Genomic DNA, 57,671 nt, shown 5'->3' with positions numbered 1-57,671 from the left:
TCGACCGGCTTGGAACCGACGTTGTCGGTGTCCGTGTTGTCGTCGCAGTTGGTGCTGTCGAGATCCACCGTGCAGGTGTTGGAGTCGTCGCCGCCGTTGTGGCCGCCGCCACCGCCCGGGGCGGGCGAGCTGGGCTCGTCGGTCGGCTCACCGGTCGGCGGGTCGGTGGGCTCGCTCGTGGGCGGGTCCGTCGGCTCACCGGTCGGCGGGTCCGTCGGCTCGCCCGTGGGCGGGTCCGTCGGCTCACCGGTCGGCGGGTCCGTCGGCTCGCCCGTGGGCGGGTCGGTGGGCTCGTCCGTGGGCGGGTCCGTCGGCTCGCCGGTCGGCGGGTCGGTGGGCTCGTCCGTGGGCGGGTCCGTCGGAATCGAGGTCGGGTCGTCCGTGGGCTCGTCGGTCGGGTCGGGATTGCCGACATTCGCGCCGACGTCCACACCCTGGTCATCGGCGTTGACCGAGGCTTCGACGCCACCGATACCGACGTCCACACCCACGGCCGATGCGGCGCCGGCGGCGGTGAGCGACGCACCGGCGGCGATCACCGCGCCGGCGGCTATGCGCGCAATCCGCAGCCGCGTCTTCTTCGTCATCTGCCTGCTACCCCCAGTAGCTGTACTCGTCAATGGAGCAGCTATGCACGGGGCCACGGCCGCCGGGGTGTCATCATCCGCGGTCACCGCCGCAACTGGCGGTCCGCTGGTCCCCGTTCACACGCGCCCCAAGACATACGCATGCCGCGCGTCAGCCTTCCCCGTTCTGAAATCACCGTCAAGGTCATTTCCGTACGAGATGTCCCGTATGCATTTCCTTGAGTGATGCATGGGTACAGGACTGTGACCAAAAAGCGTGCCGACGCGGCTACTTGGGGACCGCCCGGCCTTACTTCTCCTGCTGCTTCCGCCAGCGGATCCCCGCCTCGAGGAAGCCATCCAGCTCACCGTCGAGCACCGCCTGCGGGTTGCCGACCTCGAACTCGGTCCGCAGGTCCTTGACCATCTGGTACGGGTGCAGGACGTAGGAACGCATCTGGTTGCCCCAGGAGTTGCCGCCATCGCCCTTGAGCGCGTCCATCTTGGCCTGCTCCTCCTGGCGGCGGCGCTCGAGCAGCTTCGCCTGGAGGACGTTCATCGCGGTGGCCTTGTTCTGGATCTGCGAGCGCTCGTTCTGGCAGGAGACCACGATGCCGGTCGGGATGTGGGTCAACCGCACCGCGGAGTCGGTGGTGTTGACGCCCTGGCCGCCGGGGCCGGAGGAGCGGTAGACATCGACCCGCAGCTCGGACTCGTCGATCTCGATGTGGTCGGTCTGCTCGACCACCGGCAGCACCTCGACGCCCGCGAACGACGTCTGACGGCGGCCCTGGTTGTCGAACGGCGAGATCCGCACCAGCCGGTGGGTGCCCTGCTCGACCGAGAGGGTGCCGTAGGCGTACGGGACCTGGACGGCGAAGGTGGTCGACTTGATTCCGGCCTCCTCCGCGTACGAGGTCTCGTAGACCTCGGTCTTGTAGCCATGGCGCTCGGCCCAGCGCAGATACATCCGCTGAAGCTGCTCGGCGAAGTCGGCGGCGTCGACACCGCCCGCCTCGGCTCGGATGTTGACGAGCGCTTCCCGGGCGTCGTACTCGCCGGACAGGAGGGTGCGCACCTCCATCTCGTCGACGGCCTTGCGCACGGCCTCGAGCTCGGCCTCGGCCTCGGCGCGGGCGTCATCGTCGCCCTCGGCGTCGGCGAGCTCGAAGAGCACCTCGAGGTCGTCGATACGGCCGCGCAGCTCCTCGGTCCGGCGCAGCTGCCCCTGGAGATAGGAGAGCTTGCTGGTGACCTTCTGCGCGTTCTCCGGGTCGTCCCACAGGGACGGGGCCGCCGCCTGCTCCTCGAGCACGGCGATGTCGGCCCTCATCTTCTCGAGGTCCAGGACGGCCTCGATCGACCCCATGGTCGAGGAGAGGGACTTCAGCTCTTCGGATACATCGACGACTGCCACGGCACCAGCGTAACCGCTACGGAAGACTGACCGACCCCGGTCAGCGAGTCCCGGCGTCCTGGGAGCTGGAGTGCTCCCCGCCCTTGGGCGAATCGCCGCCCTCGTCGTCGCCGGTGGCCAGCCATCCGCCCACCGCGATCGCGATCAGCGCCGCCGTCGAGACCACCGCGGCCTTCACCCGGCGGCGGCGCACCGCCTCCGAGGGCCGGTTGCGGGCCGAGCCCGCCCGGCGCTGGCCGTGCATCCGAGGGGCACGCGCGGTGCCGTGGGCGCCGCCCGCGAGCTCATCGGCGCTGGGCACCCGCATGCTGGTGTGGGTCTCCCGGCTGGAGTCGGGTACGGCGCCGGGGACCAGCGGCACCGCGCCGCGCCGCCGCGGCGGCTGCCCGGCGGCCGGGGGCCGGGCGGGCTCCTCGTAGCCGCCTCCGCGCTCCTCCTCCGCCTGCTCATCGGGCTCGTCGATGTCCAGCGGCGGATATCCCACCAGGCTCGGCAGCACCTCGCGCAGCCTCGTGGCCAGCTCGGAGGCGCGCAGCCGGGAGGCGGGCGCCTTGGCCAGGCACTGGAGGAGCAGCTGCCACAGCTCGTCGGGGATCCCGGGCAGCGGCGCCACGGTCTCGGTCACATGGCGGCGCAGGATCGCGCCGGGGTGGCCGCCGCCGAACGGGGTGAACCCGGCCAGCAGCTCGTACAGCACGGTGGCCAGCGCGTACACATCGACGCTGGCGCGCGGCGGCAGCCCCTCGATGATCTCCGGGGCGAGATAGTCCGGGGTGCCGATGACACTGTGCGGGTTCGGCGAGCGGCCCTGGCCCTGCTGCTGGCTACGGGCGGGCTGCCGCTCGCGGATCCGGCTGGGGGCGTCGACCAGGCGCGCGATACCGAAGTCGGTGAGCAGCGCGGGGTGCGAGCCGCCGGGGCCCAGCGGGCCCTGCATGTCCAGCAGCACGTTCTCCGGCTTGACGTCGCGGTGCACCACACCGGCGGCGTGCGCCGCGGCCAGCGCGTCGGCCACGTCCGCGGCGATGGCGACCGCCGCCTCCGGGGCGAGCCGCCGCTCGCGGTCCAGCCGGGTGCGCAGATCCGTACCGCGGATCAGGTCCATGACGAGCGCCAGGTCGTTGCCGTCGACCACCAGGTCGCGCACGGCGACCACCCGGGGGTGGTCGAGGCCGAGCAGCGCGGTGCGCTCCTGTACGAAACGGCCGACCAGCTCCTGATCGGAGGCAAGGTCCTCGCGCAGGAGCTTGATGGCGACGGGGCCCTCGGGCCCTTCGCCCAGCCACACCGTGCCGGCGCTGCCGCGTCCCAGGACCTGGTGCGCGGTGTACCGGCTGCCGATCTTCCGTGACAAGACTGCTCCGAATCCTCCGACAGGGGGCACGTTGGCGACAAAGCTACGCGGCTACTGGCGCGTTGGGTGCGCCAGACCACGCCAACTGTCACTTCTGCGGTGGAAAACACCCTTCGGATGTCGACAAATCTCCGAAGTCGGCGGTAGAGGAGCGGAAACGGAGACGGTTCCGGACGTCCCGTCAGCCGGTCGGTCCGTCAGCCGACCTCCGTCCGTCAGCCGGTCGGTCCGTCAGCTCGGCCCGCCCAGGTCGGAGATCCACTGCTTGACGTCGGAGATCCAGCCGGAGACGGCGTCCCAGTAGCTCTTGCCCTCGGCGACCCAGTCCTTGAGCGGGGTCAACTCCCAGACCAGCCAGGAGCCCACCACCAGGACCACGATCACGAACAGACAGCCCTTGAGGCACCCCAGACCCGGGATCTTCATCCGGTTGGGGTTGGAGCCGCGCTGCCGGGGCTGACGCGGTTCGGGCTGCGGCGGCTGCGGCGGCGGGGCGTAGCGCTGCGGCTGCGGCTGCTGCGGGTGGTGCGGCGCCGGGGCGTAGTTCTGCGGCTGCTGGTACGGCGGCGGCTGCGGGCGGCGCTGCTGGCGCTGCGGCGGCTGCTGACGCTGCGGCGGCTGCTGAGGCGCCGGGCGGCGCTGGGGGCGGCGGCGCAGCGGGTCCTCGCTCGGGTCGAGGTACTGGACCTGCGTCTGCTCATTGCGGTCGCGGGCCGCGCGGAGCTGGTTCTGCCAGGGGTGCGGATCGTCCCCGGGGTTGCCGGGCGGCACGGGCGGCATCGCGCGCGTCGGATCGGCGTCCCCGGGGCCGCCGGGCCCGGAGCCGGTGGGCGACATCACCTGGGTGGGGTCGGCGTCCGGCCCGGTGGTGGGCAGCACATTGGTGGCCGCGGCCGGGTCGTAGGAGGGCGCGTTGGTCGGCAGCGCCTGGGTGGGGTCGGCCGAGCCGGCTGGCGCGGTGTCCGGCACCGGCGCGGGCGCCGGGTCCGGCGCGAGCAGCGCGGCGACGCCGAGCGCCGCCTCCGCCTGCGCGGGCGAGGCGTGCACCCCGATGCCCGAGGCGACCACGCGCAGGCCGCGGGCCAGGTTCTCGGCGCTGGGGCGCTCGTCGGGGTTCTTGCGCAGACAGCGCTCTATGACGGTCCACAGCGGCTCGGGCACGGTGGTGGGGCGGCGCGGCTCCTCGCTCAGATGCCGGTGCAGCACCTCCAGGGCCGTGTTGCCCGCGAACGGCGGACGGCCGGTCACCAGCTCGTACAGCAGGATGCCCGCGCCGTAGATGTCGACCGCGGACGTCTGCGGACGGCCCTCCGCGGACTCCGGCGCCACATAGGCCGGGGTGCCGACGAACTCCTGAGTGCGGGTGAGACCGGGTGAGTCGGCCAGTCGCGCGATGCCGAAGTCGGTCAGCATCGGGTGCATCTCCTCGCCCTCACCGGTGCCCGCGAGGAGCACGTTGGCGGGCTTGAGATCGCGGTGCACCACACCGTCGGCGTGGCTGGCGGCGAGCGCGTCGGCGATCTGGGCGGTGAGGAGGGACGCGGCGACGGGGGTGAAGGGGCCGTTGCGGCGCAGGTAGTTGTGGAGGTCGGGACCGTCGATCAGATCCATGACCAGGGCGAGCAGATCGCCCTCCACCACCAGGTCGCGGGTGCGCACGATATTGGGGTGGGTGAGCCGGAGCAGTACGGAGCGCTCGCGGAGAAAGCGCATGACGATCTCCGCGTCGTTCGCGAGCTCCTCCTTGAGGACCTTGATCGCGACGGTCTCACCGGGCTGCCCGGCCACGGCGGCCTCGGCCCCCGCCGTCTCCCGCTGGCTGGCTCGCCAGACGGTGCCCGTGGCTCCGCGTCCGAGCGGCTCCTCGAGCAGGTACTTGCTGCCTACCGGCCGCACGTCATGCGCTCCCTGATCGTGGTCTTCATCGCTTGCGTCGCTGTACTGCTGGGTCGTACTCGTCCGCTGGGTCGTACTCGTCCGCCCCACTGTAATGGGGACGGACGGGCCTCCGTACTGATCACCACACGAGTGGAGCCGGAGCGGTCTCCCGCTCTCCGCTCACCGCGCGACTCGGGGGGAAGACGATCGATCCGAGCGGTTGGTTGCGGCCGGGTACGTACCGGGCCACGGTCCGGCGCAAACCACGGTTGATCCGATCGCAATCAACCACTTTCGGCCGACCAGCCGACCAATCAAGATCATGTAATGCCGGGCGGCGGGCGAAGTGTCTGCGGCAGGTGCAAGGATGCACGCAGCACGGAAGCGCCGAGCGGCGGGGAGCTCACGCTCCGTGACCCGTACGACCCCGTACGGACCTGTACGTGCCGAAGGGCCTGGGGGCGGAGGTGGGGATCGGCACCCCTGCCCGGCCCCCCGGACAGAAGGGACCGTTGACGGCGATGCAGATTCGGCTGACCGTCCTCGGGCCGCGCAGCGCCCACCCGGGCCGTTCCGGCCATCCAGCCCCCGCCCACGCGCCGGTGTGCGCCGTGGACGTGCTTGTGACCGCCCCGGTCGGCACGGCCCTGGCCTCGGTGGCCGGCGGTCTGGCCACGGCGGTGGCCGCGGCCGGGAGCGACGCGGGCGCGGGCGGCGGTGGCTCGGGCGGCGGGACGGTCGTGCTCTACGCGGGGACCGAGCGGCTGGACCCGCAGCGCTGCGCGCTCGGCGAACCGCCGCTGGTCGACGGCGCGGTGCTCGCCCTGCACGCCCCGGCCGACCCCGACCGCTCCCCGGCGTACGCGGGCTCCCCCGGGCTGCCCGAGGCGGCCGTCGCCGAGGCCGCGGTCCATCTGGACGTGGTCGCCGGGCCCGACGCGGGCGGGGTCCATCTGCTCCACGGCGGCCAGGTCCGCGTCGGCCGCTCCGCGGAGGCGGACGTCCCTCTCGACGACCCCGATGTCTCCCGGCTGCACTGCGCGGTGACGGTCGCCGAGGACGGCCGGGTGACCGTCGCGGACCTCGGCTCGACCAACGGCACGGCGGCCGACGGGGCCCCCGTCGGCTCCCATCCGGTGCCGCTGACGCCGGGGGCGCTGCTGCGCATCGGCGAGTCCGCGCTGCGGCTGCGGACACCCGGCGCGGCCTCCCCGGCCGCGCCCCGCCTCCCCGCCCACCCGGACGGCGAGGGCCATCTGCGGATCACGCCCCGGCCGGACACCGGTGCAGTCAGCCACGCGGAGGGCCCCTGGACCGGTGCCCCGCCCGCGCCCGCCACCCACTCCGCCGAGGGCACCTGGACACCCCCCACCCGCCACCCCGGCGCGGGGTGGGTTCCGGTCACGGAAGGTGACCGGGGCGGACGCGGCGGGGAGCGTGATGTACGCCACAGCCCGGATGGGCCGGGAGCGCCCGGCCGACGTGACGAAGACCACTCCCGCGCGGCGGAAACGGGCTGGGGCCCGGGTGGCGGGCCCGAGGGCCCCGGCCGGAGGGGCGACAGCGGGAGCTACGGCGGCTCCAACGAAGCGATCCCGAGGGCCGGGACGGGCCGGGCGACCGACGGCGGGCGGGGGGCCGAGGGCGCTGGCGGGTCCGGCCAGGCGGCTGGGGGCCGCCCAGGCGGCGAGGGGCAGTGGGACACCGGCGCCTACCCCGGCGAGCGCGACGGCCGGGGTGCCACCGGCCGGACGGCAGACGGCCCTTGGGGGCCCGGCGACCACGGCGGCCCGTCGGGGCGCCGTGGCGCTTCCGGGTCGCGCGCCGAGCGCGAACGGCGCGCGGACGCACAGAGCCCCGCCGCCCAGCGCCCCGCCGGACGGCGTGACGGCGGACGGCTGGACGGAACGCACGCGCATCCGCGCCCGTACACCTTCGACGTACCCGGGGCGCAGCCTCGGCGGCGCGGGATAGGGGCCTGGGTACGGCAGTTCGCCGCGAGCAAGGGCGAGCGGGCCGACGGGCGTGACGACGGCGGCGCGCGGGGCGCGGCGGAGCGGGCGGCGGCCGAGGCGGAGGCGTTGCAGCTGCGGTGGCCGGATCCCGCCGCCGTGCTGATGACCGCGCTCGGCCCGGGACCGCGGCTGTGGGAGCGCGGCCCGGACCATCCGGACGCGCTCACCGTGCGGCTCGGCTCGGCCGACCGGCTGGCGGCCGACGGCAGGCTGTTGCCCGCCGCACCCGTCACCGTCGCGCTGCGTCAGGCGGGTTCGCTGGGTCTCGCCGGACCGCGTGCCCGACTCGCCGGGCTCGCCCGGTCGTTGGTGGCGCAGCTCGCGGCACTGCACTCGCCTGCCACCCTGGAGCTCGTCCTGATCAGCACGGACCGCTCCCGCACCGCCGGGGAGCGGCTCGCCGAGTGGTCATGGCTGGGCTGGCTGCCCCAGGTGCGCCCGCTGCGCGGGCAGGACTGCCGGTTGCTGCTCGCCTACGACGCCGAGCAGGCGTCGGCGCGCGCGGCCGAGTTGGCGCGGCGGCTGGAGGACGGCCCGCTCGGACCGTCGTGGGCCGACGCTCCCCCCGCCGCCGTGGCCTCGGCCGCGGCCCGCCACTCCGGGCCGTACACGGTGGTGCTCGTCGACGGCGACCCCGGACCGGCCGCGCTCCGCGAGACGTTCGCGGGTCTGGCCACCGGTGGTCCGGCCGCCGGAATCCATCTGGTGAGTCTGTCCGAGGCCCCGGTCGCCTCGCCCGCGTCCCCGCTGTGGCGGAGCTACGAGGCCGCGCGCTCGCAGTCCACGGCCTTCGGGGCCTGCGGGGTGGCCGCACTGCTGAGCGGTGATGTGGCCACGGGTCTCCAGATCGTGCACCGCGACGACCCCCACCACCCCATCGGCACCGACGCGTTCGGCGCCAGCGGGTCGGCGGGCTCGACCGGGGCCGCGAGCACCGTGACGGTGGACGCGGTGTCGGGGGCGTGGGCCGAGCGGTTCGCGCGGGCGCTCGCTCCTCTGCGTCCGTCGGCCTCCGCGTACGGCGGTACGGACGGCCCCGGCCGTCTGCCGACCACCCCGCTGCCGGGCACGTCCCGGCTACTGGACGAGTTGGGTCTCGCCCGCGCCACGCCCGCGTCGCTGCTGGCGCGTTGGGCCGCGGCGGCCGACGAGGTTCCGGCGGGCGGCCGGGCTCAGGCGGTGCTCGGCGCCGGGCCGCACGGCCCGCTTGCGGTCGATCTCGTCGCCGACGGACCGCATCTGGCGGTCGACGGCGCGGCGGGCACCGGCAAGACGGAGCTGCTGCGGTCGCTGGCCGCCTCGCTCGCGGCGGCCGAGCGGCCGGACCGGCTGGAGCTGGTCCTGGTCGACGGCGCGGGCGGCGGGGCCGCGTCCGGGCCCGGGTCCGGGTCCGGCGGCGGCACGGCGGGCGGCGGCGAGGGGCTGCGGGTGTGCACAGACCTGCCGCATGTCTCGACCTATCTGGCGGCCTCCGACCCGGTCCGGATGCGGGAGTTCGCACAGGCGCTGAGCTCGGAACTCAAGCGCCGTGCCGAACTGCTGGGCTCCCAGGACTTCACCACCTGGCACACCGACCGCCCCGACGGCCCCGACGACCGGCCGGGCAGCCCCACGGCACCGGACCGTTCGGCCACGAGCGGCCCGGTCATCGGCCCGCAGGCCACGGGCTCTCCGGCCACCGGCGCGCAGACGCCCGACCGTACGGAGCCCGGCAGGTCCGCCACCGGGGACCCGCGGAGGCCACGGGTGGTGGCGCCGCGGGTGGCCGGGGACGTCGATCCGCCGTCCGGTGACACCATGCATACGCTCAATCTGCACGCGGGGCCCGGTCAGCGGCACACCGCCGGCCCGCGCCCGCTGCCGCGGCTCGTGGTGCTCGTCGACGACTACGACGCGCTGGTCGCCCCCGCGCTCGGCAGTCCCGGGCGGCCGGCCGCCGGGTCGGTGGTCCGGGCGCTGGAGGCCGTCGCACGGGACGGGGCGCGGCTCGGAGTGCATCTGGTGGCGGCGTCGGGCCGCCCGGAGCGTACCGCGGAGACGGCGGCGGTCGAGCGGGCCGGGCTCCGGATCGCCCTGGAGACCCTGCCCCTGGAGGCCGCCGGACCGGTCCCCGGCACCGCGCCGGAAGGGTCCGGAGCCACCCCCGGCACCCCCGCCTCGTCAACGCCCGCCGCGGGGGAGCGCACCCCCGGCCGGGGCCGGCTGTTCGCCCCCCGGGGCGGCGCCGTGACACCGTTCCAGGCCGGGCGGGTGACCGGGCGGATACCGCGGACCGCGACCCAGCGGCCCACCGTGGTGCCGCTCGAATGGGAGCGGATGGGCGATCCGCCGACCCGGCGGCCGCTGCGCGAACTGGGCAACGGGCCAACGGACTTGGCGCTGCTGGCCAGTGCGCTCCAGCGCGCCGCGCAGTCGGCGGACGCCTCCACCGCACCCGCGCTGATCTGACCGCCGCCGTCCGAGGATTCCGTCCGACCGTTCCTGTCCGGCCTTCCGAGTCGATCTTCCCATCCTCCCCTCTGACCCCCCTGACCCGTTCTCGTCCAACACGCATCTGACTCTTCATCACGTCACTGTCACGATCGCCGAGTTGAACCCGAAAGCGGTATTGCGGCGTTCGGTTACCGGGCGTAGGACTGACGCACGGGACACGGCCGCACGGGGGCGGTCGGCATCGGAGGGAAAACGGGGATGCACACATCGCTTCGTACGAAGCGTTCCACTCGGGCCACGGTGGCCCTGCTGTCGGTGGGAGCGCTCACGCTCACCGCCGCGGGCTGCGGTGGTGACGACGGGGACACGGCAGGCGGCAGTCCACCGCCGGTCACCGTGCGGCTGCCCAGCCTGAAGGGTCAGAAGCTCCAGGTGACCGCGGTCTGGACAGGGACTGAGCAGGAGAATTTCACCAAGGTTCTGAAGGAGTTCGAGAAGCGCACCGGGGCCACGGTGTCCTTCGTGCCCAGCGGCGACGACATGTCGGCCTTCGTCGGCTCGAAGATCGCCGGTGGCGCGCCGCCCGACGTGGCGATGGTCGGACAGGTCGGAGTACTCCGCGAGTTCGCGCAGAAGGGCTGGGCCAAGCCGGTCGACGCGGCCACCGAGGCGCAGCTGAAGAAGAACTTCGCGAAGGGCTGGCGTGATCTGGGCGCCTGGAAGGGCACCCAGTACGGGGTGTATTTCAAGGTCAGCAACAAGTCCCTGGTCTGGTACAACACCTCGGCGTTCGACTACGCGGGCGCGAAGGAGCCGAAGACCTGGAAGGACTTCCTCGCACAGGCCCAGCTGGTGTCGGACTCCGGCACCGACGCGATCTCCGTCGGCGGCCAGGACGGCTGGACGCTCACCGACTGGTTCGAGAACGTGTATCTCTCCCAGGCGGGCCCGGAGAAGTACGACCAGCTGGCGCAGCACAAGATCAAGTGGACCGACCCGTCCGTCACCAAGGCGCTGACCACACTGGCCGAGCTGTGGGGCACCAAAGGGCTGCTGGCGGGCGGCCGGAACGGCGCGCTGCACACCGCGTTCCCGGACTCGGTCTCCAAGACCTTCGCCAACGCCGCGGAGCCGGAGGCGGGCATGGTCTTCGAGGGCGACTTCGTCGCGGCCAACGTGGCCGACGCGGGCGCGGAACTCGGCCACGACGCCAAGGTGTTCCCCTTCCCCGCGGTGGGTGCGAAGCCCCCGGTGGTCACCGGTGGCGACGCGGCCGTGGCGCTGAAGCGGAGCAAGGCGTCGCAGGCGCTGCTGACCTTCCTCGCCTCGCCCGACGCGGCCCATATCTGGGCCGGTTCCGGGGGTTTCATCTCGGCGAACAAGTCTCTCGACCTCAGCGCCTACCCCAACGCGCCGCTGCGCGGCATCGCCAAGGCGCTGATCTCGGCGGGCAATGACTTCCGGTTCGACATGTCCGACCAGGCTCCGGCCTCCTTCGGCGGAAAGCCGGCCCAGGGCGAGTGGAAGGCGCTCCAGGACTTCCTCAAGAACCCGAGGAACGTCACAGGCATCCAGCGCCAGTTGGAGGCCGACGCGGCCAAGGCGTACCAGAACTGACGACCCGACCGGGAGATCCACATCATGTCGACCGCGACAGCGGGCGGCGCGGCCACGCCTGGCCGGGCACCGTCCGTACCACCGTCCGAGACACGCGACCGGAAAAAGAAGAAGGGCGTGCTGGGCACCCGGCCGTGGCTGGCCGCGGTGTTCCTGCTGCCCGCGCTGGCCCTGCTCGGCGCGCTGGTGGTCTATCCGATCTGCTACTCCGTCTACCGCAGTTTCTTCGACGCGAGCGGCAACGGCTTCGTCGGCCTGGACAACTACCAGGAGATGTTCTCCGACGACGCGACCAAGACGGCGATCAAGAACAACATCATCTGGCTGATCCTGGCCCCGACCGTCTCCACCGCCCTCGGCCTGATCTTCGCGGTGCTCACCGAGCGGGTGCGCTGGGCGACCGCCTTCAAGCTGATCGTCTTCATGCCGATGGCGATCTCGATGCTGGCGGCGGGCATCATCTTCCGGCTGGTCTACGAACAGGACCCGGACAAGGGCGTGGCGAACGCCATGTGGGTGAGCGTGCATGACTCCTTCACCGAGTCGCCGCCGTTCCCCGGGGCCCACCCCCGCCCCGACGCCGGGCTGACCGAGTCCTCGGGCGGGGCGTACACCACCGAGGCGACCGCGAAGCCGAACTCCCCGGCCTCGATCCCGCTGGTGGCCGCCAAGCGGGACGACATCAGCGGGGCCGGGACAGCCAAGAAGGCCGAGCCCGAGGCGGGGAAGGTCACCGGCACGGTCTGGTTCGACTTCACCCGGGGCGGCCGGGGCGAGCAGGGCGTCATCGACAAGGGCGAGAAGGCGATGGCCGACCTGAGGGTCGAGGCGGTCAAGGACGGCAGGGTGGTGGCGAAGACGACCACCGCGGCGGACGGGACGTTCGCCCTTCCGGCCACGGCGGAGGGGGCCCAACTGCGGCTGCCCGCCTGGAACTTCTCCGAGCCGTACAACGGAGTGGACTGGCTGGGCCCGTCCCTCGTCACTCCGGCCATCATCGGCTCCTACGTCTGGATCTGGGCGGGCTTCGCGATGGTGCTGATCGCGGCGGGGCTCGCCGGGGTGCCGCGGGAGCTGATGGAAGCCGCGCGGATGGACGGCGCCAGCGAATGGCAGGTGTTCCGGCGGATCACAGTGCCGCTGCTGGCACCGGTGCTGTCGGTCGTGGTCGTCACGCTGATGATCAACGTGATGAAGATCTTCGACCTGGTCTACATCATCGCCCCAGGCCCCTCACAGGACGATGCCAACGTCCTGGCGCTCCAGCTGTTCCAGTCGTCTTTCGGGACGGATGTCAACCAGGGCCTCGGCAGCGCCATCGCGGTGCTTCTGCTGCTGCTGGTACTCCCCGTCATGTTCCTCAACATCCGCCGCATTCGAAGGGAGAGCCGCCGATGACCAGCGCGGACACGGTCGTAAGTGCGAAGCGGTCCCTCGTCGCGCGGATCGCGGCGCGGGCCGGTGGCGGGGTGGCGCGGGTCGCCCTGGTGCTGATCGGCCTGTTGTGGCTGATGCCCACCGCGGGACTGCTGCTGTCCTCCCTTCGGGATCCGGCGGACGTGGACATCTCCGGATGGTGGAAGGTCTTCTCCGATCCCGGACAGCTCACCTTCAGCGGCTACGACAAGCTGCTGAGCAACCAGCAGATCACCGACTCGCTGTGGACCACCCTGGCGATCACCATTCCGGCCACGCTGCTGGTGGTGGTGATCGGGGCGCTGGCGGGCTATGCCTTCGCCTGGATGGACTTCCCCGGCCGCGACTGGTGGTTCCTGCTGGTGGTCGGACTGCTGGTGGTCCCGGTGCAGGTCGCCCTGGTCCCGGTGGCCAAGCTCTTCGGCGAGGTGGGCATCTTCCAGACCACCACGGGTGTGGTGCTCTTCCACACCGCCTTCGGGCTGCCGTTCGCCATCTTCCTGCTGCGCAACTTCTTCGCGGAGATCCCCCGTGAGCTGCTGGAGGCGGCGCGGCTGGACGGCGCGGGTGAGCTGCGGCTGTTCCTGCGGGTCGTAATGCCGCTGGGCGGCCCGGCCATCGCCTCGCTCGGCATCTTCCAGTTCCTGTGGGTGTGGAACGACATGCTGGTGGCGCTGATCTTCGCGGACAGCGGCAACCCGCCGATCACGGTGGCGCTCCAGCAGCAGGTCCGGCAGTTCGGCAACAACATCGACATCCTCGGTCCGGGTGCCTTTGTGTCGATGGTGATCCCGCTGGCGGTGTTCTTCGCCTTCCAGCGGCAGTTCGTGGCCGGTGTGATGGCGGGCGCGGTGAAGTAACCGATGACGTAACCGACCTCCGGCTCTCCTCGGCCCGGCGCCCCATACAGGGGGCGCCGGGCCGCGGGCAGCCAGGGGAAGGGGGAGCCCGGGTTACCTGCGGGCCGCGGTGTCGGAGGGCAGTTCGGCGAAGCGGGCGCGGTACTCGCCGGCGAAGCGGCCAAGGTGCGAGACGCCCCACCGGTAGGCGATCGTGCCGACGGGGTCGGTGGAGGCGAGGATGTCCTCACGAATCCGGTCGAGCCGCAGGTTGCGGACGTAGGACATGGGCGAAAGTCCGAGCCGGCCGCGGAATACGGAGCTGAGGGTCCGCGGGCTGCACCCCGCGGCATCGGCGATGCCGCCGAGGCTGATGCGCTCGGCGAGGTTCGCTTCGATGAACGCGAGGGCTGCCCGCAAAGGGCGCGGGAAGCCGGGTTGCGGACCGTCGCGCAGCTCGCCGGTGTGCGAGTGCGGCTGGGCCAGCAACAGGGCGGTGACGAGGCAACGCAGCTGGCTGCGATGCAGCTCCGCGCGCTGGAACAGAGGATCTCCCGAGTCCAGCTGTTCGAGGAGGGAACGGACCAGCAGCCGCACCGCCCGGCCCTTGGAGTTGGCCAGGTCGAGGGCGAAATCGAAGCGCACAATGGACACCGGCGGATGCCCGGTCAGCGCGGCGAATTCCTGGTCGACCAGGGCGGCGTCGATCCGCAGGCCCAGGAACCGCGTCCGGCGGCTGGGCAGGGGCCGCAGTTCCTGGGTGTCTCCGGGGTTGGCGATTCCCGCCGTCGCCTCGTCGAGAGTCGCCCGCCGGCCGCCGCACGATGCCGAGATGGCACCGGAGACACCGATGTTGACGAAGTAGGAGCCGCGGTTACGGCCCCCGGCCGAGGCGACGCGCACATCGAGTGGCGAGACGAAGTAGCCCACCGCGAAGTCGTGTGCGGCGACGCCGCGCAGTTCGTGATCGCCGCCGCACAGCTCGTCCAGCGGCGATGTGGCGATCGATCCGCCGAACAGACAGGTGGCGGCGTTGAGCAGGTCGACGGGGTTCCGGGATCTGGTGATGAGGTGGTTGCGCAGCGGCGTCGGCACGATGTGGGGTCACCTCCCTGAAGCTCTATTGTCAGCCATGGCGGTCGGCGGCGAGCCGGGTGCGACGCAGAGGCTCCACGGGGCTCTCCGCTCACATCGGCGGGGCGATAAACAGCCCCGGGTCGACGTCGTTGTGGGACTTGGCGGCGATGAACTCATCCATCTCGTCGGCCGTGCCCCACTGATCCGCGTTGGTGGGATCGCGCAGGTCGAAGATGTGAGGGTGCCAGGTGTCCTCGTCCAGGATCTCCAGCTCGGTGGTGTACTCGACGGTGTTGCCGGCCCGGTCGAGGAAGTAGCTGAAGGAGTTGTCACCGGCACGGTGCCGCCCCGGTCCCCACAGCCACTCGATGCCCAGGCGCCGCATCCGGCCCGTGCCGCGCATGAACTCGTCGATTCCGCGCATCTCGAAGGAGGCGTGGTGGAAGGCCGCGTGCGGCCCGCGCACAATGCCGAAGCTGTGGTGAAAGGTGTTGCACCGCAGAAACCACATGATCTCGCCGCGGTCGCCCAGACACATCGTGTCCGAGAGACGGAACCCCAGGTGCTTGATGTACCAGGCCACTGTGGCCTCCGGGGTGGGAGAGTTCATCAGCACATGGGAGAGGCGCACGGGGACCGGCTCGCGGGCCTCGACCTTGCGGTGCCGACGGGCGGAGACGTCGGCGGAGACCTCGACCACGCGGCCCTCGTTGTCGAAGAAGCGGACCGCGTAGCCGCCCCCGGGAGTGTCCAGCGATTTCGGCTCGTGAACCAACCGCACGCCCTGCGCGATCAGTTGTGCGGCCAGGGTGTCGACATCGTCGGCGCCGGCGGCACCGAAGGCGATGAGGTCGGTGCGCTTGTGGGCGTCCTCGCGCAGCCGCACCACATACTGCTCCGGGGAGCCTTCGGCCGCCAGAAACGAGACACCGGTGTCACCGGCGGTCTCCGTCAGTCCCCACAGCTCGGTGTAGAACCGGCGCTGCTCGGCGAAGTTCGGCATGGCGACATCGATGTGCCGCAGGTGGGTGATCAGACTGCTGTTGCTCATGGTGCACTCCCTCAAGCCGCGCTGGTCAGTCCAGTCGTTCGGTCAGCCGGTCGAGAACGGTGGGCAGCACGGGCCCTTCGCCCAGGTGGCCGGCGGCCTTCGCACCGGATGGTCACGCGGGCTCGGCCATGAGCCGGTGGCAGGAATCGACCAGCGGATACGCCTCGTGGTGGCGCTGCGCCCGCTCCAGGCCGACGATCGCCACCGAGGTCTCCACGAGCGTTCGGCACCGCTGCGTGCGCCGGCTGACGAACGCCTGGAGCCCCGCGCCTACGGACTCGTGCCGCCCGAGTTCCCGGGCCAGCACGAGCCCGTCCTCGACGGCCAGGGCGGCGCCACTGGCCATCTGCGGTGCGGGCGCGTGCGCGGCGTCACCGATCACCACGCCGTTGCCCCGGTTCCAGGCGCCCTCCAGGAGCGCCGTCAGCACCGGGCGGCGCACCACCGATTCCGCCCCGGACACCAGGGAGCGGAGCTCCTCCACCCGGCCCGGGAATGCCTCCAGCAGTTGCCGCAGGCGCGGTGCGAGTTCGGCATCGGGCAGGACGCTCCGCTCCACTCCGTTCTCCGTCAGGAACACGTACGCCTGCCTGCCCGAGAGGGGCACAAGGCCGGCCGTGTCGGCCTTCCCGGCGAACTGATGGATCCCGGTGGCCCACTGCGGGCGGGGCACCAGGGCCCTCCAGACCATCTGTCCGTGAAAGTCGAGCGAGGTCTCAAGCCCCAGCAGGCCCCGCGTCGACGAGCGGATCCCGTCCGCGCCCACCAGCAGCGCGACCTGCCGGACCGTCCCGTCCGACAACCGCACGCGGACCAGCTCCCGCTCCTGATCCACCGCGGCAACCGTCACTCCGTGGCGTACCACCGCACCGCACCGCTCGGCTTCCGCATACAGGATGCGGTGCAGTACGGGGCGCGCGATACCGACCATCGCCGGGCGCCGCGCACCGATCAGGCGCGACAACCGGACCTCGCCCGCGGGCTCGCCGTTCACGTCCACGTGCGTGATCGTGCTCATGCCGTAGCCCTCGGCCAGACATGCGTCCACAAGACCCAGCTCGTCCAGCGCGCGCAGCGCAGGACCGGTCAGGCACAACCCCCATCCAGAAGTCGCCTCCGCCGGGCCGACCTCGGCGATCTCCACCTGCCATCCCTCGCGTGCCAGGGCCGTGGCCGCTGTCAGACCAGCCACGCCCGCCCCCACGATCACGGCCGTCCGCGCACCGAGACAGCTGTCCATGTACGCCTCCAGAGCACCGATTTCTTCGAACCGTAGGGCGCGTCGGCGCTCCGCCTTGTCCGAATCGGGCGGCGGCCATCCACTGTCGGCAAGGGGTTGCCGCGCCGGCGGCGGGGGTCGGGGCGAGCGGCGACCGGCGGCGTTGGGCCGAACGGGGGGCTTTTGGGGGTGCCCCGCACGTCGTCGCCTCATCCGATAGACGTTCAGATGATGGTGTGAGAACCATTCGCGCCGCGTCGACCGATGGGATGCCCCGTGCCCCGGTTCAGCGTCATCGTGCCCGCATACCAGGTGCAGGCCTATCTGCACGACTGTCTGCGCTCCGTCCTGGACCAGGACTTCGCGGACTTTGAGCTGATCGCGGTCGACGACCGCTCCCCCGACGCATGCGGCGCCATCATCGATGAGGCCGCGGCCCGCGACCCCCGGGTGCGCCCGGTGCACCTCGCCGAGAACGCCGGTCTCGGCCGGGCCCGCAACGCCGGGATCCGCCGGGCCACCGGCGACTACCTGATCTTCCTCGACGGGGATGACACCCTCGCCCCCGGCGCGCTGCGCGCCATCGCCGACCGGCTGGCCCGCACCGGCGATCCCCAGGTGCTGGTCTACGACTACGCCCGGGTGGACTGGACCGGCCGGGCCGCCCGGAACGTCCGCGCCGAGCTGCTGCGCCAGAGCGACCCCCAGGTCTTCACGCTGAACGAGCGGCCCGAACTGCTGCGGCTGCTGATGGTGGCGTGGAACAAGGCGTACCGCCGGGACTTCGTCCGCGCCGAGTGCTTCGCCTTCCCGACCGGCTTCTACGAGGACACGTCCTGGACCTTCCCGGTCCTGCTGTCCGCGAAGTCCATCGCCGTACTGGACCGGGTGTGCGTGCGCTACCGGCAGCGGCGGCGCGGTGGGATCCTGCGCACCACCAGCCGCCGCCACCTCGATGTGTTCGACCAGTACGACCGGGTGTTCCGGTTCCTGGACGGACGGCCCGAACTGGCCCACTGGCGTCCGGCACTGTTCCAGCGGATGGTGGAGCACCTGGCGGCGGTCTTCACCGCTCCGGGGCGGCTTCCGGCCGCGGCTCGCGCCGAGTTCTTCCGGCGGGCGGGCGCCCACCACCGCCGTTACCGGCCCGGCGATGCCATCACCCCGCCCGGCCGCGCCGGGTGGCGCTGTCTGCTGCTGCGGCTGGGCGCCCGGCGGGCGTTCCAGTTCCTGCGCGGCGCCGACCAGATCCGGCAGCGCGCCGTGGCGGTGGCCCCGGGGGCGTACGCACGGCTGCGCACCGCCGCGCTGTGGCTGCACTACCGGGTGCAGCGGTGCCGCGCCATCGACCCCCGGCTGGCGGTGTTCGCCGCGTACTGGCACCGGGGCTACGCCTGCAACCCGGCGGCGATCGAGGCTAAGGTGCGCGAGCTGGCCCCGGGGGTGCGCACCGTCTGGATCACCACCCCCGAGTACGCGCACACCCTGCCGCCCGGGGTGCGCCGGATCCAGCCCGGCTCGCCCGCGTACTGGACGGCGCTGGCGCGGGCGCGCTTCCTGGTCAACAACGTCAACTTCACGCCGCGGATGCGCAAACGAGCCGGGCAGATCCATCTCCAGACCCACCACGGCACCCCGCTCAAGCACATGGGGCTGGATCTGCTGGACCGTCCGGCCGCCGCGCGCGGCATGGACTTCGGCAAACTGCTGGAGCGGGTGGACCGCTGGGACTTCAGCCTCTCGGCCAACCGCCACACCACGCTGACCTGGGAGCGCGTCTACCCCTCCGGTTACACCACGCTCGCCTACGGCTCCCCGCGCAACGATGTCTTCCAGCGCGCCACCGCCGACGACGTGGCCCGGCTGCGGGAGCGGCTGGGCATTCCGGCGGACAGCACCGCCGTGCTGTACGCGCCCACTCACCGCGACTACCAGCGCGGCTTCGTATCGCGGCTGGACCTGGAGCGGGTGGCCCGCGCGCTGGGCCCCGGCTTCACCTTCCTGGTCCGGCCGCACTACTTCTACGGCCAGGGGCCCCGCCCGCGCGGCACCGGACGGGTCATCGACGTCTCGGCGCACACCAGCGTCGAGGAACTGTGCCTGGCCGCCGACGCGCTGATCACCGACTACTCGTCGATCATGTTCGACTACGCCAACCTCGACCGCCCGATCGTCATCCACGCCGACGACTGGGACGCCTACCGCGCCGCCCGCGGCACCTACTTCGACATCACCGCCTATCCGCCCGGCCCGGTCTCCCGCTCCGAGACCGAGCTGATCTCCCTGTTCGCCACGGACGCCTGGTACGACGCGCGGGCCACCGCGCTGCGCGCCGCCTTCCGGTCCCGCTTCTGCCCGTACGACGACGGCCGGGCGGCCGAACGCGTGGTGCGCCGGGTGTTCCTGAGCCAGCCCGCCGAACTCCTGCCGTCCGTGGTGCCGTTGGCCGAGCGCCGCCCCGCCCCGGCCGCCCGGCGCTCCTGCGCGGACCCCGCACCGGCCACGCCCGCACCGGCCTGCCCGTCACCGGCCGGGCCCGCACCGGCGGACGTCTCCCCGGCGGGAGCGTCCGGCACGGCCGCCGCACTGCCCCACCGGAGCCGCCCCCACTAACCCCCAGGACGCACGACCCAGGACGCACGATGCCCCTCACCGCACCGCCCGCCCGTCCCCGCCCCTGGCTCGCCGAACCCCCGCCCCTGGTACGCGGCTACCGGCGCGCGGTCCCCCTGCCGGTCCGCCGCGCGGTCGTCGCCATGACCGGCGCCGGACTGCGCCGCGCGGCCATGCGGGGCCTGGGCAGCGCATCAGCGGTCTCCGGAGCGCTGCGGCTGCGCCGGGCCCGGCGGCGGCTGCGCCGGTCGGGGCTGCTGGGCTCCAACGGGCGGATCCTGATCGCCGACCGGCGGGCCGCCCGGGTGGCGACCGTGGCGCCCGTGCCCACCCCGCTGTTCGCCCGCGCCGAGAATCTGCGGCTGGTGTGCGAGGCCCTGGACCGCGCCGAGCTGGACCACTTCGTCGTCCGCTGCCACAGCAACCTCGCCTCGGCGGTGGGCGTACGGGCCGATCAGCGGGCCCAGGTGATCGCGGCGCTCACCGCGCTGTGCGCGCGGGAGGCGGGTTATGTCTCCCAGCCCGCGCGCCCCAAGCACCCGGCGACACCGCCGCGGCTGGGCGCCGCCACCGGCGCCTGGCGGCGGCTGAAGGACGCCCCTGTCGTCCGCTTCACCCGCTACCACACCGGGCCGGTCGGAGGGTCCGGGGAGCGGCTGGTGCTGGGCCCCGCGCACGGCTGTGACATCGAGTTCTGGGAACCGTCCGAACAGGGCGGCAGGCCGCTGCTGCTCGCACCGCGGTTCAACCGCACCACCGCGTCGGTGCCCCTGGTCGGGGAGCCGGTCCGGGCGTCCGGCCATCTGTTCACCCGGCTCGCCCCGGCCGACGGCTGGCGGGCCGGGCCGCTGGTGCGCACCCGGCCGGAGTTCCTCACCCGGCTGCCGGACGAGGTGCGCTTCCCCATCGACGTCGTCTACACCTGGGTCGACGGCTCGGACCCGCTGTGGCAGCGGCGCCGCGCCGCCGCCGCGGGCCTGGGCTACCACGCGCAGGCCGCCAACGCCGCCCGCTACGCCAACCGCGACGAGCTGCGCTACTCACTGCGCTCGCTCTACCTCTACGCCCCCTGGGTGCGCCATATCTACCTCGTGACGGACCGCCAGGTCCCGGACTGGCTCGCGCTCTCCCACCCGGGCATCACCGTCGTGGACCACCGGGACATCTTCGACGACCCGGGCGCGCTGCCGACGTTCAACTCCCATGCCATCGAGACCCGGCTGCACCACATCCACGGCCTGGCCGAGCACTTCCTCTACTTCAACGACGACGTCTTCCTCGGCTCCCCGGTCACCCCGCAGGACTTCTTCCTGGCCAACGGGGTGTCCAAGTTCTTCCCCTCCCGCGCGCTGATCCCGCTGGCTCCCCCGGACCCCGACGACGTCCCGGTGTCGGCGGCGGGGAAGAACAACCGGGTACTGCTGGAGAGCCGGTTCGGCGCGACCGTCACGCAGAAGATGAAGCACACCCCGCACGCGCTGCGGCGCAGTGTGCTCGCCGAGATCGAGCGGGAGTTCCCCGAGGAGGTGCGGGCCACCATGGCCAGCCGGGTGCGCTCGGCCTCGGACGTCTCCGTCCCGTCCTCGCTCCACCACTACTACGCGTTCCTGACCGGTCGCGCGGTGCCCTCCTCGCTGCGTTACGACTACTTCGACCTGTCCCAGCCCGCCATCCGCTCCCGGCTGGCCAGACTGCTGCGGTCACGCCACCGCCAGGCGTTCTGCCTCAACGACACGGTCTCCTCCGAGCACGACCTCGCGGACCAGCTTGCCGTCCTCCACCCGTTCCTCGACGCCTACTTCCCCGTTCCCAGCCCGCTGGAGCGGGCTCCGTCCCGACAGGAGACGCGGCAGCCATGCCCCTCGCCATCACTCTCCCGCTGAACCCGGAGGTCCTTCGGAGCAGCGGCCCCTATCCGCGGGCGCTCAACGTGCTCAGCCGCAAACAGACGGCGGTGCAGCGGCAGTTGCGGCGGGCCGGGCTCGCGGGCTACGAGCCGACCACCCAGGCCACCTTGCTGGCGCTGGCCCAGCAGGCGCCCCCCGGCGGCGCGGTGTACGACATCGGCGCCCATATCGGGCTGTACTCGGCCCTGATCAGCGCGGTGTACGGGAAGGGCGGCCCGCGGACCATCGCCTTCGAGCCGACCCCGGAGACCGCCGCGCTGTGCCGCCGGATCCGGGCCTGCAACCAGCTGGGGTTCGAGGTGCACCAGACCGCGCTCTCCCGTGAACCGGGCACCGCCGAGCTGTACTTCTCGCAGAAGTCGGAGTCGTCCAACTCGCTCAACCCGGCGCACCGCAAGCACAGCGCCTCGGTGTCGGTGCCGGTCACCACGGTCGACGCGGTCACCGAAGAGCGTGGTCTGACCCCGCATCTGATCAAGGTCGATGTGGAGACCTTCGAGGCGGCGGTGTTGGAGGGCGCGCTGTCCACGGTCCGCCGCCACCGGCCGTGGATCGTCTGCGAGCTGCTGCCGAGCGCCGACCACGACACACTGCGCACGGCGCTGGCGCCGCTGACCGCCATGGACTACGGGCTCCACCCGATCACCCCGGACGCCCCCTGGCAGCGCTATGACGAGACCAGCTACCGGCCCGCGGTGAGCGCCCAGTGCCGCGACTGGCTGCTGGCCCCGCGCCCGCTGACGCCCGCCTTCCACCGGGCCGTACGGCAGTGGCTGATCGCGATCCTCGCCTGTGACGAGACCACCAATGTGCTCGCCCCCGACAAGGCGTCCTTCCCCTACGGCTGGAACGCGCCCTACCGCCCGCGCGCCCAGCGCTCCGGGCTGCTGCCGGGGCTGTCCGGCGGCTACCCCGGCCGGTGGTGGCTGGCGGGCGCGGCCGCGTTCGCCCGGCGGGCGCTCGGCCCGGGTGCCGCGACCTCCCCCTCCGGCTCCGCGGTGCCGGGCCGCCGACGCAGTGCGGAGGTGCCGGTCTCCGCCGACTAACAGAGAGCCGTCCAGGTGACACCGAGGACCGGGGCGGACCCCGGGGCCACGGGGGAGCGCTGATCGAGCAGCACTCCGCTGATTCATGACAAAAGGCGCGAATAGGTACCTTCACCTACAGTTTCCAACCAGTACGACTTATCCGCCGTGAAGGGCACGCGTCATGAACCGCCTCGGTATCAAGAGTCCCCGCGGCCTCGTGGCCTTCGTCGCGCTGGCCGGGTGCATGGTGACGGCGGCGGCTGCCGCCCTCACCGGGTCCGGAGGGCTCTTCGCGGCGGCCGGGCTGCTCGGCTGCGGCTGCGATCTGCTGCTGCACCGCACCGAACCCGGGCTGATGACCCGTCTGGGACGGCTGCACATCGGCGAGACCCTGCGCTTCGAACTGCGCTGTGTCCTGCTGCTCCTACTGCTCGGCCGACTGCGTCTGACCGGTCCGATCGGGCTGGCCGCGGCCATGACGCTGGTGCTGTGTCTGCTGGGCGGCCAGGCCCTGCACGCCGCGATACGAACCCTCATCCGCCGCCGCCGCGGGCTCGCGGTCGTCACCCGCAACATCGACCTGCGGCGGCTGCGGATCAGCGACCGGCCGCCCCGGCGGCTCACCGAATGGCCCGGTCAGCGGATGCTCACCTATGAGCTGGTCACCCTGCTGGGGCTGACGGTCTCGCTGGACACCGATGACGCCCGCTGGGTGGTGGCCGCGCTGACGCTGGCCGCCGGAGGCTGTCTGGTGACGGTGCTCGCGCTCGTCCCGTACCTCGTCCAGGCCATCCGGATGCCCGGCGCCGCGCAGGTGCTGGCCGAGGTCGACACCTGGCTGGCCCGGCACCGGCCGGAGACCATCCTGCACTTCTCCGGCTCCCGCGACTCCGCGTACCAGGTCAACATGTGGCTGGAGGCGGTGGCCGCACTGCCTACCCCGTCCCTGGTCCTGCTGCGCGAACGCCATCTGGTGGAGGAGCTGGCCCCGACCCCGCTGCCGGTGCTCTGTGTCCCCAACGCGGTGCATCTGATGAACCTGGACCTCAGCAGTGTGCGGGTCGCGCTCTACCCGGCCAATGTCGGCGAGAACATCCATCTGCTGCGCGTTCCCACCATGCAGCATGTCTTCCTCGGCCACGGCGACAGCGACAAGATCGCCAGCGTCAACCCCTACAGCAAGGTCTACGACCAGGTGTGGGTGGCGGGCGAGGCGGGACGGCGGCGCTACGCGGAGGCCGCCGTCGGGGTCCGGGACGCCGATATCGTCGAGGTCGGCCGCCCCCAGCTGGACGGCGTCCGGGTGGCCGACATCGATCACGCCCCGGCGCCCGTCCCCACCGTGCTGTACGCCCCCACCTGGGAGGGGTGGACCGACGAACCGGGGAACACCTCACTCACCACGGCGGGCGAACACCTCGTACGGCGTCTGCTGGAGAGCGAACGCCCGGTCCGTGTGCTGTACAAACCGCATCCGTTCACCGGCAGCCGCTCCCCCGCGGCCCGTGCCGCCCATGAGCGCGTCGTCGCCCTGATCGGCGCCGCCAACGAACAACGCGCCGCCGGACCGCTCGCCCAGGAGCCGGAGGACATCACCGCCGCCCGCGAGGAAGCCGCCCGTGAACTGGACGGGCTGACCCGCCGTATCGCCGAGCTGGACGCCCGGCTGCACCGGGCCGACGCCGACGAGGCGATGCTCACCCGCGACAGCGCCGAACCCGACCCGGCCGTCCAGGCCGAGGCCGAGGAGCTGCGGCGGCAGTGGCACCGCGCCCACTGGGCCGCCGCGCCGCCCTGGCTGCACCAGGTGGTCGAGGGCCCCGCGCCCACCCTCTACCAGTGTTTCGACCAGGCCGATCTGCTGATCGGTGACATCTCCAGCGTGGTGTCCGACTTCATCGCCAGCCTCAAGCCGTACGCCATCACCGACACCGCCGGGCTCGGCGAGGCGGAGTTCCGGCGGCAGTTCACCGCGGCCGGCGCCGCCTATCTGCTCGGTCCGGACGGGTCGGGGACGGACCACCTGCTGTGGCTGCTCTTCGACCCCGCCCACGACGAGCTGCGCACCGCCCGCCACCAGCTGAGGGAGTTTCTACTCGGCCCGGCCTACCCGCCTTCCTTCCAGCGCTTCGGCGATGCGGTGGCGTCCGCCGCCACCCGGGGCGAAGCGGTCATCCAACTGCGCGACCACTCCCGGAGCCAGCATGTCGCGTAACCGCCGTACCGGCCCGCGCCCCCGTGTCAGCGTGATCGTCCCCACCCGTGACGCCATGCCCAGGGTCACCCGGGCCGTCACCTCCGCGAGGGACCAGACCATCGGGCTCAGCCGCCTCGAAATCATCGCCGTCGACGACGGCTCGACCGACGGCACGGCCGAGGAACTGGACCGGCTCGCCGCGGACTGCCCCGCGCTGAAAGCCGTCCGCCACAAGAGCGGTGGCGGCGCGGGCGGCCCTCGCAACACCGGTCTCGACCTCGCCCGCGGCGACTACGTCTTCTTCCTCGAGACCGGCGACCGCCTGGGGCCCGACGCACTGCGCCGTATGGTCGCCACGGCCGACCAGAACGGCACCGACGTGGTCCTCGGCAGGATGGTCTGCCCGGACGGGCGCGCCGTCCCCAGGGCGGTCTTCCGCCACAACCAGCTGCGCACCGATGTCTACAGCTCCCGCGCCTACGCCACGCTCGAACCCAACAAGCTCTTCCGCCGCTCCCTGATCGAACGGTTCCAGCTGCGCTTCCCGCCGTGCCGCACCGGCGAGCAGCCGTTCACCGCCGCCGCCTACCTCAACGCCTCCGGCATCTCCGTCGTCGCCGACTACGACTGCTACCACCTCGGCTCCCGCGAGAGCGGCCCGCACCCCGCCCGCACCACCGCCGCGCTCGACGGCCGGCTCGACGACCGACTCGACGCCATGGGGCTGCTGTTCACGACCGCCGCCCGGTACACCCGGCCCGGCCCCCGCCGCGACATGGTCATGCGGCGCCATATCCGGTCCGAACTGTGCGGCGCGGTGTGCGCGCTGCCCCGGGAGAGCGAGGCCGACGCCCGTGACCGCTTCTTCCCCGTTCTGCGCCGATGGGCGCTCGACCACTGCTCGGACGGGCTCTTCGACACCCTCACCGCGCCCGAACGGCTGATGATCCACCTCCTGCGCGCCGACCGCTTCGAGGATCTGATGTCCGTCGTACGCGACGCCGAACGGGACGGTCGCCGCGGTCACCTCGTCGACAAGAGCCGCGTCTACTGGCTCCACCCCTTCTTCCGCGACCCCGCCGCGGACGTGCCCGACCTGTGTTTCGACGTCACCGACCGGCTGCCGGTCCATCACCACCTCACCGGCGCGGGCTGGCACGGCCGCAGCATCCTGCGGGTACGCGGCCGGGCGGCCATCGAGGGCCTCCGCCCCGGCCCCGAGGACCGCACCGACCTGGTGCTGCGCCGGCGCGACGCCAAGGACGAACTGCGGATTCCGGTCACCCCCGCCGGGGCCCCGGGGAGACCGGAGTTCGCGGCGGACATCGACATCGCCACCGTCGACGGCGGGGCACCGCTGCGCCCCGGCGTCTGGGATGTCTTCCTCGACGTCCGGGCCCAGGGCATCAGCCGCACCGTACGGTTCGGGCACCGCCACGACGACGGGCTCGACATCGGCACCGCCCGCCGCGTCGTGGCCGCGGGCCCCGGTCTGCGCGCCCGCGTCACGCCGTACTTCACCGCCCCGTACCGCAATCTCTCGTTCGATATCGGCCCGGCCCCGCGGGGAGCGCCGTGCGAGGTGACCGAGGCCGTGTGGCACCCGTCCGACAAGGGCACGCTGGTCGTCGCCGGACGGCTGCTGCCGCCCGGCACCCCGGCTCCCCGGGGCCGGATGCTGCGGCTGCGCGCCGAGCACACCGATGGCCGGGTGTGCGACCACCCGGTGCGGTTCGCCGCGGGCCACCCGGCGGGCGCCTTCACCGCCCGGCTGCCGGTACGCGAGCTGAGCCGCGGCCGGTGGACGGTGACGCTGGCGCTCCTCGGTTCCGGCGGCGACGGCCCGCCGCCCGCGGCACCCGTGCCACCGCCCGCCCGGCTGCCCGGCGCCCGCTGGCTGCGCCGGGGCCGCCCGTACTACGCCAAGCCGCTGACGGGGCGTGGCGAGCTGACCCTGGAACTGCGGGTGGCCCCGGTGCGGCTGATCGCGGCGGTACGCAACCGCCTGCGACGCCTCTGAGCTCCGCGGGAAGTGCCGCGAGGTGCCGTCGTGCGTCTGCGGCTTAGGTGCCGTCGTGCGTCTGCGGCTTAGTGGCTTCTCGCGCCCACGCGGCGGAGCCGCACATCGACACAGCCCCGCGCCCCTTCGGGGCGCATCTCACCCGGTGAGGCGGGCCCAGCCGCGCCGCAGACGCCGCCGTACGCCCGTCGCGACCCTGATCGGGGCCACCTCCAGACCGAGTGCCGCGGCCGGGCCCTGGGCCACCGGTTTGGCGTAGTACGGGCGGCCGAGGCGGAACCAGCGGGTCCCGGGCAGCCGGCCGAAGCGGGGCACGATCGCGGTGCGGTACGGCCCCTCGCCATCGGGGCTCTCCATGATCAGCACCAGTGTCCAGCGGCCCTCGCCCAGCCTTCCGACCGGCAGTCGGGCGGTGAAGTCGCGGGAGCCGCCGGGTCCGTAGCGCACCGGTATCTCGCGCACCGCGCCCGCTCCGTTCTCGGCGCGCAGCCGCAGCCTCCCGCCGTCCCGCGTCACGTCGTCGGCCAGTCGGCCACCGACCACCAGGGTGCTCTTCCGGACCGGGTGCCAGGCGGTCCGGGTCACCTGGCAGGGGGCGTCAAGGGGGTGGGCGACCTGGCCGACGTCGAGCGAGACATTGCCGTACGGGGTGAAGTACGGCACCACGACCAGGGGTTCGCCCCCAGGTGTGGTCAGCGCCCGCCGCGGAGGGTGGGTGGTCTCCCCGTCCTCACGGCTGTTGCCGAACCGCACCGTACGGCTGACGCCCTGGGCGCGTACGTCCAGATAGATGTTCCACAGGCCACGTTCGAGCGGGGCCCCGTCGTCGACGGTGGCCGGGTCGAGCTCGGCGCTGAAGCCCGACTGTTCGTAACGCCCCTCCCCGGGCAGCGGTCGGGCGGCGGGGCACGGGGTGGTGGGCACGCGCACCTCGGGCCGCTCGGACTGGTACTTGCGCAGCACGATCTCGGTGGCCGGTTCGAGGGCGTCGACGTCCTCGATGTACGCGTGACCGGTCAGCCGCAGCACTCCGCCGTGCCATCGCGCCGTCTCCAGGTGGTGGCGGACCGGCAGCCGGTCGGTGATGTCGAAACACGCGTCGGGCACATCGGCGGTGTGATCCCGGAAGAAGGGGTGCAGCCAGTAGACCCGGCCCTTGTCGATCAGGTACCCGCACTGGGCGTCCCGCTTGGCGTTCCGCGCCACGGTCAGTACGTCCTCGAAGCGGTCGGCGCGCAGCAGGTGGATCAGGAGCCGGTCGGGCGCGTCGATCCGCTGGAAGATGGTGTCGGTCACCCAGGTCCGCGCCAAGTGCCGGAACTCGGGGAAGAAGCGCTCGCGCGCGACCTTCTCGTTCTCGCGGGGAAGCAGCCCCCGCAGCGGCCCGCACAGCTCCCACTCCACATGGCGGCGCATGATCTGGTCCCGGCGCGGGCCCGGTTCGAGATAGCGGGCCACGGTCTCGAAGCACAGCCGGATGCCGTCCATCCGGTGGACGAGATCGCCCGCGGTGAGGGTGAGATTGCTCCGGTTCTCGCGGTAGCGCACGTAGTAGCAGTCGTAGTCGGCGACCACGGAGATACCGGAGGCGTTGAGGTAGGCGGCGGCGGTGAACGGCTTGTCCTCGCAGTTGCGGTAGGGCGGGAAGCGCAGACGCAGCCGTTCGATGAGGGAGCGCCGGAACAGTTTCCACGGGCCCAGGGTCAGATAGGCGTGGGAGGAGAAGATGTCGGTGCGGGGCTGGTTGTGCTGGAAGGCGGCCCTGGGCACGGCCCGTCCGCCCACCGAGGCGATCCTGCCGAGGACGATGTCGGTGCCGTTCTCGTCGGCCATGGCGACCATGCGGCGCAGTGCGTCCGGCCCCAGGTAGTCGTCGGAGTCGAGGAAGAAGACGAAGTCGCCCCGCGCATGGTCGAGGCCGGTGTTGCGCGGCCCGCCCGCGCCGCCGGAGTTCTCCTGGTGGATGACGCGGAGCGCGGGGCAGTCCGCGGCGAGTCGGTCCAGTTCCGCGGCGGTGCCGTCGGTCGAGCCGTCGTCCACCGCGATGATCTCCAGGCGGTCGAGCCCGATGGTCTGCTCCCTCGCGGAGGTGACGCACCGGATCAGCTCCGGCATGGCGTTGTAGGCGGGGATGATGACGCTGACACGGACGGAGGGCTCAGCGGACTCAGCGGACATGGCGGGCTCCGGACGTACGGGGACAGGGGTACGGGCAGGGGTCTCAGTCGTCGTCGGGGGACAGCTGGATCGGCTGTGTGGTGTGGTCCGGAAGGGCCCCCGTGCCGCGCCGTACGGTGACCGCACCGCCGGGCGCCCGCACCGGCGCCGGGGTGCGGAGCGCGGGTGGCTGGGGGGACTCCGTCCCGTCGGGGGCCAGCATCAGGGCCCGTACCACCCGCTCCGCCGCGTGGCCGTCGTCGAACGGGCAGAAGCGCGCCCGGAAGGCGGCGCGCAGCGCGGTCGCGTCCGCGTCGCACCAGCGGCCTTCACGGAAGACCTCGGTCAGCTCCCGCTCGGTACGGGCGACGGCACCCGGAGTCTCACCGGGGCGCCCCGAGAGCAGATCGAAGTAGACGCCGCGGGTGGACCGGTAGATGTCCCAGTCGTCCGCGTAGATCACGATGGGACGGTCCAGAACGGCGTAGTCGAACATCACCGAGGAGTAGTCGGTGATCAACGCGTCGGCCGCCAGACAGAGTTCCTCGATCGACGGGTGGGCCGACACATCGATCACCAGCCCCGCCTCCTGGAGCCGCTTCAGGCCGTCGTGCGGCCGGTACGAGTAGTGGGCCCGTACCAGGAGTGTTGTCTCCGGGCCCAGGGCGCGGCTCAGCCGCTCCAGGTCAAGACGGGGTGTGAAGCCCTTCTGGTAGTCGCGCAGAGTGGGCGCGTAGAGGACGGTGGTGTGGCCCGGGGGGATCTCCAACTCCGCGCGGATCCGCCAAATATCGTCATCGGTCGCCGAGACGAATACGTCGTTGCGCGGATATCCGTATTCCAGCAGCTGGTACGAGGCGGGGTAGACCCGCTCCCATACCTCGCTGGAGTGCTGGTTGGAGGAGAGCGCGACATCCCAGCGGTCAATGCGCTTGAGGAGATTGCCGAAGCTCATTCCCGCCGCTGCGGCGGGATAGCGCTGCTGGTCCAGCCCCATGCACTTCAGCGGCGTTCCGTGGAAGGTCTGGAGATGCACCGTACCCGGCCGCTTCACCACGTCATTGGCGAAATTGACGTTGTTGACGAGGTACTTGGCGCGGGCCACGGTCCGGTAGAAGTCGCGGGTGCCGGAGATGACGTAGTCCACACCGTCCGGAAGCGACTCGATCGCCGACTTCTTCACCACCCACACCCCGTGGATATGCGGGGCCAGCTCCCGGGCCTTGTGGTAGATCGCCCCCGGATTGCACAGCACCCCACGGCCCCAATAGGCGGAGTACACCGCGAGATTGGGGTCCACCGGCCGCTGCCGGTGCGCCCGGTACAGGGTCTGCTTGGCCCGTCTGGCCACCGGCGGCCGGGCGATCCGCCGCAGCTTGCGCGCCCCGGCCGCCGCCCGGACCGACAGTTCGTGTTTCCGGTAGCGGAGGAACGAGCAGTGGGCCAGCGCCTCGAAGCGCCACTGGTTCTCGACCGGCGGGGTGAATCCCTCGGGGAGGTGGGTGCGGTACCACTCGGCGGCATGGGCGAAGAAGCGGGGCCGGTCCGCCGCCGCCACCCGGGAGGCGCGGTCCAGACAGAACAGGAAGTGCGAGACGGCCCGTTCGAAGAGGAAGGGACGCAAGGGGTCGAGCCACGGTTTGTCCTCGAGGAACGCGAAGAGCCGGGCGTACTGCCGGAAGATGATGAAGTGCTTCTCGCCGGGGCTTCCCGTACTGGCGCCCACCCGCCGCTGCCGGTATTCCAGGCCGACCAGATCCACGCAGGCTATTCGCTGCGCCATCAGCATCGTCTTGTACGAGAGCAGAGCGTCCTCGTAAATGCCCTCGCTGAACGCAAAGCCGTGGTGGGTGTAAAAGGCGCGGCGATAGACGCGGTTGGACGACATCGCGAAGATCCGCAGGAACGCGGGGCGTTCCGATACGGAGAAGACATCGGTACCCGCTGAGGCCAGCAGTTCACCGAAGAGACTGGGTTCCCTGCGCTCCGACCAATAGGTGCGTACATGGTTGAAGTACAGGATGTCCGGGTCCTCGTTGAGGGCGAGCCGGTCGGCGAGCCCCTGGAGGGTCCCGGGGGCGAGGGTGTCATCACCGTCCAGGAAGAGCAGATAGTCGCCGGTGGCCCGGTCGACACCGGCGTTACGGGCCGGGCCGGGCCCGGAGTTGACCTCCTGGTGCACCGGCACGACCCGGCTGTCGCGCACCGCGTACGCGTCGATGATCGCCCCGCAGTGGTCCGGTGAGCGGTCGTCGACCGCGACCACCTCGATATCGCGGAACGACTGCGTCAGCACGGAGTCCAGACAGGCGCTGAGATAACCCTGCACACGGTAGGCGGCGATGACGATGCTGAAGCGGGGCATGGGGCTCCTCGGGACGCGAAGGCGGTCGAGGCGCGAAGCGCTCACTGACTGCCCACCCTAGGGTGGTACGTCCCGGTATGCCCGATAAGTCGATGGAGGGGCGGCCAAGCGGGTGAAGAACGCCCCCGGCGGGCATAAAAACCCGCCGGGGGCGTCGTATCCGTCAGAGACCTGAAGGCGGCCGTGCGGCCGCCTTCAGGAGGCCGCGGTCAGCTGTGGGTACGCAGCAGCGTCCGCATGGTGCGCATCGCGACCGAGAGATTGGCCAGGTCGAAGGTCTCCGACGCCTGGATCTCATCGAGGGTGGTGCGCGCCCGCTGGAGGATCGCCGTGTTCTTCTGCTCCCACGCCTTGAACCGCTGCTCGGGCGTGGAGCCGCCGTTGCCCACCGACAGCACATCGGCGGTCAGGGCGGCCTGGGCGGCGTAGAGGTCCTCGCGGATGGAGACCCGGGCCATGGACTGCCACCGGTCGGCGCGCGGCAGTTCGATGATCCGGTCCATCAGCTGGGTGATCCGCAGCCGGTCGGCCAGGTCGTAGTAGACCTCGGCGACCGACAGCGGCTCCTTGCCGGTGCGGTCCGCGATGGCCACGATGTCCAGCGTCGGGAACGCGGAGGAGAAACCGGCCACCCGGGTGGCCAGGTCCTCCGGGACCCCGGCGGCGGTCAGCTCGTCCAGGATCCGCTGGTACCACTCGATGTCCGCACCGCGCAGCAGCTTGGGCAGCTGGGCCCGGACCTCGGCCACCCGCTCACCGAAGAACTCGATGGTCTCGGCCAGCTCCAGCGGCTGCGGGCGGTTGTTGAGCAGCCAGCGGGTGCCGCGCTCGACCAGTCGGCGGGAGTGCAGCCGCATCCGGGTCTGGATCTCGGCCGCGACCACCGTGTCCAGCGACTCGACCTCGTCCCAGATCTCGCCCAGTTCGAAGATGGCGCGGGCCGCGGTCTGGGCGCGCACCACCTCTTCGGTGGAGGCCCCGGTCTCCTCCCGCATCCGGTGCAGGAAGGTGGAACCGGCGGTGTTGACGGTGTCGTTGACCAGCACCGTGGTGATGATCTCCCGGCGCAGCGCATGTCCGTCGATGTGCTCGGGGAACTGCCGCCGCAGCAGCTGCGGGAAGTAGGCGTGCAGCAGCCGCTGGAGGTACGGGTCGTCGGGGAGCCCGGTGGTGATCAGCTCCTCGGCCACCGTGATCTTGATGTAGGCGAGCAGCACGGCCAGTTCGGGCTGGGTCAGCCCGCGCCCGGCGGACAGCCGCTCCCGGATCTGGCGGTCGCTGGGCAGGAACTCCAGCCCCCGGTCGAGACGGCCCTCCCGGGTCAGCCGGCGCATCAGCCGCTGATGGGCGTGGAGCAGGCTGGGTGCCTGGGCGATGGAGTTGGCCAGGGCCACGTTCTGCGCGTAGTTGTTGCGCAGCACCAGCGCGCCGACCTCGTCGGTCATCTCGGCGAGGATCTTGTTGCGCTGCTTGAGGGTCAGATCGCCCTCGGTGACCAGCGCGTTGAGCAGGATCTTGATGTTCACCTCGTGGTCGGAGGTGTCCACACCGGCGCTGTTGTCGATGGCGTCGGTGTTGATCTTGCCGCCGTTCGACGCGAACTCGATCCGGCCCAGCTGGGTCAGCCCCAGGTTGCCGCCCTCGCCGACGACCTTCACCCGCAGATCCTGGCCGTCCACCCGGATCGCGTCATTGCCCTTGTCGCCGACCTCGGCGTTGCTCTCGGTGGACGACTTGACGTAGGTGCCGATACCGCCGTTCCACAGCAGGTCCACCGGCGCCTTGAGGATGGCCTTCATCAGATCGGCCGGGGTCATCTTGGCGACCCGCGACTCGATGCCCAGGGCGGCCCGCACCTGCGGGGTGATCGGGATGGCCTTCGCCGACCGGGGGTGGATCCCGCCGCCCGCGGAGAGCAGCTCGGCGTTGTAGTCCGCCCAGGACGAGCGCGGCAGCTCGAACAGCCGGCGGCGCTCGGCGTAGGAGATGGCCGCGTCCGGGGCCGGGTCGAGGAAGATGTGCCGGTGGTCGAAGGCGGCGATCAGCCGGATGTGCTCACTGAGCAGCATGCCGTTGCCGAACACATCGCCGGACATGTCGCCGACGCCGACGACCGTGAAGTCCTCGGTCTGGGTGTCGTGGCCCAGCTCCCGGAAGTGGCGCTTGACCGACTCCCAGGCGCCGCGGGCGGTGATGCCCATGCCCTTGTGGTCGTAACCGGCCGAACCGCCGGAGGCGAAGGCGTCGCCCAGCCAGAAGCCGTACGACTGGGCCACCTCGTTGGCGATGTCGGAGAAGGTCGCGGTGCCCTTGTCGGCGGCGACGACCAGGTAGGTGTCCTCCCCGTCGTGGCGGACGACGTCCTTCGGCGGCTGGACCTCACCGGCGACCATGTTGTCGGTGATGTCCAGCAGACCGGAGATGAAGGTCTTGTAGCACGCGATGCCCTCGGCCATCCAGGCGTCCCGGTCCACCGAGGGATCCGGCAGCCGCTTGCCGACGAAGCCGCCCTTGGCGCCCACCGGCACGATGACCGTGTTCTTCACCATCTGCGCCTTGACCAGGCCCAGGATCTCGGTGCGGAAGTCCTCACGCCGGTCGGACCAGCGCAGACCACCGCGCGCGACCTTGCCGAAGCGCAGGTGCACACCCTCCACCCGCGGGGAGTAGACCCAGATCTCGTACGCCGGGCGGGGCGCGGGCAGATCCGGCACCGCCTGCGGGTCCAGCTTGATGGACAGGTAGTCGTGCGGCGTGCCCTGCCCGTTCTTCTGGAAGTGATTGGTCCGCAGGGTGGCCTTGATGAGGGTGAGGAACGAGCGCAGGATGCGGTCCTCGTCGAGCGAGGCCACCTGGTCCAGCGCCGCGTCCAGCTCCTCCAGCAGGGCGTCGGTCAGCTCGGTCCCGGCCCGCTGCCGCTCGGGCGACATCCGCGCCTCGAACAGCGACACCAGCAGCCGGGTGGTGTGGACGTTGTTGCGGAGGGTGTCCTCCATGTACGCCTGGCTGAAGGTGGATCCGGCCTGCCGCAGGTACTTGGCGTAGGCGCGCAGCACCATCGCCTGCCGCCAGTCCAGACCGGCGCCCAGCACCAGCTGGTTGAAGTCGTCGCTCTCGGCCTGGCCGGTCCACACCGCGGCGAACGCGTGCTGGAAGCGCTCACGGGCGTCGTCGGCAAGGGTCTCGCCCTCGCGCAGCGGCAGCCGCAGCCCGAAGTCGTAGATCCAGGCGGTGGTCCGGTCCGCGCAGCGCAGCTCGTACGGGCGCTCGTCGACCACCTCGACACCGAGGGTGTTGAGCACCGGCAGCACCGCGGACAGCGAGACCTGGCCGCCGGCCCGGTAGATCTTGAAGCGGCGCTCGGCGTGCGCGGCACCGACCGGCTCGTACAGGCTGAGCGCGAAGTCCTGCTCGCTGTCCTCGGCGGTCAGCCGCTCCACGTGCTGGAGGTCGGCGACGGCGCCGCGCGGCGTGTGGTCGGCCTTGTAGCCCTCGGGGAAGGCGTGCTGGTAGCGGCGGAGCAGCTCGGCCGCGCGCTCCTCGCCGACCTCGGAGACCAGGGCCTCGGCGAAGCCGTCGGCCCACGAACGGGCGGCGTCGACCAGCCGGTTCTCGATCCGCTCGACATCGGCGTCGGTGAGGTCGGGCAGCTCGGTGCCGGGCTGCACCCGGACCACGAAGTGCAGCCGGGAGAGAACCGATTCTGTGTGCAGCGCGGTGAAGTCGACCGGCGGGCGGCCGCTCAGCTCCTCCAGCAGGATGTCGGTCAGCCGCAGCCGCACATCGGTGGTGAACCGGTCGCGCGGCAGGTAGACCAGGGCGGAGTAGTAGCGCCCGTACTCGTCCTGCCGCAGGAACAGCCGCAGCCTGCGGCGCTCCTGGAGGTAGAGCACGCTGGTCACGATGGAGCGCAGCTGGTCGACCGGGGTCTGGAACAGCTCGTCGCGCGGGTAGGTCTCCAGGATCTGGAGCAGGTCCCTACCGTCGTGGCTGTGGGGCGCGAAGCCCGCGCCCGCCAGCACCTCGTCGACCTTGCGGCGGATCACCGGGACCCGGCGCACCGACTCGGTGTACGCGGCGGACGAGAACAGACCCAGGAAGCGGCGCTCGCCGATCACATTGCCCTCGGCGTCGAACTTCTTCACGCCGATGTAGTCGAGGTAGGACGGGCGGTGGACGGTGGCGCGGCTGTTGGCCTTGGTGAGCACCAGCAGCTTGTGCTCACGGGCCTTCGCGCGGGCGTCGGCGGGCAGCCGGTTGAACGACGGGGACACCGGGGCGGGTCCGGCGTGGGCGCTCTCGTCGGTGTCCTTGTGGGTCGGGTCCGAGCGCAGAATGCCGAGACCGGTGCCGGGCACCGCGCTCAGCACGTCCTCCTCGCCACCGGCGTCGGTGGGCGCCTGCGTCAGCTCGTACTCGCGGTAGCCGATGAAGGTGAAGTGGTCGTCCGCGAGCCAGCGCAGCAGCTCACGGGCCTCCTCGACCTCCTGCTCGCGCACCTCGTCGGCCTTGGGCTCCGTCGGGAGGCCCTCGGCGAGACGGAGCGCGCACTCGCGCATCTTCTCCCAGTCCTCGACCGCCTCGCGGACGTCGGACAGGACACGCAGCAGATCGGCGGTGATCTGCTTCAGATCGCCGCGGTCGGTCTCGCGGTCGGTCTCGACATGGATCCAGGACTCCACCACCGCGTCGTGCGGCAGCTCCCGGCCGAGCTTGCGCTCGAAGGAGGCGTCCAGCAGCTCGATCAGCTTGCCGGTGATGTCACGGCGCACGATCACCTGCGGGTGGATCACGACATGGATGCCGCGGCCCTGGCGGGTGAGCTCATTGGTGACCGAGTCGACCAGGAACGGCATGTCGTCGGTGACCACCTCGACGACGGAGTGGCTGCACGTCCAGCCGTGCTCCTCGACGGTCGGGGTGTGCACCCGGACGTTCGCCGTACCCTGCGGCCGCGATTCGGCCAGCCGGTAGTGGGAGAGCGCCGCGCCGAAGACGTCGACCGGGTCCCGGTCGGCGAGGTCCTCCGGGGGCGTGTGCAGGTAGTAGTGCTGGAGGTAGTCGTTCAGGATCTCCGGGCCCGGGCCCTGAACCGGTGTGTGCCCCCCGGCAGGGCTGTTCTCAGCGACCCGGGCGGCCCGCGTGAGCAGCTCGGCCTTGGCTTCGTCCAGCTTGGTCTGCATGTCCTCTGGCTCCTGTCGCGCGCCTTTGCGTGACATTGATGGCGGTGGCATGACGCCGCGACGCGGTGAATCCGGTCTCAGACGACGGTATGCCGGATCGCGGGGTGGCCGGGGCGTACTCGGCCGTAAGTGACCAAGACCCCACGCGGCACGGGTCAGCGGCGGCTCGCGCCCGGTGGCGCCCCGGGCTCGCGGCGAGGGCCCCATCGCCCTCACGGACTATCGCGCTGATCACGTGGTAAGGCTATCGCTCCTCCCCAGGGGCTCGTCATGAGCCGTTCGTGTACAAATCCGGGCCAGGAAGTTTGACGGATTGGACAGCGACGCAGGGGGCGCACGGCCCCATGGCGTGCCCCCTTGGCAACGGGGCCCCACCCGGGCACCGTGACGTGGACGGAGATATGCCTGCAAACGTGGAGGTGGGCGGCATGGCCGCGAAGATCCTGCTGGTGACCGGTGACGCGGCCGAGTCGCTGGAGGTGCTCTATCCGTACCAGCGGCTGCGCGAGGAGGGGTACGAGGTCCATATCGCCGCCCCGGCCCGCAAGACGCTGCGGTTCGTGGTCCATGACTTCGAGGAGGGCTTCGACACCTACACCGAGAAGCCGGGCTACAGCTTCCCCGCCGACCTGGCCTTCTCCGAGGTCGACCCGGGTGACTACATCGCTCTGGTGATCCCGGGCGGCCGGGCCCCGGAGTACCTGCGCAACGACGCCGAGCTGCGCAAGATCTGCAAGGCGTTCTTCGACGCCGACAAGCCGGTGGCCCAGATCTGCCACGGCCCGCTGCTGACGTCGGCCGTCGGCGGCCTCAGCGGCCGCCGGGTCACCGCGTACCCGGCCCTGGAGCTGGACATGCAGGCGGCGGGCGCGGAGTTCCAGGACACGGAGGTCGTGGTGGACGGCACGCTGGTCTCCTCGCGCGCCTGGCCGGACCACTCGGCGTGGATGCGGGAGTTTCTGTCGGTACTGCGGGTGAAGTCGCCGACGATCTGAGGGGAAGCCCTCGGGCTCGGATCTGACAGGGAGCCCTCAGGCTCCCCGAGCCCCACCGGGCCCCACCAGGCCCCACCGGGCCCAGGCTCCAGGGCCCCGAACTCACCCGTCGGCGAGCAGCTCGGCCTCCCGTACGGCCTCGGCGAGGGTGTCCACGACCGGCACCCCGGCCGTCTGGAGGCTGGTCCGGCTGTGGGAGCCACCGGTGTAGAGCACGGCGTGAGCGCCCGCGTGCCGGGCCGCCACGGCGTCGTCCAGGGCGTCCCCGATCACCACGACGCGGTACGCGGGCACCCTCTCGAGCGCGGCGAGATGGCGCACCATCTGCTCGGCCTTCCCGGTGTTGCTCTGCCCGATCCGGCCGTCGACCCGGATGAAGTGGCGTTCGATGCCGTGGGTACGCACCAGGGGCATCAGATGGTCATGCGGGGCCAGGGAGCACAGTGACTGGGTGAGCCCCGCCTCCTGCCATTCGGAGAGCAGCTGCCGGGCGCCGAGCGCGAGCCCCGCGGTCCGGGAGAACGCCCCGTAGTGCCGGTGGAACGCCTCGTCCATGACCTCCCACTCGTCGTCGGTGGGCAGGCGTCCCATCAGCCGCTCGTAGAAGCGGGGAACGGGCACGCAGTACAGATCGCGGTAGCGCTCGAGCGTGATCGGCGGCAGACCGACCTCCGCGAAGGAGGCGTTCGTCGCCAGGATCACGGCGTCGATGTCGTGGAACAGCGTGCCGTTCCAGTCCCACACGATGTGGGTTACCTGCTTCTTCCCCATCCCACGACCGTACCGGGCGAGGTCAGCCGATGAGATGTGGAATTTCCTGCCGGGCGTACCAGAGCAGCTCGTGGTCCTCCGCGCCGTCCACGGTGAACTGGGCGTCGTCGTCTCCGAGGTCCGCGGCGCCGAGGGCCTCGGCGGCGGCGGTGATGTCCGCCTGGGCGTCGTCGGCGTCCATGTGCACCGCGGCGACCTTGGCCAGCGGTACGGCGGCGGCGATCCGCACCTCGCCCAGCGAGGACTGGTCGAGCCCGCGGTCCGGGTCCGCGACCGCCTGCCCGTCGGCCACGTCCACGGCCACCACGACCCGCCGCCGGGGCGCCTGCCGGTCGACGGCGAGCGCGCGCAGCGACGCCTGCGCGGCGCGGCTGAGGGCGGCGTACTCCAGCTCCTCGATGTCGTCGGAGACGTACCACTCGCGCAGGGCAGGGGTGACGGCGTAGGCGGTGACCGGCCCGGGCCCCAGTTCGCCCGCCTTGTACGCCTCGGCGAGACCGGAGAGGGTCAGGGGGACGTAAACGCGCATGGCTGCCGCTTTCGTGAGTGACCGGTCGAGTCCCCCAGCATACGTTCGCCCCACCCTCCGGACCGCCCCAAACCCCGACCATGCCCGCTGCGGGGGGCGAGGGGCGGGCAGGAGGACGCCCGCCCCTCGCCACCGCGCGGTGGATGCCCCGCGCCCAGACGCGCCGCGTGGGACCGCACCCGCGGCCCCGTTGGGCAGACGCCCACACCGGCAGGGAACGCCCCACGCCCAGGCGTGCCGATGGGAGCGCCCCCGCGCCGCCGCACGCGTATGCCCACACCGCGCGGGGGGCGCGGATCGGCACGCCCCCGGCACTCGGACCGTGGCAGTCTCTGCGCGCCGTGGGCGCCTCCGCCCCCGCCCCCGCCGTCGCCGTCGGCGGAGGGCTTGAGGCAACCGCATCCGAGGGCCCCGCGTGCCGGGGAAGGGCTCACAGCCCCGCGCCGGAACACCGGCCAGGAGCCGTACGGCGGGCCCCGGGGCCTTCTGCCCACCGCCCCGGGCGTACCCCTTTGGGGGTACCGCGCCGGGGGCCTGGGGCGGGTGGGAGCGGCGCCGGGTCCCGCGTGGGGCACGGGTGCGGTGGGGGGCGTCGCCCGGATAGGTGATGTGCCGGGGCCTCGGCGGAGGCCCCGGCACCGCTTTGCGGGGCGGGGAAACCCGTCGGTAGAAGACACCCGACGAGATAGTTACTGCCCGGTATCCACCGGGCTCGGCACAGCGGCGGTGAGGCACATGCGCGAGACCGGAGTCAGCGAGGAGAGCCTGCGACGGCGGGGTGGCGGCGGTGCGGGGCGGAGCGGGCCACCGGGGCGGCGGGACTCTCGCCGCCCCCGCGCCTCCGCCGTCGTCTCCCGCACCGCGGCCGCCGCCGCGCATCGCCGTGAGCGGGAACGACTGCCCCGCTACTGGTTCGCCCATCAACTGCTGCTCACCCTCAGCGGCCGGCGCCCCGTCCACACCCTCCTCGGGCACACCCTCCCCGCCGCCTACGACCTGCTGGTCGAGCTGGCCCCGCAGGCCCCGCTGCGCCCCGCCGACGCCCGTGCCACAGCGCCCTTCGTACAGCGCTGCGGGGAGTACCGGCCCCGGCACGGGGTGATCGAGGCGTTCGCCCGGATCGCCTCCGGTGACCGGCTCAGCGCACTCGCCTTCCGGTTGGAGCTCGGCACCGACGCCCGCTGGCGCTGCGCCGCCATCGACCTCGGCCCGGCCGTCTCCAGCCCCGTAGGCCCCGGCCCGGCCGCCCCCGTCTGAGTCGGCCCGGCGCGCGCCCCGGCCGGCGCTCCAGCCAGTGAGGGCGGGGGCCGCCGTACGCGGGCCGGGGGCCGCCCCGTACGCACCACGGCGCCGCGCCCCCGCATACGACGGCGGGCCGGGGCCTCTCGCCCCGGCCCGCCGGCCGTTCATGACATCCGCGCGCGCGTCACTTCTTGCGGCGGCGCCCCTTGCTGGCCTTGCGGCGCTCGGCGCGGGTCAGGCCGTCGGCCTCGGAGCGCGGCGGCGGGGGCGTCTCGCCGTTGGTGAAGTCGCCCTCCACGATGCCGCCTTCACCGTCCACCGTCGGAGCGGAGAAGTGCAGCCGGTCCGGACGCTGCGGGGCCTCCAGGCCCTTCGCGCGGATCTCGGGGCGCGCCGGGGCGCCGGAGGCCGCGCCCGCCGGGACCGCGTCCTGGGCGTCCTTGACGAGCTCGGCCTGCGCCGCCTCGTCCTCCACCGGGACCTCCTCGACCTGCTGCTCGACCTGGACCTCCAGGTTGAACAGATAGCCGACGGACTCCTCCTTGATCCCTTCCATCATGGCCTGGAACATGTCGAAGCCCTCGCGCTGGTACTCGACCAGCGGGTCCTTCTGGGCCATCGCGCGCAGCCCGATGCCCTCCTGGAGGTAGTCCATCTCGTAGAGGTGCTCGCGCCACTTGCGGTCCAGAACCGACAGCACGACCCGTCGCTCCAGCTCACGCATGATCTCGGAGCCGAGCTGCTCCTCACGGGCGGTGTACTGCTCGTTGATGTCGTCCTTGATGGACTCGGCGATGAACTCGGCGGTGATTCCCGCGCGGTCGCCCGCCTCGTCCTCCAGCTCCTCGACGGTCACCTTCACCGGGTAGAGCTGCTTGAACGCGCCCCACAGCCGGTCGAGGTCCCACTCCTCCGCGAAGCCCTCGACGGTCTCCGCCTGGATGTAGGCGTCGATCGTGTCGTCCATGAAGTGGCCGATCTGCTCCTGGAGGTCCTCGCCCTCCAGCACCCGGCGGCGCTCGCCGTAGATGACCTCACGCTGCCGGTTCAGGACCTCGTCGTACTTCAGAACGTTCTTACGGGTCTCGAAGTTCTGCTGCTCGACCTGGGACTGGGCGGAGGCGATGGCACGGGTGACCATCTTGTTCTCGATCGGGACGTCGTCCGGCACATTGGCCATCGCCATCACGCGCTCGACCATCTGCGCCTTGAACAGCCGCATCAGATCGTCGCCGAGCGAGAGGTAGAAGCGGGACTCGCCGGGGTCGCCCTGACGGCCGGAGCGGCCGCGGAGCTGGTTGTCGATCCGGCGCGACTCATGGCGCTCGGTGCCCAGCACATACAGCCCGCCGAGCTCCTTGACCTCCTCGAACTCCGCCTTGACCGCGGCCTCGGCCTTCTCCAGGGCGGCGGGCAGCGCGGCAGCCCACTCCTCGGAGTGCTCCACCGGGTCCAGACCGCGCTGGCGCAGCTCGGCCTCGGCGAGGTCGTCCGGGTTGCCGCCCAGCTTGATGTCGGTACCGCGACCCGCCATGTTGGTCGCGACGGTGACGGCGCCCTTGCGGCCGGCCTGGGCGACGATCGTCGCCTCCCGGTCGTGCTGCTTGGCGTTGAGCACCTCGTGCGGCACACCACGCTTGGCGAGCTGCTGCGAGAGGTACTCGGACTTCTCCACGGAGGTGGTGCCGACCAGGACCGGCTGGCCCTTCTCGTGCTTCTCGACGATGTCCTCGACGACCGCGTCGAACTTCGCCACCTCGGTGCGGTAGATGAGGTCGGACTGGTCGATCCGGGCCACGTCACGGTGGGTCGGGATCGGCACCACGCCCAGCTTGTAGATCTGGTGGAACTCGGCGGCCTCGGTCATGGCCGTACCGGTCATGCCGGAGAGCTTGTCGTAGAGGCGGAAGAAGTTCTGGAGGGTGATGGTGGCGAGGGTCTGGTTCTCGTCCTTGATGTCCACCCCTTCCTTCGCCTCGATCGCCTGGTGCATGCCCTCGTTGTAGCGGCGGCCCGCGAGGATACGGCCGGTGTGCTCGTCAACGATCATGACTTCGCCGTCCATGACGACGTAGTCCTTGTCCTTCTTGAAGAGCTCCTTGGCCTTGATGGCGTTGTTGAGGTAGCCGACCAGCGGGGTGTTGACGGACTCGTAGAGGTTGTCGATCCCCAGCCAGTCCTCGACCTTGGTGACGCCCGACTCGTGGATGCCGACGGTGCGCTTCTTCTCGTCGACCTCGTAGTCGCCGGTCTCCTCCTGGCCCTTCTGCGGGTTGGCCGCCTCGCCCTTGCTCAGCCGGGTGACCAGCTTGGCGAAGTCGCCGTACCACTTCGTGGCCTGGTCGGCCGGACCGGAGATGATCAGCGGCGTACGGGCCTCGTCCACCAGGATGGAGTCGACCTCGTCGACGACCGCGAAGTTGTGGCCGCGCTGCACCAGCTCGTCCTGCGACCACGCCATGTTGTCGCGCAGGTAGTCGAAGCCGAACTCGTTGTTGGTGCCGTAGGTGATGTCGCAGTTGTACTGCTCGCGGCGCTGCGCCGGGGTCATGTTGGCGAGGATGCAGCCGACCGACAGACCGAGGAACTTGTGCACCCGGCCCATCCACTCGGAGTCACGCTCGGCCAGGTAGTCATTGACCGTGATCAGGTGGACGCCCTTGCCGGACAGCGCGTTCAGATACGTCGGGAGGGTGCCGACCAGGGTCTTGCCCTCACCGGTGCGCATCTCGGCGACATAGCCGAGGTGGAGCGCGGCGCCGCCCATCAGCTGGACGTCGTAGTGGCGCTGGCCGAGCACCCGCTTCGCGGCCTCGCGCACCGTGGCGAACGCCTCCGGCATCAGGTCGTCGAGGCTTTCGCCGTCCTCGAACCGCTGCTTGTACTCGTCGGTGAGGGCGCGCAGCTCGGCGTCGGAGAGGGACAGGAAGTCCTCTTCGATGGAATTGACCTGGTCCGCGATGCGGTGCAGCTTGCGCAGGATCTTTCCTTCGCCTGCACGCATGAGCTTGTTGAGAACGGACACGTAGGCTGGCTCCTTGCCGGTCGGGCCTGGCAGTCGGGTGCGCTGTCGCGGCATTGTCAAGGGGCGCAGGCCCCGCCGCAACGGCCATCGTAAGACAGACCCCGCCACGCCGGGAGGTCCGTCACCACGAGGGCCAGGTGTCACCCACCGGTTCAACGCTCGAGACGTGCTCCAGGTGCCCCGATTCCCCAAAACCGCTCGCGGTGAGTGACGGGAGGAACGCAGACTCGGCTGGATGGAGCCTGTCACCCTCACCACCGAACGACTTGTGCTGCGCCCCTTCCGAGCCTCCGACGCCGACGCGGTCTTCGCCGCTTGTCAGGATCCCGACATCCAGCGCTGGACCCCGGTGCCCTCCCCGTACGAACGCGGGCATGCGGAGGACTTCACCGCGCGGACCGCTCCGGAGAACTGGCGGGGCGGTATCGCCTATGACTTCGCGGTGCTCACCAAGGGTGACGCTGTGCTGGTGGGAGCCATGGGGCTGATCCGGCTGGAGCGGCTGCACGGCCCGGAGCACCAGGCCGAGCTGGGCTATTGGACGGTGCGGGAGCACCGGCGGCGCGGTTACACCGGCGAGGCCGCGCGGGCGGTGATCGAGTGGGCGTTCACCGCGCTGGGGGTGGAGCGTCTGGAGTGGTGCGCCGAGGCCGGGAACGAGGGCTCGCGGGCGGTCGCGCTCGCGGCGGGCTTCCGGATGGAGGGGACGGACCGGGCACGGATCGTACAGCGGGGGACGCGGCGGGACGCATGGCGGGGCGCGCTGCTGCCCTCGGACTGGGGTCTGCCGTCGGCCACCCCGTATCTCCCCCATCTCCCGGCTCTCCCGGCCCAGGCGTCGGACGAGCCGTCAGGCGGATCGGCGGACGGACCGGCGAACGAGCCGTCGGCGGTCTGACTCCTCCGGCCGGTTGCTCCGGCCGGCTTCTCCGGCTGGCATCTCGGGCTGACTCCTCCGGCCGACTTCTCCGAGGTGGGGGCGGCGCCCGCGCACACGCCGGGGCGTTGTCAGTGGGGCCCACTACGGTGACGCGCATGACCACTCCCGCGCCCCGGTCCGGAGCGGACCGCAAGCCCGAGATCGCCCTGTCCGCCGACGAGGCGCGCCGGATCGCGCTGCGCGCCCAGGGGCTGCTGGGCGCACCCGACCGGCGCGCCGGGGTGCGCGGTGTGCTGCGCCATCTGGGCGCGGTGCAGCTGGACACGATCTCGGTGCTGGCCCGCTCGCATGAGCTGATCCCCTATGCGCGGCTGGGCGCGGTCGGCCGCCCGGCGGTCGAGTCGGCGTACTGGACCGGCGCCCATGCCTTCGAGTACTGGTCGCACGCCGCCTGTGTGCTGCCGATCGAGGAATGGCCGCATTTCGCGTTCCGGCGCCGCGCCTACCGCACCCGTCCGCACTGGAACCACGAGTTGCCGGACGGGGCGTACGAGACGGTGGTGAAGCGGCTGCGGGCAGAGGGCCCGCTGACCGCGACCGAGCTGGGCGGCGCCAAGAACGGCGGCCCGTGGTGGGACTGGTCGGCGGCCAAGGTCGCGGTGGAGCGGGCGCTGATGTTCGGCGAGGTGGTGTGTGTCGAGCGGCGCGGCTGGAAGCGGGTGTACGACCTGGCCGAGCGCGCCGTGCCGGACGCCCTGCTCCATGACGAGCTGGACGACGCGGAGTGTCTGCGGCGGCTGGTCCGGTTGGCCGGGCAGTCCCTGGGGGTGGGGACACGCGCGGACATCGCCGATTACCACCGGCTCAAGGGCGAGCAGGTGGACGCGGTGATCGCGGACTCCGGTCTGGTGCCGGTGGAGGTGGCGGGCTGGGAGAAGGCGGCCTGGGCCGATCCGGAGGCACTGGCCACCACGCCGCGCGGGCGGCACCGCACCGCTCTGCTGTCGCCCTTCGACTCCCTCATATGGGACCGGGCGCGCACCGAGCGGATCTTCGGCTTCAGCCACCGGCTGGAGGCGTATGTGCCGAGGCCCAAGCGGATCCACGGCTATTTCGCCATGCCGCTGCTGTCGGGCGGACGGTTGCTGGGCCGGGTGGACCCGGCGCGCGAGGGCCGGACGCTGGTCGCCCGGCAGGTGTCGCTGGAGTCGGCGAAGGCGGTGGCCCCGATGGCGGAGGCGCTGCGGGAAGCGGCCGCATGGGTGGGGTGCGACGCGGTGCGGATCGAGCGTGTCGACCGCCCGGAGCTGACCGCGCCCCTCGCGGCGGCGGTCGGCTGACCGCCCCGCCCGGGGGTGGCTCACCCGGGGCGGCCTCCCTCAGGGGGTCCGCTCACCGGATCTCGAGGATCTTCTCCCGCATCGCGTAGACCACGGCCTCCATCCTGGAGTGCAGCTGAAGCTTCTCCAGGATGTTGCGGACATGGTTCTTCACGGTGTTCTCGCTGATGAACAACTCCTTGGCGATGTCCCGGTTGTTCATCCCGGTGGCGACCAGCTTGAGCACCTCCAGCTCACGGTCGGTGAGCCGGGGCGCGGGCACCAGCCGCCGCTCATCGGTGCGCTGGATCATCGACTTGAACTCGGTCAGCAGCTTGGCCGCCATGGACGGGCTGATCTGCGACTGGCCGTCGGCAACCGCGCGGATCGCGGTGGAAACCTCGTCGGTGGAGATCTCCTTGAGCAGATAGCCCGTGGCCCCCGCCTTGATCGCGTCGTAGAGGTCGGCCTCCTCATCGCTGATCGTCAGCATGATGATCTTGGCACTGGGGGCCACCTCCTTGATGGAGGTACAGGCCTCGATCCCGCCCCGCTTGGGCATCCGCACATCCATCAGAACGATGTCGGGCAGCAGATCCGCCGCCTTGTCCACCGCCTCGGCACCGTCCCCGGCCTCCCCGACGACCTGGATGTCCTCCTCCTGGGCCAGGACGATCTCCAGGCCACGCCGGAAAAGGGCATGGTCGTCCACTACGAGGACCCGAATCGGCTCCTTGCGGGGCTCGCCGCGCGGCTCGTCCCTGTCCGAGGCGATGCCGTGATCATCGCCGTCGTCGGAGACGGGCCCGAAGCTGTCCGCCATCGTTCCTCCCCCTGAAGGCCATGGCCCTTGCGGTCTGCACTCTGTGGTGCTCGGTGCGGTACGGCATCAACCAGTCCTCTCGCTACGCCGGTTGGCCGTTCGAGGGGCCATGATTTCATGCCCGGGCGGCGGAGTGGTCCCGCCGTGGTCGCACGGAGGAGCCCCGGGGGGCGCATGGGCGCTCCGGGGCATCACATCGTCCACCCCCGTATGCGTCTGTGGCTGAATCCGTGGCGTGTGCACAGCCATGGGTACGCAACTACTGGGCTGTTGCACTCAACCGCTGGTCCTGTGTGTTCGATTCCACGCCGCCGTGGGTCATGCGGCGCCATCCGCTGTCGGTCGCGCGGGATCGCGCGGCTCCTGCCGCGCGATCCCGCCGGTTATGTCTTCCGCCCCGGGCCGGTCAGCCGCCGAGCGCACCACCCGCGCCGCCGGGCTCCTCGCCGACGAATGCCTCCGGCTGAAGATGAATCACCCCGTAGTCATAGCCATGCCGTCGGTAGACGACGCTGGGCTGGTTGGTGTCGGAGTCGACGAACAGATAAAAATCGTGCCCGACCAGCTCCATCTCGTAGAGAGCCTGGTCAAGCGTCATCGGGGCGGCGGCGTGGGTCTTCTCCCGGACCACCAGCGGGCCTTCACCCTGCACCTCGAGGGAACCCATCCGGGTGGTGGGGATGGTGTCCACGGCCGTGCGCTGGGCGGCGATCTCGCCATGCCCGTTGATACGCGCCGCGTTGGGGACGGTCACAGCCACGTCGCTGGCCGGGATGCGACCGTTGCCACGGCGGGTGTGGCGCTTGTCGTGCTGCTTGCGCATCCGTGCCTCCAGCTTGCCGGCGGCCAGATCCAGCGCTGCGTACGGATCGGCTGCCGCGGCCTCTGCCCGGATCACCGGACCACGGGAGCGGAGGGTGATCTCCACTCGGTCCGAGCGATCGGCCTGCCGCGGATTGTGCTCTTTGGACACCTCGACGTCGAGGCTGATCACCTTGCCGTCGAGCTTCTGGATCTTGTCCAGCTTCAGCTTCTCGGCCACGTGCTTCCGGAACCGCTCGGGCACCTCTGTTTTCCGGCCCTTGACGACGATGTCCACGCAGAACTCCGTTCCCGGGTGACTCCGGACTCAGCCGGAGCTTCATCCCTTGTGCACTAGGCTCCGGCGTCTTCCGGAGCCACCGACTTGGCGGTTTCGACTCCTCCTTCCCACGGGGGACAACTCCACCCCATCTGATGCACGGCTCACGAGAATGCAGGCAAAACACGCCAAGCGGATTTGTGAGTCATAGCACTAGCCATTCCTCACAACCGAACATAGCTCGCCCGGACGGATGTCGGCACCCCCTACCGGCACGTACCTCCGATCAGGTGCTTTGCCGTCCTCACCACCTGCAACGATGCGGCTTCGTATTCAGTTCCGGTTGGTGCAATCGGGGGGTGCCGCCACCACCGCCGCTCCGACGACCAGGCCATCTGCCGCCGACACCGCCCGCGCCGCCTCCGCGAGCGACGCACCGGTGGTCATGAGGTCGTCCACCAGCACGGCTGGGCCTGTGGACAACAGCCGCCCACCGCCGGGGACCACCCCCAAAGCGCCCGACACATTCATCCGGCGCTGCCGCGCGCCCAGACCCGACTGATCGCGTACCCTGCGCCGCTGCCGCAACACCGAGGGGACCCGCACCGAGCACCCCTCGCCGCGCAGCGCCCCGGCCGCCGCGAGCGCGATCCGCCGCGCCGGATCATGGCCCCGGGCACCCACCGCACGCCGCGCCGACGGCACCGGAACCAGCAGCAGCGGCCCCTCAGCGCCCCGGGCCGCTCTGGCCCGCACCGGTCTGCCCGGAAGGGGTCTCCCCGCCCGGGAGCACACCGTCCGCACCGCGCCCGCCAGCGCCTCGCCCAGCGGCCCCGCCAGCCTCAGCACACCCCGCTCCTTGTGCGCCAGCAGCACCGCCCGGACCTCGTCCGCGTACTCGGCGGCCGCATGGACCACCGGCAGCCCCGGCGGCACCGGGCTCGGCTCCACCCGCCGCGGCCCGGATCCCCGCAGCACATCCCCACATCGGTCACACAGAGTGCCGCCCGGCCGACCGCATCCCGCACAGTCCGCCGGCAGCACCAGGTCGGTCAACTCCTGCCACCAGCCCCGCATGGGTCCACTGTCCCGGCGGCCGGGCCGGTGCGCCACCCCCTGTGGACAACCGCGCAGATGTGGACAACTGGCCACCCCCGCCCGGGGACTCGACTGTCCGGGGATACCCGTAGGCCGCGCGACCGGCCCCCTCCCGGCCACCGCTCAGGGGCCGGGAGGGGGCCGCCCGGGGACACCGCGTCCCGCTCCGCTCTCCCGGCCCGCGGCGCCGCCTGGCTAGCCCGGGTAGACCGGAGCCGTACCGTCCGCGTCGACCGTCTTCCAGTCGGTGTTCGGCAACAGCCGGACGATGCCGTTCTCCCTGGTCTGGGCGATGAGCGGCCGGGTCTGGTCCTCGGATGCCGTGATCGCCTCCACCCCATTCGGACCGGGCACGTCCGGCACGTCCGCCGGGGAACCGTCCGTCTCCACGTACTGGAGCTGCTGGACACCCGCCGACTCCCGGCCCGCGACCACCAGCCGGCTGTCACCCGCCCAGGAGACCGTGTCAACGTTCTCCAGCTTGGGCGCCACCGTGTGCACCCCCTGCACCGACAGCTTCGGGTGGTCCGCGCTGCCCCGCCGCTCGATCCGGCCCAGCCGCAGCGTGGTGTGACCGGCGTGCTTGACCAGCATGGCGATCCGGGTGCCGTCCGCGGACACCCGCAGCGCCGTGATCCGGCCACCGCCCAGCTTCGACAGCCGGACCTCGTCCGCCGGGCCGGTGCCCCCGCGCAGCCGCAGCAGCCTCGGCCGCTCGGGATCCCGGTCGGCCACCCACAGACCGCCCAGACCGTCCCAGCTCGGTGCCGTCAGCCCATGCTCCGCACTGCCGCCCTGGCTGTGCAACCGGGCCCGGCCGCGCTCGGCGCCGGACGCCAGCTCCGTCACATATAGCGACCGGCCGTCCACCGTGACCCCCGCGGCGTCCCGCTCGTCGCGGGAGACCGCCACCGATCCGAGCCCCGCGCCATCGGCGCCGAATGGGCCCGCCACCGTCCGTGGCCGGTCCTCGTCGTCGGACAGCCGCACCATCCGGTGCTCGGCATCCACGAAGTACTGCTGCTGACGGGGCTGACCGTTGACCCGGTCCGGCGCATAGGCGCGCGCCGCGTCGCTCGACAGCGAGCACAGCTCCGAGCCGTTCTCCCGCTCCAGCTTCACCGCGCTGACCTCGGACGATCCCTCGCCCAGATTCTGGACCGTGAAGAGCGTCTGCGCCGCCATCCGCACACAGCGGCTCCGGCTGATGTGCGCCGCCCGGTCGTTCAGCCGGACCCTCAGCCCGCTGGAATCGTCCAGCGCCAGCTTCTCGCCACGCCGCGCAAGGGCCGTACCGCGCGGGAAGAAGGTGCTGACCACCGGATCCAGCCAGCCGGTCGGACCGTCCAGCAGCGCCTTCACCGTCGAGGTGACCGGATCGATACGCCGCCGCAGATAGACCGGATCGGCCACCAGGACGTGGTCGCCCACCCGCGAGTCCTCGGCGTCCGGACCCAGTTCGGCGAAGTAGTACTTGTTGACCGAGCGGTAGATGCGCTCGAAGTCGGACTCACCGAGCACCAGTCCCTGCGGCGGTGCGTCGACCCGCCACTCCGACCCGCTCCGCGTGAGATGGATGCGCTCCTCGTAACGCGCCTCGTCGGGCTTGTAGGCATGCGTGGCGTCCACACTGGCGATCCGTTTGCCGGACAGCACCACCGTCTTGCCGCTGCCGTCCCGGTCGCCCGGGTCGGTCTCCACCCGTACGTCCGGCGCCTGCTCCAGCACCGTGGTGCGCTCGAACGGGTCCCAGTTCTTGGCGGCGCCCCTGGTGAGGTACTCCTTCGCGGTGGCGAAGTTCTCCTCGTCGCTCGTGGTGGCCTCCAGGAAGCCGGAGACCAGCTCGGCGGGCTGCTCGCCCTTGCCGGGGCTCACCCCGTACACCCGGACCTGTGAATCGACGTCGGTGCGCGGCGAGGAGTCGACCTTCCGCACATCCCCGCTGTCCGGCATAGAGGCGCAGCCGGTCAGCACCAGCGCGCCACAGGAGATCAGGGTGGCCGTGCTCAGGCCCCAGCGGCGGCGATAGCGGTGATGGTCGGCACGGTCAGTGCCCACGAGGGCGGCCCTCCCCTTCGTTCTGTGTCGCCGGCCGGACGGCCGACGAGCCCTGCGGTGCCTCCTGCGCACCGCGCACGACCCGTGCGCCGCTCCCCGGCAGCGCCGTCGGGTCGGCGGACGGCGCCGGGGCCTCGACGGGCGGCAGCGGCAGCTCACCAGCGGGCAGCCCGGAACGCGGCTGGGCGGGCACCGACGCCAGCCGCTCCGCCGACGGGCGCGCCGGAGCGGGGTCGTCCGTGCGACGGTTGCGCCGGGAGTCCTCGGGCTCCAGCGGGATCGGGGAGCCACGCAGGGTGTCGCTGGTGGTACGCGGCAGCGTCAGCCGGAACTGGGAACCGCCGCCCGGCTCGCCCCACGCCTGGAGCCAGCCACCGTGCAGCCGGGCGTCCTCCACCGCGATCGACAGCCCGAGACCGGTACCGCCGGTGGTACGGGCACGGGCCGGGTCGGCCCGCCAGAAGCGGTTGAACACCCGGGTCGCCTCGCCGGGCTTGAGCCCGACGCCGTAGTCCCGCACCGCGACCGCCACCGCGCCGCTCGCCGTCGCGAGCCGCACCACCACATCCCGGCCCTCGCCGTGCTCCACGGCGTTGACCACAAGGTTGCGCAGCACCCGCTCGACCCGACGGGCGTCCGCCTCGACGATCACCGGCGCCTCGGCGCCCCGCACCACGATCCGGGTGCCCTTGGCCTCGGCGAGCGGCTCGGCCCCGTCGACCACCCGGTGCACCACATCACGCAGATCGATCGGCTCGGCCTCCAGGGCCGCCGCGCCCGCGTCGAACCGGCTGATCTCCAGCAGATCGGCGAGCAGTGATTCGAACCGGTCCAGCTGGCCGCGCAGCAGCTCCGCCGAGCGCGCGGTCGCCGGGTCGAAGTCCTCACGTGCCTCATGGATCACATCAGCCGCCATCCGCACCGTGGTCAGCGGGGTGCGCAGCTCATGGGAGACATCCGAGACAAAGCGGCGCTGCATCCGGGACAGCTCCTCCAGCTGCTGGATCTTGAGCTGGAGGTTCTGCGCCATCTTGTTGAACGACTCGCCGAGGCGGGCGATGTCGTCCTCGCCGGTGACCTTCATCCGCTCCTGAAGCAGCCCGGCCGCGAGCCGCTCGGAGATCCCGGCGGCCATCCGCACCGGTGTGACCACCTGCCGGACCACCACCCAGGCGATGGCGCCGAGCAGCACCACCACGAACACCCCGGCCGTGGCCAGTGTGCCCTTCACCAGGCTGAGCGACTTCTCCTCCTGGCTGAACGGGAAGAGGTAGTACAGCTGGTACGCATCGCCGTGGTTGTCGTCCAGCCGCTTGCCGATGATCACCGCGGGCTCGGCATCGCCCGACGCGGCGTGCACGATCTTTCCGTACCGCTCGTACGGCGCCGTCCCCTCGTCCACCTGCCTGCGCAGATCGGCGGGGACACTGTCCGGCCTGACATCGCCGGAGGCGCGCGGACCACGGCTGGCCACATACGGCGTCTCGCCCGAGTCCGAGCTGAGCGCCATCACCGAGTACGCGCCCTTGCCACCACTGGCAAGCTGCTCCACCAGTGCGTTCAACCAGGCACCGGCATCCTGGGCACCGCGGCCGGAGGCCCCGGCGCCGTCCTGGCCCCGGGTATCGGTGCTGCGGTCGGCCATCTGCTCGGCCACCTCGAACCCACCCGCGGCCTGGCCCTGCGCGGCATGCCGCTTGGCGTCCAGCAGACCGTTGCGCACCTGGCCGATGACCACCAGGCCCAGCAGGATCACCACGCCCAGGGACATCAGCAGGGTGGTGGCGACCACGCGCAGCTGGATGTTCCGCCGCCACAGCCGGGCAGCGGGCAGCAGCGGACGGTGCACCCACCGCCCGAACAACCGGATCAACGGGTGGGCCGGCCCTCCGGACGCCCCGTCGGGCAGCAGATGCCCGCCGCTCCACAACCTTTGGAGCAGCGGTATCTCACCCGCCGGGTCGGGACGCCCGGCACGGGCGCCCTCCGGAACCCCGCCCCCCGATCCATCGGACTGCGGAGCCGTACCACCACGCGACATCTCAGCTGGGTCCGGCCTTGTAACCGACCCCGCGCACGGTCACCACGATCTCCGGCCGCTCCGGGTCCTTCTCGACCTTCGACCGCAGCCGCTGCACATGCACATTCACCAGACGGGTATCGGCGGCATGTCGATAGCCCCACACCTGCTCCAGCAGCACCTCACGGGTGAACACCTGCCACGGCTTACGGGCCAGGGCCACCAGCAGATCGAACTCCAGCGGTGTCAGCGCTATCGACTGGCCGTCGCGCTTCACCGAGTGGCCGGCCACATCGATCACCAGATCGCCGATGGCCAGCTGCTCGGGCGCCGGCTCCTCGGAGCGCCGCAGCCGCGCCCGGATCCGGGCCACCAGCTCCTTCGGCTTGAACGGCTTGACGATGTAGTCATCCGCGCCGGACTCCAGCCCGACCACCACATCGACCGTGTCGCTCTTGGCCGTGAGCATGACGATCGGCACCCCGGACTCGGCCCGGATCAGCCGGCACACCTCGATACCGTCCCGGCCGGGCAGCATCAGATCGAGCAGCACCAGGTCAGGCTTGGCCTCGCGGAAGGCGGCTAGAGCCTTGTCGCCGTCCGACACGAACGACGGTTCAAAGCCTTCGCCGCGCAGCACGATGCCGAGCATCTCTGCCAGTGCGGTGTCGTCGTCGACGACAAGGACGCGTCCCTTCATATCGACATCATCCCATTACCCGATCGTGACCTGGCGCACAGCTCCGCGATGCCGTCCCCGGTGACCGGGGAAACGACGCCGTCCTCGGTGACGATCGCCGTCACCAACTCCGGTGGTGTGACGTCGAAGGCCGGATTGTGGGCCTGTGTACCCAGGGGGGCGACCGGCACTCCGGCGCCCGCCTCGGACCGGGCACCCGGAACATGCGGAAATGTGATGTCTGTCACCTCGTATCCGGGGCGCTGCTCGACCTCGATCGCGGCGCCGTCAGGAGTGTCCAGATCGACGGTGGTGGTCGGGGCCACCACCACAAAGGGCACATGGTGGTAGCGGGCCAGGACGGCCAGTGGATAGCTCCCCACCTTGTTGGCCACCGAGCCGTCCGCGGCGATCCGGTCCGCACCGATCACCACCGCGTCCACCTCGCCCGCCGAGAACAGCGAACCCGCCGCGTTGTCGCTGAGCAGTGTGTACGCCATGCCCTCTCGGGCCGCCTCGTACGCCGTCAAACGCGCCCCCTGCAACAGCGGCCGGGTCTCATCGACCCACAGCCGCCGCAGCTGACCGGACCGGTGCACCGCCTTGACCACGCCCAGGGCGGTCCCCTCGCCCCCGGAGACCAGCGAACCGGTGTTGCAGTGGGTGAGGATCCGGAAGCCTCCGGCGGGGAGCAACTCATGCAGCAGGGCCTGACCGTGCTCTGCCATCCGCTTACTGGCCTCGGCATCCTCCCGGTGCAGCGCATGGGCCTCCGCCAGGGCGGCCGCGGCCGCCCGCTCTCCCTCCGCACCGCTTCGGACCGCCGCGTGATAGGCGGCCGTGGCCCGGCGGACGCCGTAGCCGAGGTTGACCGCGGTGGGGCGGGCATGGGCGAGGGAGTCGGCGGCCTCGTCCACATCGAAGCCACGCGCAGCAGCCAGCGCGACCCCGTACGCCCCCGCGATCCCCAGCAGTGGGGCGCCGCGTACGGCCAGTGACCGGATCGCCTCCACCAGGGCCGGAACATCGGTACAGACCAGGTCCACCTCCTCGGCGGGAAGCCTTGTCTGGTCGAGGAGCACCAGCACGGGCCCCTCCGGGGGTTCCTCCCAGCGCAGTGCGAAAGCAGCAGGGGAAGCAGAGCCTTCCGGGGATACCGGATGCTGATCAGCCATCCGCCCAGTCTGCCCTGTGCGGCACCGACTATTGAAGTGCTGAGCCAGTCACAGCGGCCCGTACGCGGTGTGACGCACCGTGGCACGATGGCTGGCAACCGCCCGTCGCCGCATCCGCGACCGGCCGACGAACAACCCACGGAGCGACGATGAACGACTCTCCGGGCCGGATCCCGCCCGGATCGTCCCCTTCCGACGAGCCGGAGCACGGCACTCGGCAGCAGGGCGAACCCTCCGACCGGCCGGTGCCGGAGCAACCGGCGCCCGAGCAGCCCGTCTGGGGCGCCGGATGGTCCCGGCGACAGCCGCCCGCCGAACGCTGGACTGCCTCCACCGGCGGCGCATCTACTCCCCCACCCCCGCCCCCGGCCGGACGGCCCCAGGGCGGCGGAGGCTGGGGTGCCCCACCCCAGGGCGGAGGCTGGGGCAGCAGCGCCTGGCGGACACCGCCGCCCGCACCGCGCCCCGGGGTGATCCCGCTGCGTCCGCTGGGGGTCAGCGAAATCCTCGACGGCGCGATCGCCACCATGCGCGCCCACTGGCGCACGGTGCTCGGCATCTCGCTCGCGGTCTCGATCGTCACCCAGGGGCTGATCACCGCCGCCACCGGACTCTGGTTCCGCAACATCTCCACCAGCACCGATGTGCTCGAGAACCCGGACGCGACGCTGAGTGAGGCGATGCGCGCGGTCGGCAGCGCCATGGGGGGCAATGCGGTCACCCTGCTGATCGGCGTGCTCGGCACGATCGTCACCACGGCCCTGCTCACCGTGGTCACCGCACGGGCCGTGCTGGGTCGGTCGGTCTCCATCAGCGAGGCATGGGGCGGCGCCCGTCCCCGTCTCCTTCAGCTGTGCGGACTGCTCTTCCTGATCCCCGTGATCGCCGCGGGCGTGATGGCCGCAGGCATCGCCCCAGGAGTGCTGCTCACCCTCGCGGGAGCGGAGAACGAGGGTGCGTCCCTCGCCGCGCTCGGAGGGCTCGCGGGAGCCGGCGCAGCCATCTGGCTCTGGATCTGCTTCAGCCTTGCCGCCCCCGCGCTGATGCTGGAGAAGCAGGGGATCATCGCAGCTCTGCGCCGCTCCGCCAAGCTGGTGCGCGGTGCGTGGTGGCGCGTCTTCGGCGTCCAGCTCCTGGCGCTCGTCCTGGTCTTCATCGTCGGCGCCATCGTGGAGATCCCGACCAGCATGGCCGCCATGGTGATCGGTGGGGACAACGCGATGGACTGGCTCTCCGGCGAGGCGGTCTCCGTGGGCTGGACCTTCCTGGTCGTCATCGGGATCGGCGGGGTGATCAGCTCGACCATCACCTTCCCGATCAGCGCCGGGGTGACCGCCCTTCTCTACATGGATCAGCGCATCCGGCGCGAGGCCCTCGACATCGAGCTGGCTCGTGCCGCCGGGGCGCCGGGATACGAGACGAAGGATCAGGGCGCCGACCACGGCGCTGATCTGACGCCCTGAAAGACCGATCGGACGCCATGAACAGGACGGCGGAAGGGGCTGCACCTGAGGCGATGTCATCGCGTCATGCGTGGTCTGATGCGTTGTCATCGTGAGCCCCCTCCTCCCGTCCGGTCCGGCACTCCCCCGGCCGTCTTGGACTCGATCCCCTATGGCGGGCCCCTTCTGGCCGACCAGCCGGACCCGTTAACGACGACAGTTCAACAGGCCCCGCTTGCACTCCACTTTGAGCGGCCTGGACCTCGCCACGCCAGAGCGCACATCCCTTTTCACCCGATCCAGTGGAACACCCGATCCAGTGGAACCTGAATGTGCGGCAGTGGTCGTGGGCGGGTGGTGAACGCAAAAATGCCTCGGCCCCGGACACATAATGTCCAGGACCGAGGCTAAAAATTGTTCGGCGGCGTCCTACTCTCCCACAGGGTCCCCCCTGCAGTACCATCGGCGCTGAAAGGCTTAGCTTCCGGGTTCGGAATGTAACCGGGCGTTTCCCTAACGCAATGACCACCGAAACACTATAAAGTTGAACCGGAAAATTCGACACGGTTCATTACTTCAGAACCAACACAGTGGACGCGAGCAACTGAGGACAAGCCCTCGGCCTATTAGTACCAGTCAACTCCACCGGTCACCCGGCTTCCATATCTGGCCTATCAACCCAGTCGTCTACTGGGAGCCTTACCCTCTCAAGGAGGTGGGAGCCCTCATCTCGAAGCAGGCTTCCCGCTTAGATGCTTTCAGCGGTTATCCCTCCCGAACGTAGCCAACCAGCCATGCCCTTGGCAGGACAACTGGCACACCAGAGGTTCGTCCGTCCCGGTCCTCTCGTACTAGGGACAGCCCTTCTCAAGACTCCTACGCGCACAGCGGATAGGGACCGAACTGTCTCACGACGTTCTAAACCCAGCTCGCGTACCGCTTTAATGGGCGAACAGCCCAACCCTTGGGACCGACTCCAGCCCCAGGATGCGACGAGCCGACATCGAGGTGCCAAACCATCCCGTCGATATGGACTCTTGGGGAAGATCAGCCTGTTATCCCCGGGGTACCTTTTATCCGTTGAGCGACGGCGCTTCCACAAGCCACCGCCGGATCACTAGTCCCGACTTTCGTCCCTGCTCGACCCGTCAGTCTCACAGTCAAGCTCCCTTGTGCACTTACACTCAACACCTGATTGCCAACCAGGCTGAGGGAACCTTTGGGCGCCTCCGTTACCCTTTAGGAGGCAACCGCCCCAGTTAAACTACCCACCAGACACTGTCCCTGATCCGGATCACGGACCCAGGTTAGACATCCAGCACGACCAGAGTGGTATTTCAACAACGACTCCACACTGACTGGCGTCAGCGCTTCACAGTCTCCCACCTATCCTACACAAGCCGAACCGAACACCAATATCAAGCTATAGTAAAGGTCCCGGGGTCTTTCCGTCCTGCTGCGCGAAACGAGCATCTTTACTCGTAATGCAATTTCACCGGGCCTATGGTTGAGACAGTCGAGAAGTCGTTACGCCATTCGTGCAGGTCGGAACTTACCCGACAAGGAATTTCGCTACCTTAGGATGGTTATAGTTACCACCGCCGTTTACTGGCGCTTAAGTTCTCAGCTTCGCCAACCCGAAGGTCGACTAACCGGTCCCCTTAACGTTCCAGCACCGGGCAGGCGTCAGTCCGTATACATCGCCTTACGGCTTCGCACGGACCTGTGTTTTTAGTAAACAGTCGCTTCTCGCTGGTCTCTGCGGCCACCACCAGCTCCGGAGGTAAACTCCATCACCAGCAATGGCCCCCCTTCTCCCGAAGTTACGGGGGCATTTTGCCGAGTTCCTTAACCATAGTTCACCCGAACGCCTCGGTATTCTCTACCTGACCACCTGAGTCGGTTTAGGGTACGGGCCGCCATGAAACTCGCTAGAGGCTTTTCTCGACAGCATAGGATCATCCACTTCACCACAATCGGCTCGGCATCAGGTCTCAGCCCTATATGTGCGACGGATTTACCTACCGCACGGCCTACACCCTTACCCCGGGACAACCACCGCCCGGGCTGGACTACCTTCCTGCGTCACCCCATCACTTACCTACTACCACCTAGGGTCAGCGGATCCACCACTCCCCCTCACTCCGAAGAGATCAGAGGCGGCTTCACGGCCTTAGCATCA

Annotated in this window: 34 protein-coding genes and 2 rRNA genes (2 of these 36 cut by a window edge); 14 read left to right on the top strand and 22 right to left on the bottom strand. The window is 71.2% G+C overall.

Annotated features, from left to right (window positions below; all coding sequences use genetic code 11):
- The 4 genes from AC4BEG_RS21125 to AC4BEG_RS21110 all read right to left on the bottom strand — a co-directional run.
- Nucleotides 1-587 carry the 5' portion of a hypothetical protein gene (locus tag AC4BEG_RS21125; RefSeq protein ID WP_490701309.1) on the bottom strand. It extends 142 nt beyond the left edge of the window, so 587 of the gene's 729 nt are visible here — the first part of the coding sequence; the start codon lies at nucleotides 585-587; its stop codon lies beyond the left edge, outside the window.
- 289 nt (nucleotides 588-876) lie between these two features.
- Nucleotides 877-1,983 carry a peptide chain release factor 2 gene (prfB, locus tag AC4BEG_RS21120; protein WP_490701308.1) on the bottom strand — a complete coding sequence of 369 codons (1,107 nt, stop codon included), beginning with the start codon at nucleotides 1,981-1,983 and terminating at the stop codon, nucleotides 877-879.
- Between the two features lie 40 nt (nucleotides 1,984-2,023).
- Nucleotides 2,024-3,337 (bottom strand): serine/threonine-protein kinase, encoded by a 1,314-nt coding sequence (locus AC4BEG_RS21115; RefSeq protein WP_490701307.1) that lies wholly within the window; start codon nucleotides 3,335-3,337, stop codon nucleotides 2,024-2,026.
- 231 nt (nucleotides 3,338-3,568) lie between these two features.
- Entirely contained in the window at nucleotides 3,569-5,233 is a 1,665-nt protein-coding gene (locus AC4BEG_RS21110; RefSeq protein ID WP_490701306.1) for a serine/threonine-protein kinase, read from the bottom strand.
- Between the two features lie 503 nt (nucleotides 5,234-5,736).
- Between AC4BEG_RS21110 and AC4BEG_RS21105 the strand changes: the two genes are divergently transcribed.
- The 4 genes from AC4BEG_RS21105 to AC4BEG_RS21090 all read left to right on the top strand — a co-directional run bounded on the left by AC4BEG_RS21105 (nucleotide 5,737) and on the right by AC4BEG_RS21090 (nucleotide 13,556).
- Nucleotides 5,737-9,678, top strand: coding sequence for an FHA domain-containing protein (locus tag AC4BEG_RS21105; RefSeq protein ID WP_490701305.1), 3,942 nt, complete (start codon nucleotides 5,737-5,739; stop codon nucleotides 9,676-9,678).
- A gap of 243 nt (nucleotides 9,679-9,921) precedes the next feature.
- Nucleotides 9,922-11,280, top strand: a complete 1,359-nt coding sequence (locus AC4BEG_RS21100) for an ABC transporter substrate-binding protein (RefSeq protein ID WP_490701304.1) — start codon at nucleotides 9,922-9,924, stop codon at nucleotides 11,278-11,280.
- Nucleotides 11,281-11,304: 24 nt separating this feature from the next.
- Nucleotides 11,305-12,678: a carbohydrate ABC transporter permease gene (locus AC4BEG_RS21095; RefSeq protein WP_490701303.1), complete on the top strand. Its 1,374-nt coding sequence runs from the start codon at nucleotides 11,305-11,307 to the stop codon at nucleotides 12,676-12,678.
- A complete protein-coding gene (locus AC4BEG_RS21090) occupies nucleotides 12,675-13,556 on the top strand; it encodes a carbohydrate ABC transporter permease (RefSeq protein WP_490701302.1) in 882 nt (293 codons plus the stop codon). Before AC4BEG_RS21095 ends, AC4BEG_RS21090 begins: the two co-directional genes overlap by 4 nt.
- Nucleotides 13,557-13,649: 93 nt before the next feature.
- On the opposite strand, the gene AC4BEG_RS21085 is transcribed toward AC4BEG_RS21090, so the two are convergent.
- From AC4BEG_RS21085 to AC4BEG_RS21075, 3 genes are all read right to left on the bottom strand, one after another.
- Entirely contained in the window at nucleotides 13,650-14,630 is a 981-nt protein-coding gene (locus AC4BEG_RS21085; protein WP_490701301.1) for a helix-turn-helix transcriptional regulator, read from the bottom strand.
- A gap of 91 nt (nucleotides 14,631-14,721) precedes the next feature.
- Nucleotides 14,722-15,663, bottom strand: coding sequence for a VOC family protein (locus AC4BEG_RS21080; RefSeq protein WP_490701300.1), 942 nt, complete (start codon nucleotides 15,661-15,663; stop codon nucleotides 14,722-14,724).
- 112 nt (nucleotides 15,664-15,775) lie between these two features.
- Complete coding sequence (locus AC4BEG_RS21075; protein WP_490701299.1) at nucleotides 15,776-16,903, bottom strand: FAD-dependent monooxygenase; 1,128 nt, start codon at nucleotides 16,901-16,903, stop codon at nucleotides 15,776-15,778.
- A gap of 255 nt (nucleotides 16,904-17,158) precedes the next feature.
- Between AC4BEG_RS21075 and AC4BEG_RS21070 the strand changes: the two genes are divergently transcribed.
- The 5 genes from AC4BEG_RS21070 (at nucleotide 17,159) to AC4BEG_RS21050 (ending at nucleotide 26,647) form a co-directional block, all read left to right on the top strand.
- The gene (locus AC4BEG_RS21070) at nucleotides 17,159-19,495 is read left to right on the top strand and encodes a bifunctional glycosyltransferase/CDP-glycerol:glycerophosphate glycerophosphotransferase (RefSeq protein WP_490701298.1); all 2,337 of its coding nucleotides are present in this window, start codon (nucleotides 17,159-17,161) and stop codon (nucleotides 19,493-19,495) included.
- A 29-nt stretch (nucleotides 19,496-19,524) separates the two neighbouring features.
- Nucleotides 19,525-21,378: a stealth family protein gene (locus AC4BEG_RS21065; protein WP_490701297.1), complete on the top strand. Its 1,854-nt coding sequence runs from the start codon at nucleotides 19,525-19,527 to the stop codon at nucleotides 21,376-21,378.
- Nucleotides 21,351-22,448, top strand: coding sequence for an FkbM family methyltransferase (locus tag AC4BEG_RS21060; protein WP_490701296.1), 1,098 nt, complete (start codon nucleotides 21,351-21,353; stop codon nucleotides 22,446-22,448). Before AC4BEG_RS21065 ends, AC4BEG_RS21060 begins: the two co-directional genes overlap by 28 nt.
- 163 nt (nucleotides 22,449-22,611) lie before the next feature.
- Nucleotides 22,612-24,645: a hypothetical protein gene (locus AC4BEG_RS21055; RefSeq protein ID WP_490701295.1), complete on the top strand. Its 2,034-nt coding sequence runs from the start codon at nucleotides 22,612-22,614 to the stop codon at nucleotides 24,643-24,645.
- Nucleotides 24,635-26,647, top strand: a complete 2,013-nt coding sequence (locus tag AC4BEG_RS21050) for a glycosyltransferase (RefSeq protein WP_490701294.1) — start codon at nucleotides 24,635-24,637, stop codon at nucleotides 26,645-26,647. Before AC4BEG_RS21055 ends, AC4BEG_RS21050 begins: the two co-directional genes overlap by 11 nt.
- 138 nt (nucleotides 26,648-26,785) lie before the next feature.
- Here AC4BEG_RS21050 and AC4BEG_RS21045 read toward each other — a convergent pair whose 3' ends face one another.
- The 3 genes from AC4BEG_RS21045 to AC4BEG_RS21035 form a co-directional block, all read right to left on the bottom strand.
- Nucleotides 26,786-28,825, bottom strand: coding sequence for a glycosyltransferase family 2 protein (locus AC4BEG_RS21045; RefSeq protein WP_490701293.1), 2,040 nt, complete (start codon nucleotides 28,823-28,825; stop codon nucleotides 26,786-26,788).
- A 43-nt stretch (nucleotides 28,826-28,868) separates the two neighbouring features.
- The gene (locus AC4BEG_RS21040) at nucleotides 28,869-31,169 is read right to left on the bottom strand and encodes a bifunctional glycosyltransferase/CDP-glycerol:glycerophosphate glycerophosphotransferase (protein ID WP_490701292.1); all 2,301 of its coding nucleotides are present in this window, start codon (nucleotides 31,167-31,169) and stop codon (nucleotides 28,869-28,871) included.
- Nucleotides 31,170-31,378: 209 nt separating this feature from the next.
- Nucleotides 31,379-36,352 carry an NAD-glutamate dehydrogenase gene (locus tag AC4BEG_RS21035; RefSeq protein ID WP_490701291.1) on the bottom strand — a complete coding sequence of 1,658 codons (4,974 nt, stop codon included), beginning with the start codon at nucleotides 36,350-36,352 and terminating at the stop codon, nucleotides 31,379-31,381.
- Between the two features lie 428 nt (nucleotides 36,353-36,780).
- Between AC4BEG_RS21035 and AC4BEG_RS21030 the strand changes: the two genes are divergently transcribed.
- The gene (locus AC4BEG_RS21030) at nucleotides 36,781-37,347 is read left to right on the top strand and encodes a DJ-1/PfpI family protein (RefSeq protein WP_201876958.1); all 567 of its coding nucleotides are present in this window, start codon (nucleotides 36,781-36,783) and stop codon (nucleotides 37,345-37,347) included.
- 102 nt (nucleotides 37,348-37,449) lie between these two features.
- Here the strand turns inward: AC4BEG_RS21030 and AC4BEG_RS21025 are convergent, their stop codons facing one another.
- Nucleotides 37,450-38,118 carry an HAD family hydrolase gene (locus AC4BEG_RS21025; protein ID WP_490701290.1) on the bottom strand — a complete coding sequence of 223 codons (669 nt, stop codon included), beginning with the start codon at nucleotides 38,116-38,118 and terminating at the stop codon, nucleotides 37,450-37,452.
- A 22-nt stretch (nucleotides 38,119-38,140) separates the two neighbouring features.
- Nucleotides 38,141-38,647 carry a DUF6912 family protein gene (locus tag AC4BEG_RS21020; protein WP_490701289.1) on the bottom strand — a complete coding sequence of 169 codons (507 nt, stop codon included), beginning with the start codon at nucleotides 38,645-38,647 and terminating at the stop codon, nucleotides 38,141-38,143.
- 735 nt (nucleotides 38,648-39,382) lie between these two features.
- Here AC4BEG_RS21020 and AC4BEG_RS21015 point away from each other — a divergent pair.
- Nucleotides 39,383-39,904 (top strand): Rv3235 family protein, encoded by a 522-nt coding sequence (locus tag AC4BEG_RS21015; protein ID WP_490701288.1) that lies wholly within the window; start codon nucleotides 39,383-39,385, stop codon nucleotides 39,902-39,904.
- 169 nt (nucleotides 39,905-40,073) lie between these two features.
- On the opposite strand, the gene secA is transcribed toward AC4BEG_RS21015, so the two are convergent.
- Complete coding sequence (gene secA / locus AC4BEG_RS21010) at nucleotides 40,074-42,914, bottom strand: preprotein translocase subunit SecA (RefSeq protein WP_490701287.1); 2,841 nt, start codon at nucleotides 42,912-42,914, stop codon at nucleotides 40,074-40,076.
- 235 nt (nucleotides 42,915-43,149) lie between these two features.
- Between secA and AC4BEG_RS21005 the strand changes: the two genes are divergently transcribed.
- Both AC4BEG_RS21005 and AC4BEG_RS21000 read left to right on the top strand, forming a co-directional pair.
- Nucleotides 43,150-43,812: a GNAT family N-acetyltransferase gene (locus tag AC4BEG_RS21005; RefSeq protein WP_490701286.1), complete on the top strand. Its 663-nt coding sequence runs from the start codon at nucleotides 43,150-43,152 to the stop codon at nucleotides 43,810-43,812.
- 137 nt (nucleotides 43,813-43,949) lie between these two features.
- A complete protein-coding gene (locus AC4BEG_RS21000; RefSeq protein WP_490701285.1) occupies nucleotides 43,950-45,134 on the top strand; it encodes a winged helix-turn-helix domain-containing protein in 1,185 nt (394 codons plus the stop codon).
- A 52-nt stretch (nucleotides 45,135-45,186) separates the two neighbouring features.
- On the opposite strand, the gene AC4BEG_RS20995 is transcribed toward AC4BEG_RS21000, so the two are convergent.
- The 7 genes from AC4BEG_RS20995 to mtnA all read right to left on the bottom strand — a co-directional run bounded on the left by AC4BEG_RS20995 (nucleotide 45,187) and on the right by mtnA (nucleotide 54,047).
- Entirely contained in the window at nucleotides 45,187-45,936 is a 750-nt protein-coding gene (locus AC4BEG_RS20995) for a response regulator (RefSeq protein WP_490701284.1), read from the bottom strand.
- Between the two features lie 406 nt (nucleotides 45,937-46,342).
- A complete protein-coding gene (hpf, locus tag AC4BEG_RS20990; RefSeq protein ID WP_490701283.1) occupies nucleotides 46,343-47,035 on the bottom strand; it encodes a ribosome hibernation-promoting factor, HPF/YfiA family in 693 nt (230 codons plus the stop codon).
- Between the two features lie 315 nt (nucleotides 47,036-47,350).
- The gene (locus tag AC4BEG_RS20985; RefSeq protein ID WP_490701282.1) at nucleotides 47,351-48,094 is read right to left on the bottom strand and encodes a ComF family protein; all 744 of its coding nucleotides are present in this window, start codon (nucleotides 48,092-48,094) and stop codon (nucleotides 47,351-47,353) included.
- A 216-nt stretch (nucleotides 48,095-48,310) separates the two neighbouring features.
- On the bottom strand, nucleotides 48,311-50,173 hold the full coding sequence (locus AC4BEG_RS20980; RefSeq protein WP_490701281.1) for an LpqB family beta-propeller domain-containing protein: 1,863 nt from the start codon (nucleotides 50,171-50,173) through the stop codon (nucleotides 48,311-48,313).
- A complete protein-coding gene (gene mtrB / locus AC4BEG_RS20975; protein ID WP_490701280.1) occupies nucleotides 50,163-52,214 on the bottom strand; it encodes an MtrAB system histidine kinase MtrB in 2,052 nt (683 codons plus the stop codon). The genes AC4BEG_RS20980 and mtrB overlap by 11 nt, the downstream gene beginning before the upstream one ends.
- Nucleotide 52,215: 1 nt before the next feature.
- Nucleotides 52,216-52,893 carry a two-component system response regulator MtrA gene (gene mtrA / locus AC4BEG_RS20970; RefSeq protein ID WP_030250475.1) on the bottom strand — a complete coding sequence of 226 codons (678 nt, stop codon included), beginning with the start codon at nucleotides 52,891-52,893 and terminating at the stop codon, nucleotides 52,216-52,218.
- A complete protein-coding gene (mtnA, locus tag AC4BEG_RS20965) occupies nucleotides 52,890-54,047 on the bottom strand; it encodes an S-methyl-5-thioribose-1-phosphate isomerase (RefSeq protein ID WP_490701279.1) in 1,158 nt (385 codons plus the stop codon). The genes mtrA and mtnA overlap by 4 nt, the downstream gene beginning before the upstream one ends.
- 149 nt (nucleotides 54,048-54,196) lie before the next feature.
- On the opposite strand from mtnA, the gene AC4BEG_RS20960 reads away from it, so the two are divergent.
- Nucleotides 54,197-55,510: a DUF7847 domain-containing protein gene (locus AC4BEG_RS20960; RefSeq protein WP_490701278.1), complete on the top strand. Its 1,314-nt coding sequence runs from the start codon at nucleotides 54,197-54,199 to the stop codon at nucleotides 55,508-55,510.
- A 395-nt stretch (nucleotides 55,511-55,905) separates the two neighbouring features.
- On the opposite strand, the gene rrf is transcribed toward AC4BEG_RS20960, so the two are convergent.
- Together rrf and AC4BEG_RS20950 are read right to left on the bottom strand one after the other, a co-directional pair.
- Nucleotides 55,906-56,022 (bottom strand): 5S ribosomal RNA (gene rrf, locus AC4BEG_RS20955).
- A 73-nt stretch (nucleotides 56,023-56,095) separates the two neighbouring features.
- A 23S ribosomal RNA gene (locus AC4BEG_RS20950) occupies nucleotides 56,096-57,671 on the bottom strand (it continues 1,549 nt past the right edge of the window).

The organism is Streptomyces sp. JLBJ103 (assembly GCF_058215575.1).
Note: the sequence above shows the minus strand (reverse complement) of the source record. Positions and strands in the feature narration are given on the sequence as shown.

Coding starts and splice junctions, on each gene's coding strand:
- AC4BEG_RS21065 (WP_490701297.1), top strand. CDS start 19,525: ATGCCCCTCACCGCACCGCCCGCCCGTCCCCGCCCCTGGCTCGCCGAA.
- mtrB (WP_490701280.1), bottom strand. CDS start 52,214: ATGTCGCGTGGTGGTACGGCTCCGCAGTCCGATGGATCGGGGGGCGGG.
- mtnA (WP_490701279.1), bottom strand. CDS start 54,047: ATGGCTGATCAGCATCCGGTATCCCCGGAAGGCTCTGCTTCCCCTGCT.
- AC4BEG_RS21020 (WP_490701289.1), bottom strand. CDS start 38,647: ATGCGCGTTTACGTCCCCCTGACCCTCTCCGGTCTCGCCGAGGCGTAC.
- AC4BEG_RS21055 (WP_490701295.1), top strand. CDS start 22,612: ATGAACCGCCTCGGTATCAAGAGTCCCCGCGGCCTCGTGGCCTTCGTC.
- AC4BEG_RS21080 (WP_490701300.1), bottom strand. CDS start 15,663: ATGAGCAACAGCAGTCTGATCACCCACCTGCGGCACATCGATGTCGCC.
- AC4BEG_RS21025 (WP_490701290.1), bottom strand. CDS start 38,118: ATGGGGAAGAAGCAGGTAACCCACATCGTGTGGGACTGGAACGGCACG.
- AC4BEG_RS21015 (WP_490701288.1), top strand. CDS start 39,383: ATGCGCGAGACCGGAGTCAGCGAGGAGAGCCTGCGACGGCGGGGTGGC.
- mtrA (WP_030250475.1), bottom strand. CDS start 52,893: ATGAAGGGACGCGTCCTTGTCGTCGACGACGACACCGCACTGGCAGAG.
- AC4BEG_RS20995 (WP_490701284.1), bottom strand. CDS start 45,936: ATGGCGGACAGCTTCGGGCCCGTCTCCGACGACGGCGATGATCACGGC.
- AC4BEG_RS21050 (WP_490701294.1), top strand. CDS start 24,635: ATGTCGCGTAACCGCCGTACCGGCCCGCGCCCCCGTGTCAGCGTGATC.
- AC4BEG_RS21040 (WP_490701292.1), bottom strand. CDS start 31,169: ATGCCCCGCTTCAGCATCGTCATCGCCGCCTACCGTGTGCAGGGTTAT.
- AC4BEG_RS21095 (WP_490701303.1), top strand. CDS start 11,305: ATGTCGACCGCGACAGCGGGCGGCGCGGCCACGCCTGGCCGGGCACCG.
- AC4BEG_RS20960 (WP_490701278.1), top strand. CDS start 54,197: ATGAACGACTCTCCGGGCCGGATCCCGCCCGGATCGTCCCCTTCCGAC.
- AC4BEG_RS20985 (WP_490701282.1), bottom strand. CDS start 48,094: ATGCGGGGCTGGTGGCAGGAGTTGACCGACCTGGTGCTGCCGGCGGAC.
- AC4BEG_RS21000 (WP_490701285.1), top strand. CDS start 43,950: ATGACCACTCCCGCGCCCCGGTCCGGAGCGGACCGCAAGCCCGAGATC.
- AC4BEG_RS21035 (WP_490701291.1), bottom strand. CDS start 36,352: ATGCAGACCAAGCTGGACGAAGCCAAGGCCGAGCTGCTCACGCGGGCC.
- AC4BEG_RS21045 (WP_490701293.1), bottom strand. CDS start 28,825: ATGTCCGCTGAGTCCGCTGAGCCCTCCGTCCGTGTCAGCGTCATCATC.
- AC4BEG_RS21090 (WP_490701302.1), top strand. CDS start 12,675: ATGACCAGCGCGGACACGGTCGTAAGTGCGAAGCGGTCCCTCGTCGCG.
- AC4BEG_RS21030 (WP_201876958.1), top strand. CDS start 36,781: ATGGCCGCGAAGATCCTGCTGGTGACCGGTGACGCGGCCGAGTCGCTG.
- AC4BEG_RS21060 (WP_490701296.1), top strand. CDS start 21,351: ATGCCCCTCGCCATCACTCTCCCGCTGAACCCGGAGGTCCTTCGGAGC.
- AC4BEG_RS21075 (WP_490701299.1), bottom strand. CDS start 16,903: ATGGACAGCTGTCTCGGTGCGCGGACGGCCGTGATCGTGGGGGCGGGC.
- AC4BEG_RS21100 (WP_490701304.1), top strand. CDS start 9,922: ATGCACACATCGCTTCGTACGAAGCGTTCCACTCGGGCCACGGTGGCC.
- AC4BEG_RS21005 (WP_490701286.1), top strand. CDS start 43,150: ATGGAGCCTGTCACCCTCACCACCGAACGACTTGTGCTGCGCCCCTTC.
- AC4BEG_RS21105 (WP_490701305.1), top strand. CDS start 5,737: ATGCAGATTCGGCTGACCGTCCTCGGGCCGCGCAGCGCCCACCCGGGC.